Annotated in this window: 55 protein-coding genes (1 of these 55 running past the window's edge); 37 read left to right on the top strand and 18 right to left on the bottom strand. The window is 71.5% G+C overall.

What is annotated here, in order from left to right; translation table 11 throughout:
- Positions 1-330: 330 nt before the first annotated feature.
- Positions 331-1,287: a M64 family metallopeptidase gene (locus ABD126_RS19215; protein WP_343935251.1), complete on the bottom strand. Its 957-nt coding sequence runs from the start codon at positions 1,285-1,287 to the stop codon at positions 331-333.
- Between the two features lie 157 nt (positions 1,288-1,444).
- On the opposite strand from ABD126_RS19215, the gene ABD126_RS19220 reads away from it, so the two are divergent.
- The 4 genes from ABD126_RS19220 (at position 1,445) to ABD126_RS19235 (ending at position 6,155) form a co-directional block, all read left to right on the top strand.
- Positions 1,445-2,221 (top strand): cytochrome c biogenesis CcdA family protein, encoded by a 777-nt coding sequence (locus tag ABD126_RS19220; protein ID WP_343935252.1) that lies wholly within the window; start codon positions 1,445-1,447, stop codon positions 2,219-2,221.
- A 50-nt stretch (positions 2,222-2,271) separates the two neighbouring features.
- Positions 2,272-3,759, top strand: a complete 1,488-nt coding sequence (gene resB / locus ABD126_RS19225; RefSeq protein ID WP_343935498.1) for a cytochrome c biogenesis protein ResB — start codon at positions 2,272-2,274, stop codon at positions 3,757-3,759.
- Positions 3,759-4,697, top strand: a complete 939-nt coding sequence (ccsB, locus tag ABD126_RS19230; RefSeq protein ID WP_343935253.1) for a c-type cytochrome biogenesis protein CcsB — start codon at positions 3,759-3,761, stop codon at positions 4,695-4,697. Before resB ends, ccsB begins: the two co-directional genes overlap by 1 nt.
- A 99-nt stretch (positions 4,698-4,796) precedes the next feature.
- Positions 4,797-6,155 carry a nucleotide-binding protein gene (locus ABD126_RS19235; RefSeq protein ID WP_343935254.1) on the top strand — a complete coding sequence of 453 codons (1,359 nt, stop codon included), beginning with the start codon at positions 4,797-4,799 and terminating at the stop codon, positions 6,153-6,155.
- A gap of 48 nt (positions 6,156-6,203) precedes the next feature.
- Here ABD126_RS19235 and ABD126_RS19240 read toward each other — a convergent pair whose 3' ends face one another.
- Positions 6,204-6,383, bottom strand: coding sequence for a hypothetical protein (locus ABD126_RS19240; RefSeq protein ID WP_309116979.1), 180 nt, complete (start codon positions 6,381-6,383; stop codon positions 6,204-6,206).
- 51 nt (positions 6,384-6,434) lie between these two features.
- On the bottom strand, positions 6,435-6,653 hold the full coding sequence (locus tag ABD126_RS19245; RefSeq protein WP_121224681.1) for a BldC family transcriptional regulator: 219 nt from the start codon (positions 6,651-6,653) through the stop codon (positions 6,435-6,437).
- A gap of 150 nt (positions 6,654-6,803) precedes the next feature.
- On the opposite strand from ABD126_RS19245, the gene ABD126_RS19250 reads away from it, so the two are divergent.
- Entirely contained in the window at positions 6,804-7,265 is a 462-nt protein-coding gene (locus ABD126_RS19250; protein WP_343935256.1) for an Lrp/AsnC family transcriptional regulator, read from the top strand.
- Positions 7,266-7,276: 11 nt separating this feature from the next.
- Positions 7,277-7,543 (top strand): DUF4229 domain-containing protein, encoded by a 267-nt coding sequence (locus ABD126_RS19255; RefSeq protein ID WP_343935257.1) that lies wholly within the window; start codon positions 7,277-7,279, stop codon positions 7,541-7,543.
- Positions 7,544-7,557: 14 nt separating this feature from the next.
- On the opposite strand, the gene ABD126_RS19260 is transcribed toward ABD126_RS19255, so the two are convergent.
- The 4 genes from ABD126_RS19260 to ABD126_RS19275 are packed head-to-tail and all read right to left on the bottom strand — an operon-like array spanning position 7,558 to position 10,468.
- Complete coding sequence (locus ABD126_RS19260) at positions 7,558-7,851, bottom strand: hypothetical protein (RefSeq protein ID WP_343935258.1); 294 nt, start codon at positions 7,849-7,851, stop codon at positions 7,558-7,560.
- A complete protein-coding gene (locus tag ABD126_RS19265; protein WP_343935259.1) occupies positions 7,848-8,168 on the bottom strand; it encodes a PadR family transcriptional regulator in 321 nt (106 codons plus the stop codon). The genes ABD126_RS19260 and ABD126_RS19265 overlap by 4 nt, the downstream gene beginning before the upstream one ends.
- A 22-nt stretch (positions 8,169-8,190) precedes the next feature.
- A complete protein-coding gene (locus ABD126_RS19270) occupies positions 8,191-9,426 on the bottom strand; it encodes an MFS transporter (protein WP_343935260.1) in 1,236 nt (411 codons plus the stop codon).
- Between the two features lie 49 nt (positions 9,427-9,475).
- A complete protein-coding gene (locus ABD126_RS19275; RefSeq protein WP_343935261.1) occupies positions 9,476-10,468 on the bottom strand; it encodes an ADP-ribosylglycohydrolase family protein in 993 nt (330 codons plus the stop codon).
- Between the two features lie 68 nt (positions 10,469-10,536).
- On the opposite strand from ABD126_RS19275, the gene cds1 reads away from it, so the two are divergent.
- Together cds1 and ABD126_RS19285 are read left to right on the top strand one after the other, a co-directional pair.
- Positions 10,537-11,586, top strand: a complete 1,050-nt coding sequence (gene cds1, locus ABD126_RS19280; RefSeq protein WP_343935262.1) for an L-cysteine desulfhydrase Cds1 — start codon at positions 10,537-10,539, stop codon at positions 11,584-11,586.
- Positions 11,587-11,683: 97 nt separating this feature from the next.
- On the top strand, positions 11,684-12,079 hold the full coding sequence (locus tag ABD126_RS19285; RefSeq protein WP_343935499.1) for a hypothetical protein: 396 nt from the start codon (positions 11,684-11,686) through the stop codon (positions 12,077-12,079).
- Positions 12,080-12,112: 33 nt separating this feature from the next.
- Here ABD126_RS19285 and ABD126_RS19290 read toward each other — a convergent pair whose 3' ends face one another.
- From ABD126_RS19290 to ABD126_RS19305, 4 genes are all read right to left on the bottom strand, one after another.
- Positions 12,113-12,985: a 1,4-dihydroxy-2-naphthoate polyprenyltransferase gene (locus ABD126_RS19290; protein ID WP_343935263.1), complete on the bottom strand. Its 873-nt coding sequence runs from the start codon at positions 12,983-12,985 to the stop codon at positions 12,113-12,115.
- A 43-nt stretch (positions 12,986-13,028) separates the two neighbouring features.
- Positions 13,029-14,267, bottom strand: a complete 1,239-nt coding sequence (locus ABD126_RS19295) for a hypothetical protein (RefSeq protein WP_343935264.1) — start codon at positions 14,265-14,267, stop codon at positions 13,029-13,031.
- 161 nt (positions 14,268-14,428) lie between these two features.
- Positions 14,429-15,454 (bottom strand): o-succinylbenzoate--CoA ligase, encoded by a 1,026-nt coding sequence (menE, locus tag ABD126_RS19300; RefSeq protein ID WP_343935265.1) that lies wholly within the window; start codon positions 15,452-15,454, stop codon positions 14,429-14,431.
- A 415-nt stretch (positions 15,455-15,869) separates the two neighbouring features.
- Positions 15,870-16,781 carry a 1,4-dihydroxy-2-naphthoyl-CoA synthase gene (locus ABD126_RS19305; protein WP_343935266.1) on the bottom strand — a complete coding sequence of 304 codons (912 nt, stop codon included), beginning with the start codon at positions 16,779-16,781 and terminating at the stop codon, positions 15,870-15,872.
- A 162-nt stretch (positions 16,782-16,943) separates the two neighbouring features.
- Between ABD126_RS19305 and menD the strand changes: the two genes are divergently transcribed.
- Complete coding sequence (gene menD, locus ABD126_RS19310) at positions 16,944-18,572, top strand: 2-succinyl-5-enolpyruvyl-6-hydroxy-3-cyclohexene-1-carboxylic-acid synthase (RefSeq protein WP_343935267.1); 1,629 nt, start codon at positions 16,944-16,946, stop codon at positions 18,570-18,572.
- A 56-nt stretch (positions 18,573-18,628) separates the two neighbouring features.
- The gene (locus tag ABD126_RS19315; RefSeq protein ID WP_343935269.1) at positions 18,629-20,122 is read left to right on the top strand and encodes a M1 family metallopeptidase; all 1,494 of its coding nucleotides are present in this window, start codon (positions 18,629-18,631) and stop codon (positions 20,120-20,122) included.
- Positions 20,123-20,220: 98 nt separating this feature from the next.
- Here ABD126_RS19315 and ABD126_RS19320 read toward each other — a convergent pair whose 3' ends face one another.
- Genes ABD126_RS19320 through ABD126_RS19330 form a run of 3 tightly spaced genes read right to left on the bottom strand, consistent with a single transcriptional unit; the run spans position 20,221 to position 23,134 of the window.
- On the bottom strand, positions 20,221-21,312 hold the full coding sequence (locus tag ABD126_RS19320; protein WP_343935270.1) for a CU044_5270 family protein: 1,092 nt from the start codon (positions 21,310-21,312) through the stop codon (positions 20,221-20,223).
- Positions 21,312-21,860 carry an RNA polymerase sigma factor gene (locus ABD126_RS19325; protein WP_343935271.1) on the bottom strand — a complete coding sequence of 183 codons (549 nt, stop codon included), beginning with the start codon at positions 21,858-21,860 and terminating at the stop codon, positions 21,312-21,314. Before ABD126_RS19325 ends, ABD126_RS19320 begins: the two co-directional genes overlap by 1 nt.
- A gap of 44 nt (positions 21,861-21,904) precedes the next feature.
- Positions 21,905-23,134: an isochorismate synthase gene (locus ABD126_RS19330; protein ID WP_343935272.1), complete on the bottom strand. Its 1,230-nt coding sequence runs from the start codon at positions 23,132-23,134 to the stop codon at positions 21,905-21,907.
- Positions 23,135-23,197: 63 nt separating this feature from the next.
- On the opposite strand from ABD126_RS19330, the gene ABD126_RS19335 reads away from it, so the two are divergent.
- The 6 genes from ABD126_RS19335 to paaE all read left to right on the top strand — a co-directional run bounded on the left by ABD126_RS19335 (position 23,198) and on the right by paaE (position 27,351).
- Entirely contained in the window at positions 23,198-23,632 is a 435-nt protein-coding gene (locus ABD126_RS19335; RefSeq protein WP_343935273.1) for a DUF3592 domain-containing protein, read from the top strand.
- A 42-nt stretch (positions 23,633-23,674) separates the two neighbouring features.
- Positions 23,675-24,607 carry a 1,2-phenylacetyl-CoA epoxidase subunit PaaA gene (paaA, locus tag ABD126_RS19340; protein ID WP_343935274.1) on the top strand — a complete coding sequence of 311 codons (933 nt, stop codon included), beginning with the start codon at positions 23,675-23,677 and terminating at the stop codon, positions 24,605-24,607.
- Positions 24,604-24,888 (top strand): 1,2-phenylacetyl-CoA epoxidase subunit PaaB, encoded by a 285-nt coding sequence (gene paaB, locus ABD126_RS19345; protein WP_343935275.1) that lies wholly within the window; start codon positions 24,604-24,606, stop codon positions 24,886-24,888. The genes paaA and paaB overlap by 4 nt, the downstream gene beginning before the upstream one ends.
- 61 nt (positions 24,889-24,949) lie before the next feature.
- The gene (gene paaC / locus ABD126_RS19350) at positions 24,950-25,831 is read left to right on the top strand and encodes a 1,2-phenylacetyl-CoA epoxidase subunit PaaC (protein ID WP_343935276.1); all 882 of its coding nucleotides are present in this window, start codon (positions 24,950-24,952) and stop codon (positions 25,829-25,831) included.
- Entirely contained in the window at positions 25,825-26,316 is a 492-nt protein-coding gene (paaD, locus tag ABD126_RS19355) for a 1,2-phenylacetyl-CoA epoxidase subunit PaaD (RefSeq protein WP_343935277.1), read from the top strand. Before paaC ends, paaD begins: the two co-directional genes overlap by 7 nt.
- Positions 26,317-27,351, top strand: a complete 1,035-nt coding sequence (gene paaE / locus ABD126_RS19360; protein ID WP_343935278.1) for a 1,2-phenylacetyl-CoA epoxidase subunit PaaE — start codon at positions 26,317-26,319, stop codon at positions 27,349-27,351.
- A gap of 120 nt (positions 27,352-27,471) precedes the next feature.
- On the opposite strand, the gene ABD126_RS19365 is transcribed toward paaE, so the two are convergent.
- Positions 27,472-28,296 (bottom strand): inositol monophosphatase family protein, encoded by an 825-nt coding sequence (locus ABD126_RS19365; protein ID WP_343935279.1) that lies wholly within the window; start codon positions 28,294-28,296, stop codon positions 27,472-27,474.
- A 155-nt stretch (positions 28,297-28,451) separates the two neighbouring features.
- On the opposite strand from ABD126_RS19365, the gene ABD126_RS19370 reads away from it, so the two are divergent.
- The 20 genes from ABD126_RS19370 to ABD126_RS19465 all read left to right on the top strand — a co-directional run bounded on the left by ABD126_RS19370 (position 28,452) and on the right by ABD126_RS19465 (position 51,313).
- Positions 28,452-29,555: a glycosyltransferase family 4 protein gene (locus ABD126_RS19370; RefSeq protein WP_343935280.1), complete on the top strand. Its 1,104-nt coding sequence runs from the start codon at positions 28,452-28,454 to the stop codon at positions 29,553-29,555.
- Positions 29,552-30,661, top strand: coding sequence for a glycosyltransferase (locus tag ABD126_RS19375; protein WP_343935281.1), 1,110 nt, complete (start codon positions 29,552-29,554; stop codon positions 30,659-30,661). The genes ABD126_RS19370 and ABD126_RS19375 overlap by 4 nt, the downstream gene beginning before the upstream one ends.
- An 855-nt stretch (positions 30,662-31,516) precedes the next feature.
- Positions 31,517-32,278, top strand: a complete 762-nt coding sequence (locus tag ABD126_RS19380; RefSeq protein WP_343935282.1) for a demethylmenaquinone methyltransferase — start codon at positions 31,517-31,519, stop codon at positions 32,276-32,278.
- Positions 32,275-32,841 (top strand): NADPH-dependent F420 reductase, encoded by a 567-nt coding sequence (locus tag ABD126_RS19385; protein WP_343935283.1) that lies wholly within the window; start codon positions 32,275-32,277, stop codon positions 32,839-32,841. The genes ABD126_RS19380 and ABD126_RS19385 overlap by 4 nt, the downstream gene beginning before the upstream one ends.
- Before the next feature lie 120 nt (positions 32,842-32,961).
- Positions 32,962-34,239 carry a geranylgeranyl reductase family protein gene (locus ABD126_RS19390; protein WP_343935284.1) on the top strand — a complete coding sequence of 426 codons (1,278 nt, stop codon included), beginning with the start codon at positions 32,962-32,964 and terminating at the stop codon, positions 34,237-34,239.
- Positions 34,240-34,587: 348 nt separating this feature from the next.
- Positions 34,588-34,953, top strand: coding sequence for an NADH-quinone oxidoreductase subunit A (locus ABD126_RS19395; RefSeq protein ID WP_121224746.1), 366 nt, complete (start codon positions 34,588-34,590; stop codon positions 34,951-34,953).
- A 12-nt stretch (positions 34,954-34,965) separates the two neighbouring features.
- Positions 34,966-35,514: a NuoB/complex I 20 kDa subunit family protein gene (locus ABD126_RS19400; protein ID WP_121224748.1), complete on the top strand. Its 549-nt coding sequence runs from the start codon at positions 34,966-34,968 to the stop codon at positions 35,512-35,514.
- Positions 35,515-35,519: 5 nt separating this feature from the next.
- Entirely contained in the window at positions 35,520-36,263 is a 744-nt protein-coding gene (locus ABD126_RS19405) for an NADH-quinone oxidoreductase subunit C (protein ID WP_343935285.1), read from the top strand.
- Positions 36,260-37,651, top strand: a complete 1,392-nt coding sequence (locus ABD126_RS19410) for an NADH-quinone oxidoreductase subunit D (protein ID WP_343935286.1) — start codon at positions 36,260-36,262, stop codon at positions 37,649-37,651. The genes ABD126_RS19405 and ABD126_RS19410 overlap by 4 nt, the downstream gene beginning before the upstream one ends.
- On the top strand, positions 37,648-38,448 hold the full coding sequence (gene nuoE, locus ABD126_RS19415; protein WP_343935287.1) for an NADH-quinone oxidoreductase subunit NuoE: 801 nt from the start codon (positions 37,648-37,650) through the stop codon (positions 38,446-38,448). The genes ABD126_RS19410 and nuoE overlap by 4 nt, the downstream gene beginning before the upstream one ends.
- A gap of 12 nt (positions 38,449-38,460) precedes the next feature.
- On the top strand, positions 38,461-39,741 hold the full coding sequence (nuoF, locus tag ABD126_RS19420) for an NADH-quinone oxidoreductase subunit NuoF (RefSeq protein WP_343935288.1): 1,281 nt from the start codon (positions 38,461-38,463) through the stop codon (positions 39,739-39,741).
- Entirely contained in the window at positions 39,738-42,227 is a 2,490-nt protein-coding gene (locus ABD126_RS19425) for an NADH-quinone oxidoreductase subunit G (protein ID WP_343935289.1), read from the top strand. The genes nuoF and ABD126_RS19425 overlap by 4 nt, the downstream gene beginning before the upstream one ends.
- Positions 42,224-43,543 carry an NADH-quinone oxidoreductase subunit NuoH gene (gene nuoH / locus ABD126_RS19430; RefSeq protein ID WP_343935290.1) on the top strand — a complete coding sequence of 440 codons (1,320 nt, stop codon included), beginning with the start codon at positions 42,224-42,226 and terminating at the stop codon, positions 43,541-43,543. The genes ABD126_RS19425 and nuoH overlap by 4 nt, the downstream gene beginning before the upstream one ends.
- A complete protein-coding gene (gene nuoI / locus ABD126_RS19435) occupies positions 43,530-44,072 on the top strand; it encodes an NADH-quinone oxidoreductase subunit NuoI (protein WP_343935291.1) in 543 nt (180 codons plus the stop codon). The genes nuoH and nuoI overlap by 14 nt, the downstream gene beginning before the upstream one ends.
- Positions 44,069-44,899 carry an NADH-quinone oxidoreductase subunit J gene (locus tag ABD126_RS19440; protein WP_343935292.1) on the top strand — a complete coding sequence of 277 codons (831 nt, stop codon included), beginning with the start codon at positions 44,069-44,071 and terminating at the stop codon, positions 44,897-44,899. The genes nuoI and ABD126_RS19440 overlap by 4 nt, the downstream gene beginning before the upstream one ends.
- Entirely contained in the window at positions 44,896-45,195 is a 300-nt protein-coding gene (gene nuoK, locus ABD126_RS19445) for an NADH-quinone oxidoreductase subunit NuoK (RefSeq protein ID WP_309117626.1), read from the top strand. The genes ABD126_RS19440 and nuoK overlap by 4 nt, the downstream gene beginning before the upstream one ends.
- A 10-nt stretch (positions 45,196-45,205) precedes the next feature.
- The gene (nuoL, locus tag ABD126_RS19450) at positions 45,206-47,137 is read left to right on the top strand and encodes an NADH-quinone oxidoreductase subunit L (protein ID WP_343935293.1); all 1,932 of its coding nucleotides are present in this window, start codon (positions 45,206-45,208) and stop codon (positions 47,135-47,137) included.
- Positions 47,134-48,696: an NADH-quinone oxidoreductase subunit M gene (locus ABD126_RS19455; RefSeq protein ID WP_343935294.1), complete on the top strand. Its 1,563-nt coding sequence runs from the start codon at positions 47,134-47,136 to the stop codon at positions 48,694-48,696. Before nuoL ends, ABD126_RS19455 begins: the two co-directional genes overlap by 4 nt.
- Before the next feature lies 1 nt (position 48,697).
- On the top strand, positions 48,698-50,260 hold the full coding sequence (gene nuoN / locus ABD126_RS19460; RefSeq protein ID WP_343935295.1) for an NADH-quinone oxidoreductase subunit NuoN: 1,563 nt from the start codon (positions 48,698-48,700) through the stop codon (positions 50,258-50,260).
- 51 nt (positions 50,261-50,311) lie between these two features.
- Positions 50,312-51,313 carry a polyprenyl synthetase family protein gene (locus tag ABD126_RS19465; protein WP_425542848.1) on the top strand — a complete coding sequence of 334 codons (1,002 nt, stop codon included), beginning with the start codon at positions 50,312-50,314 and terminating at the stop codon, positions 51,311-51,313.
- Between the two features lie 300 nt (positions 51,314-51,613).
- Here ABD126_RS19465 and rarD read toward each other — a convergent pair whose 3' ends face one another.
- On the bottom strand, positions 51,614-52,552 hold the full coding sequence (gene rarD / locus ABD126_RS19470; protein ID WP_343935296.1) for an EamA family transporter RarD: 939 nt from the start codon (positions 52,550-52,552) through the stop codon (positions 51,614-51,616).
- 191 nt (positions 52,553-52,743) lie between these two features.
- On the opposite strand from rarD, the gene ABD126_RS19475 reads away from it, so the two are divergent.
- A complete protein-coding gene (locus ABD126_RS19475; protein WP_343935297.1) occupies positions 52,744-54,633 on the top strand; it encodes a sunset domain-containing protein in 1,890 nt (629 codons plus the stop codon).
- 75 nt (positions 54,634-54,708) lie between these two features.
- On the opposite strand, the gene ABD126_RS19480 is transcribed toward ABD126_RS19475, so the two are convergent.
- Entirely contained in the window at positions 54,709-55,761 is a 1,053-nt protein-coding gene (locus tag ABD126_RS19480; protein WP_343935298.1) for a 2-oxoacid:ferredoxin oxidoreductase subunit beta, read from the bottom strand.
- Between the two features lie 73 nt (positions 55,762-55,834).
- Positions 55,835-56,903: the 3' portion of a 2-oxoacid:acceptor oxidoreductase subunit alpha gene (locus tag ABD126_RS19485; RefSeq protein WP_343935299.1), read on the bottom strand. The gene runs 824 nt beyond the window's last position; the window shows 1,069 of its 1,893 coding nt (coding positions 825-1,893); the start codon falls outside the window, past its right edge; it ends in the stop codon at positions 55,835-55,837.

Raw genomic sequence — 56,903 nt, forward strand, 5'->3', positions numbered from 1 at the left:
CGCGAAGCGTGGGCTTGAGAGCGACAGCGTGAGTTCAAAGCGTAAAAGAGCCTCGCCGGCGGGCGAGCCACCGAAGATGGACACAACTACCAAAGCGAGGGCTTCTTGCTTGTGTCATCTCCGCATGGCCCGGCAAAGCCGACCACATTTTCCCGGGGTTGGTCGAAAAACTTTTGCTCGTTCCTCGCAAAACTTTTTGGCCCAACCCCGGGAAAATGTGGTAGCCCTTCGGGCGGGCCATACGGAGATGATACAAGCAAGAAGCCCGGCTTGGGTTGTGTCCCCTCCGGTGGGCTGCCCGTTCGGCGCTTCGCGCCGGTTGGTGTCGGGTCAGTTCAGGTCGGGGATCTTCGCTTTGAAGGCGTTGATCATGGCTTCGCGGCCGATCAGGTTGAACTCGCGGCCCAGGGTGCGCATGATCGAGTTCTCTGTGGGGCGGTAGAGGCCGTAGCGGTAGTAGCGGCTGCCTTCGTACGCGCCTACCGTGCCGCCGTCCGGGGACGGTTGGCCGGTGTACCTCGACCACTTCGCGCCGGCCGGGTCGGCGGTCGCGTTGGGTTCGGTCGGTTCGCCGCCGGTGTACCTGTCGTACGGGTAGTCGTACTCGTCGGCCAGGCCGCCGATGGAGTGGCCCAGTTCGTGCACCGCGATCTGGCCGGCCTGGTCGTTCGCGCCGGCCGCGGTGGCGATGCCGCCGCCTGCGCCGCCGTACTTGGCGGTGTTGCCCAGGGCGATGACCTGGTCGGCTTGGGGGGCGAGGGCGCCGAACTGGCCCGCCTTCGTCTGGTTGACGCAGAGGAGGCGTTCGGTGTTCACGTCCCGGCCCTGGCACCAGAAGCCCATGTCCAGCGCCGTGTCGCGGTTCGTGCCCAGGGTGGGGTCGTTGTCCACGCCCGACTCCGGGGAGACGACGTTGACCTGCCAGACGTTGAAGTACTGCTTGTAGGACTTGAACGGCTCGACCGCCGACAGTTCCGCCCACTTGCCCACCACGTGGTCGTGGTAGGTCGCCAGGTCGCCCTGCGTGTACCCGTCACCGACGAAGACCAGGTCGAAGCGCTGGTCGGGCGCGCCGGTCTCCTGGATCGCCACCACGTCCGCGGCCACCCGCGCCGGCTCGGCTCTGGTCTCCAGTGCCCTCGGGACGGCCACCTGGGTGATGCTCCCGTCCGGCGAGAACACCTCCCGCCACTCGACGGGGGACTGCGCGGCGCCACCGGGGGCGGGGGCGGTGACGACGACCAGTGCGACGGCCAGCACGGGCAGGGTGAGCCGGTGAACTCGCATGGTGGTGACGCTATGAAGCAGGTCACTCACTCACAAGGGTGGAAAGACGGGTTTAGCCGATAGGGGAACCGGGAAAGGCCCCTATCGGAGTGACGGGGGTCATCACTAAGGGCAGCCGGTGGGCGAGGGGTCCCGGTGGCTCCCTACCCTGGTTGGCGTGAACCCGACCGACCTCGCCATCTCGGGCCCGTTGGTGCTGGCCACGGGCGTGGCGGTGCTCGCCGGGGCGATCTCCTTCGCGTCCCCCTGCGTGGTGCCGCTGGTGCCCGGTTACCTGGCCTACCTGGCCGGGCTCGTCGGCGCCGAGGCGCCGGCGGTGACCGAGGGGGAGGGGCGCAAGGCCGGGCGGTGGCGGGTCGCGGGAGCGGCCGGGTTGTTCGTGCTCGGGTTCACCGTCGTGTTCGCGCTCACCTCGTTCGTGGTGCTCGGGTTGAGCGACGCCCTCTACTTCAACGCCGACACGCTCCAGCGCGTCGGCGGTGTCGTCACCATCGCGATGGGTCTGGTCTTCATCGGACTGGTGCCCGCGCTCCAGAAGGACATCCGGCTGCACCGCACCCCGCGCGGCGGGTTGATCGGCGCGCCGCTGCTGGGCGGGGTGTTCGCGCTCGGGTGGACGCCGTGCGTCGGGCCCACGCTGTCCGGGGTGCTCGCCCTGGCGCGCGGCACCGAGGTCGGGTCGGCCACCGGGCGCGGGGTGGTGCTGGTGCTGGCCTACTGCATCGGGCTCGGGTTGCCGTTCATCCTGATCGCGCTGGGCGCGCGGTGGGCGGTGCGGGTGACCGGGTGGCTGCGCGGGCACGTCCGGCAGGTGCAGGTGTTCGGCGGGGTGCTGCTGATCGCGGTCGGCGTGGCGCTGGTCACCGGGCTGTGGGGCGAGTTCGTGTTCTGGCTGCGGGACGCCGTGGTCAGCGACGTGGAACTGCCGTTGTAGTGAAAGCGTTCCTGGCCTTCCTGCGCAACACGTGGCGCGGTCTCACCGCGATGCGCACGGCGCTCACGCTGCTGTTCCTGTTGGCGCTGGGCGCGATGCCGGGCGCGTTGCTGCCGCAGCGCTCGCTCAACGCGCAGAAGGTCGCCGAGTACATCGCCGAGAACGGCTGGTGGGGCCGGTTCCTCGACCGCCTGCAGTTCTACGACGTCTACGCCAGCTACTGGTTCTCCGCGGTCTACGTGCTGCTGTTCGTGTCGCTGGTCGGCTGCCTGCTGCCGCGCACGTGGGAGTACTTCAAGCAGATGCGGGCCAAGCCCGTGCTGACCCCGCGCAACCTGTCCCGCCTGCCGCACCACGCGACCGCCGAGCTGTCCGCGAGCCCGGAAGCCGTGATGGCGTCGGCGAAGGCGCGGTTGAGGGGGTGGCGGCTGGTCGAGCGCGAGGAGGCCGACGGCGCGCGCAGCGTCAGCGCCGAGCGCGGCTACCTGCGCGAGACCGGCAACCTCGTCTTCCACTTCTCCCTGCTGGGCCTGCTGGTCGCGTTCGCGCTGGGCAAGATGGTCGGCTACGAGGGGCAGGTGATCGTCCAGTCCAAGGGCGGTCAGTTCTGCAACTCCGGCGTGTTCAACTTCGACAGCTTCCGGCCCGGCCTGCGCGTCGACGGCACCCAGCTGTCCCCGTTCTGCGTGCGGGTCAACGACTTCCACGCCACCTACCTGCACAACGGGCAGGCGCAGAGCTTCCGCGCGGACATCGACTACCAGTCCGGCGAGGACCTGCGGACCGGCACGTGGCGGCCGTACCCGCTGGAGGTCAACAGCCCGCTGCGCACCGCCGGCGACCGCGTCTACCTCCTCGGCCACGGCTACACCCCGATCTTCACCGTCCGGTTCCCCAACGGCGAGGTCCGCACCGGCACCACCCAGTGGCGGCCGGTCAACGAGGTCACCCTCGCCTCCGAGGGCGCGACGAAGTTCGACCCGCCCGGCGTCACCGACACCGAGCAGCGCCGCAAGAACCAGCTCGCCATCACCGGTCTGCTCGCGCCGACCGCCGGGTTCCGCGGCGAGCTGCTGGACTCGGTGTTCCCCGAGGCGCGCGACCCGGCGGTGGCGATCGACGTCTACCGGGGCGACCTGGGCACCGACTCCGGCCGCGGCCAGTCGATCTTCTCGATCGACGAGAAGCAGGTGCAGGACGGCAAGCTGACCAGGGTCGCGCGCCAGAACCTGCGCCAGGGCGAGGAACTCACCCTCGACGACGGCACGGTCGTCCGGTTCGAGGGCGTCAAGGACTGGGTGTCGCTCCAGGTGTCGCACGACCCCACGCAGGTGTGGGTGCTGGCGTTCTCGGTGCTGGTGATCCTGGGTCTGGGCGTGTCGCTGAGCGTGAAGCGCCGCCGCGTCTGGGTCCGGGCGGTCCCGGCGGCGGACGGGCGTACGGTTGTCGAGGTCGGCGGGCTCGCGCGCACCGACCAGGCCGGGTACGGCGAGGAGTTCGGCTCGCTCGCGCGTGACCTGCTGAAGGAGGAGAAGTGATGCCGGTCAACGAGACGCTGTCGACCTACAGCGACTGGACCTACGGTGCGGCCGTCTCCGTGTACTTCGTCGCGGCCGTGTTCTACCTGTGCGAGGCGGCCTTCGGGCGCACCAAGGTGCGTGAGCTGGTCGGCGCGGCGAAGGTGGCCGGCACCGCCGAGGACGGCACGTGGACGCCCGGCCTGGTGGTCAAGCAGGAGCGGTCCCGCGCCGAGAAGCTCGGCCGCATGGGCGTCGCCCTGACCGTGCTGGGCGCGCTGCTCCAGCTGATCTCCCTGGTGCTGCGCGGTTTCGCGACCGAGCGCGCGCCGTGGGGCAACATGTACGAGTACGGCTCGCTGCTGACGTTCGCCGCCGTGGCGACGTGGCTGGTGCTGATGCGCGCGTTCCCGGTGCGCAAGCTCGGCGGGTTCGTGCTGGTGCCGGTGGTCATCCTGATGTTCCTGGGCGGCACGGTGTTGTACGCCGAGGCCGCGCCCGTGCAGCCGGCGTTGCAGTCCTACTGGCTCGTGGTGCACGTGTCGGTGATCTCGGTGTCCAGCGGCATCCTGCTCGTGCCCGGCGTGACCAGCGTGCTGTACCTGCTGAAGTCCTCCGGCCGGGCGCGGTTCGCGAAGCTGCCCGACGCCGACGTGCTGGACCGGGTCGCCTACCGCAGCACGGTGTTCTCGTTCCCGCTGTTCACCATCGGCATCATCTGCGGCGCGATCTGGGCCGAGGCGGCGTGGGGCCGGTTCTGGGGCTGGGACCCCAAGGAGACCGTCGCGTTCGTGTGCTGGGTGGTCTACGCGGCCTACCTGCACGCCCGCGCGACCGCCGGCTGGCGCGGGCGTCCCGCGGCGTGGATCAACGCGCTGGGCTTCGCGCTCAACGTGTTCAACCTGTTCTTCATCAACCTGGTCACGACTGGATTGCACTCTTACGCGGGTGTCGGCTGACCGGCGTACCCAGTGTCGTGGAACCGCTGGGGGCCGACTACCGTCGAACCGTGAGGTCGGGGGAGGCTCGATCCGCTTTGCGCAGGGAGGACCCCAGCGGTGACCGGTCGCTACGAGAGTCCTGAGTCGTCGTGGCAGCCGCCGTCGGGCGCGGAAGGGCAGCAGCCCAACCCGAACCAGTCCGGCGGTTACCAGGTCGAGGGTTCGGGCGCCCACTACGTCGATCCCGCCACCGTCTACCTCGACCCCGCCCAGGGCACGCCGTCCGGGTCCTACCAGGTCGGCAACCAGTCGGGTCCGTACCAGGTCGGCAACCAGTCCGGGCCATACCAGGTGGGCAATCAGAGCGGGCCGTACCAGGTCGGTAACCAGTCCGGGCCGTACCAGGTCGGTAACCAGAGCGGGCCGTACCAGGTCGCCGGTCAGTCGGGGCCGCACCAGTTCCAGGGGCCGTTCCCGAACAACTTCCCGCAGAGCATCCAGCCCCAGCAGCCGCCCCAGCCGCCCCAGCCGCCGCAGCGCGCCCAGCAGGCCACGGCGCACGAGGTGTCGTCGCAGCAGCTGATCAAGCGCGCCAAGCGGCCCCCGCAGTCCGGCTGGCGCAAGACCGTGCACTCGATGACCGGCGGGCTGGTCAACCTGGGCGAGAGCCCGGCGGACGTGCGGCGGCGCGAGCTGATCGCGCGGATCAACCAGCCGCTGCGCGGGTGCTACAAGATCGCGATGCTGAGCCTCAAGGGCGGCGTCGGCAAGACCACCACGACCACCACGCTCGGCTCGACGTTCTCGTCGCTGCGCGGTGACCGGGTGATCGCCGTGGACGCCAACCCCGACCGCGGCACGCTCGCCCTGAAGGTGCCCCGCGAGACCACCGCGACCGTGCGGCACCTCCTGCGCGACGCGGCCCGCGTCACCAAGTACAGCGACGTCCGCGCGTACACCTCGCAGTCGCCCAGCCGGTTGGAGATCCTCGCCTCCGAGCAGGACCCGGCCGTGTCGGAGGCGTTCAGCGACCAGGACTACCTGCGCACGGTCGCGCTGCTCGAACTCTTCTACAACATCGTCCTCACCGACTGCGGCACCGGCTTGATGCACTCGGCGATGAAGGGCGTGCTGGACCAGGCCGACTCGCTGGTGCTGGTGTCGTCGGGCTCGGTGGACGGCGCGCAGACCTCCGCGGCGACCCTGGACTGGCTGGAGGCCCACGGCTACCGGGACCTGGTGGCCAAGTCCGTCGCCGTGATCAACTCGGTGCGGCCGGGGTCGGGCAAGGTGGACCTGGACAAGCTCGCCGCGCACTTCGCGCAGCGCTGCCGGGCCGTGGTGCGCATCCCGTTCGACGCGCACCTGGAGGAGGGCGCGGAGATCGAGCTGGACAAGCTCGGCCCGGAGACCCGCCTGGCCCTGCTGGAGCTGGCCGCGACCGTGGCCGACGACTTCCCCAACAAGGTCACCTGAGCACCAGAAGAGGGCCTCCCGCCCGGGAGGCCCTTCTTCGACGTGCGGTCACTCTTCTTCCGGACGCTTCTTCTTCGCCTGCTCGCCCAGCTTGCGCAAGAACTCCGGGTCGTCGTCCGGCGCGATCACACGGCGGCTGGGGGCGGAGTCGACCCGATCCGGCCCGAACGCGCGCCACAGCAGCACGGCGATGGTGAGCGCACCGATGAGCGCGAGCACGTAGAGCATGGTCGCCACCTCCTTCGCCACGAGGTTACCCGTGTCATGAGGTGAACGGACTCAGTGCCGCACCGGTTCGGTCGCCTCGGTGGTCAACTGCGAGAGCAGGGCCTGGACCTCGGACTCCCGGAACCGGCGGTGGCCGCCCGGGGTGCGGATGGAGCCGATGCGGCCGGCGGTCGCCCACCGGGTGACGGTCTTGGGGTCGACGCGGAACAGACTGGCCACTTCACCCGGCGTGAGCAGCCGTTCCCCCTGGTGTCCCTGCGTGACGGTCACGGTCTTCCTCCCCGATGCCGATCAGACGTACCGGACGCATCGTGGCATCCCGGCCTTCGGGTACTCGAACGCTTGGGTGATGGTAAAGAGGTAGTAAGGGACGAAGTGGGCGGTTCGGACATCGCCGCCGCTACCCCTACGCTAGGCCCGGTGGACGCACTTGATCGCCAGATCATCGCCGCCCTCCGCGAGAACGGCCGGGCCACCTACGCCGACCTGGGGCGCAAGGTCGGCCTGTCCGCCTCCGCCGTGCACGAGCGGGTCGGCAAGCTGGAGGCCACCGGGGTCATCGTCGGCTACCACGCCGTGGTGGACCCCAGCGCGGTCGGCCTGGGGGTGACGGCGCTGATCGGCATCCACCCCACCGACACCGCGGACGACGACGAACTGGCCGACGCGCTGGGCGAGCTGGTCGAGGTCGAGTCGTGCTACCGGGTGGCGGGCGACGAGTCGTTCATCGTGAAGGTCCGGGTGGCCACCGTGGACGACCTGGAGCGCTCGCTGGGCCGGCTTCGCCGCATCCCCGGCGTGGCGCGCACGCGGACCACGGTGGTGCTGTCCACGCGCTTCGAGGGCCGTCCCAACACCGCGACCGTCGACGGCGGCGCGTAGCCTGGGTAACCGTGCAACACCTGGGTCGTGATGTGACGCTGTACGTCTGCGCGCGGCTGGGCATGGTCGCCGCGGTCACGGCGGTCCTGGTCCTGCTCAACGTGCCGCTGCTGGTCGCCCTGGCGGTGGGCGTGGTCGTGGCGCTGCCGCTGTCGCTGTTCCTGTTCAAGGGCCTGCGCACGCGGGTGGCGCAGGGCTTGGAGGAGAAGCAGGCGGCGCGGCGGGCCGAGCGCGAGAAGCTGCGCGCCCAGCTGCGCGGCGAGTCCTCCGAGGGCTAGGCCGGCTGCACCGCCTAGACGACCAGCAGGAACATCCCGCCGAGGTTGGCCAGCACCAGGACGGCGAGCACCGCGGAGAACCGCGTGCTCTCCCGCAGCCGCAGACCGATGGCCAGGACCCCGATCGGCAGGACGGCTTTGCGCACGTTCGCGATCCGGAGCGCGCCGACCGCCACCCCCAGCGGCGACAACCCCGCTTCCGCCGCCCCGAGCACGTCCGCGCGCCACTGCTCGCGGTAGCGGTCCCGCAGGTGGCGGGGCAGCAACGCGACGGCACAGGTCACGACGAGCAGGGCGAGACGGGTCATCGCGCGGCCTCCGGTCCGGTGTTCGGCAAAGTCTTTTTTGCTCTGGCAGTCCGCCGGGCGACCACCTTGGCGGCCTCCCGCGCCCCGTCGGCGGTGAGCCGGTAGGTGCGCCGGCGCGGCCCACGCCGCTCGGGGTCGTCGTCCCACTCGGACGAAACCCAGCCCGCCCGTTCGAGCCGGTCGAGCAGGGGGTAGACGCTGCCGGACGGCCGGCCGGTCACCTTGATGATCTCCAGCCCCCACCGCGGGCGATCGCTGTCGAGGAGGACGGCAAGCACGTCCACCGTCGCCCCACCCACGCGCGCCAACGGCTCCACGGCCTTATCCTACCTATGTAGATCAAGGGTTGTCGAGGGTGGTGACCACCGGCTCGGCTCCGGCCGGCAGCCGACGCACCGAGCGCACGGCGAGCGCCGCCGGTGCGCTCAACACGGCGACCAGCGCGCCGGCGAGGAGCACGTGGCCGGCGCCGACGCGCTCGGCCGCCGGACCGGCCAGCGCCATGCCCAGGGGCGCGGCGGCCAAGCCGACCACGGTGGAGAAGCCGGTCGCCCGAGCGACCAGGTCGGCGGGGATGTGGACCTGCCGGGCGGTGTCGGTGAGCACGGCGTGGAGAGCGGACTGCACCCCGGCGGGAACAGCAGCGGCGACGAGCACTGCCACCGGTGCACCGGCCGCGAGCAGGACCAGCAGCGGGGCCAGGGCGACGGGGATGGCGACAGCCACCCGGAGCGGGTGCCGTGGCCGCCAACGCAGGGCGACGGTGCTGCCCAGCAGCGCGCCGACGGCGTACCCGTTGCCGATGAGGGCCCACGCCAGCGGGCCACCCAGGCGCTGATCGGCGATGATCGGGCCGAGGACCAGGAACGGGGAGATGCACACCCCGTTGATCACGGCGACCTGCACCGTGGTGGCCTGCAACCAAGGACGGGCGCGGAAGTCGCGCCACCCGTGCCGCACGGCGTCCAGCAGCGCAGGTCGAGGTGACACCGGCTGGATCGGGACCTTCAACGTGGCCAGCGCGACAGCGCTGACGGCGAACGTGGCGGCGTCGACGGCGAAGGACGCGCCCGCGCCGATGGTGGCCACCAGCGTCGCCGAGACGACCGGGGCGACCAGCGTCGCGGCGTTCTGGGCGGCGTTGACCAGGGCGTTCGCCTGCCGGCGCTGCGTCGCGGGCACCACGTCGGCGACCAGGCCCGCGGCGGCTGGGGTGAAGAAAGCCGTGGCCGCGCCCGCCACCGCCTGCAACGCGGCCAGGTGCCACAGGGCCGCGGTCCCGGTGATCAGCAGAGCGGCGGTCAGGCCTTGCGACGCGCACCGGACCACGTCGGCGGCGAGCATGACGGCGCGCCGCGACACCAGGTCGCCCACCACCCCGCCGGCGATCGTGAACACGACGACCGGCAACCGGCCGGCCAGCAGCACCAGCCCCACCTCGGTCGGCGACGCCCCGAGCCGCAACGCGCCGAACAGCAGCGCGATGGCGATCAGGCCGTCGCCGAGGTGCGAGGACGTCCGGGCGACGAAGTACCGGCGGAACGCCGGGTCGCGCAGCAGCGGGATCACGGGCATGAAAGTGCCGGCACCCACCGACAATCCGCTGTGCCGCGCGACCCGTGGGTCAGGTCTCGAACAGCTCGCCCGCCTCGTCGGCCAGCCGTGTGATCACGTCCGCCAGTTCCAGGTCCGCCAACCAGTGCTCCGGCACCTCGTCGACCCCGTCCCGCGTGCCCAGCAGGTTGCCGCAGATCGCGCCGGTCGAGTCGCTGTCGCCCGAGTGGTTCACCGCCAGCAGCAGCCCGTCCGCCGCGGACCGGGCCGTGAGGGCGGCCAGCAGGCCGATCGCCAGGGCCTCCTCGCCGACCCAGCCGCCGCCCAGCGTCGTCTCGACCACCTCCGGCGTCGGGCGCACGCCCCGCGCGGCCATCTCCACGGCCAGGTCCAGCAGGGCCAACTGCTCCTCGTGACCGTCCCAGCGAATCAGTTCGTCGCGCGCCGCGTCCACCGCCTCGGGCAGCGACGCGCCCAGCCGCAACCGCTGCACCACCACCGCCAGCACCCCCGCCGACAGGTAGCCGCTCGGGTGGCCGTGGGTCAGCGCGCCCGTCGCCGTGGCCAGCGCGAACACCTCGCGCGCGTCGTCGGACCACCACGCCACCGGGGCCGCGCGCATCACCGCGCCGCAGCCCTTGGAGTCGTTGATCGGCGACTCGACCGTGCCCAGCCGGCCCGACCGCAGCGCCGTCAGGCACGTGGTGCCCGGCGCGCGCAGCTCGTGCAGCTCCGGCACGTCCAGCAGCCACCCGTCGTGCGCCACCTCCGGACCGCCCTGGGTGCGCAGCCACCGCCCGTAGGCGACGCGCACCTCGTGCACCGGGTCGCTGCCCCGGCGCTTCGCGAGCACCAGGCCCTCCAGGGTGAACAGCGTCATCTGGGTGTCGTCCGTGATCGCGCCCAGCCGCCCGTAGGCCGGCGCGTAGTCGGTCAGACCCGACGGACCGAACCGGCCGCGCACGCGGTCGATCCGGTCGAACTCGATCGCGGCGCCCAGGGCGTCGCCCACGGCGCCCGCGAGCAGGCAGCCCCGCAGCGTCCGGCTCCCACGTGTGGTCACGCCGCAGAAGTTATCGTGCCGGCGTGACCACTTCCGTAGACCGATGTAGCTCCCGGACCAGGGAATGGGTGTGCGAGGCAGTCTCGATCATCGAGGCGGACGCCAACCGCAGCGCCGACACGCACCTGCTGCACTTCCCCCTTCCACTCGAATGGGGCATCGACCTCTACCTCAAAGACGAGTCCACCCACCCCACCGGCTCGCTCAAGCACCGCCTCGCCCGGTCGCTGTTCCTCTACGCCATCTGCAACGGCTGGGTCGTCGGCGGCACCCCGGTGATCGAGGCGTCCTCCGGCTCCACGGCCGTGTCCGAGGCGTACTTCGCGCGCCTGCTCGGGCTGCCGTTCATCGCCGTCATGCCCCGCTCCACCAGCGGGGAGAAGGTGGCGCTGATCGAGCGGCAGGGCGGCCAGTGCCACTTCGTCGACGAACCCGGCGCCATCTACGACGAGTCCCGCCGGCTCGCCGCCGAACTCGGCGGGCACTTCATGGACCAGTTCACCCACGCCGAGCGGGCCACGGACTGGCGCGGCAACAACAACATCGCCGAGTCGGTCTTCCAGCAGATGGCGCTGGAAGCCGCGCCCGAACCCGAGTGGGTCGTGGTCGGCGCGGGCACCGGCGGCACCAGCGCCACCGTCGGCCGGTACATCCACTACAAGAAGCTGCACACCCGGCTGGCCGTCGTGGACCCCGAGCACTCGGTGTTCTTCGACGCCTGGTGCGCGGGCGACCCCACCCTGGTCGGCTCGCGCGGGTCGCGCATCGAGGGCATCGGCCGGCCACGCGTCGAACCGTCGTTCGTCGGCCAGGTCATCGACCGGATGATCAAGGTGCCGGACGCGGCGTCGATCGCCACCATCCGGCACGTCGAGGAGGTCCTCGGCCGGCGCGTCGGCGGGTCCACCGGCACGAACCTGTGGGGCGCGTTCCAGCTCATCGCCGAGATGCGGGCGTCGCGCCTGCGCGGCAGCGTGGTCACCCTGCTGTGCGACGGCGGCGAGCGGTACGCCAACACCTACTACGACGACGGGTGGGTCGCCGCGCAGGGCCTGGACCTGGAGCCGCACCTGGCGACGCTGACCCGGTTCCGCTCGACCGGGACGTGGTCGGCCTAGAAGTCGACCGGGAAAATGTGCGGGTTCGAGGGAACGCGGGCGGGGCGGCGTGCGTCGCAGCGTGGATCGGTCGGTCGGGAAGGGGTTCTCCGTGAGCATGTGGCGGACCGCTGAGGTGATGACGGCCGAGGAGGTGCTGGGCCGGTCCGTCGCCGCCGCCGAACAGGCGATGCGGGAGGCGGCCAAGCTGCGCTACCCGGCCCGCGAACCCTCGGCGGAGGACGTGCGGCGCGTGATGGCGTTCGCCAAGTCGAACGAGGCGTCACCGGAACTGCAGGCACTGCAACGCCGCGTCGCCGGCGGCCACCTGAGCTGGCGCCAGGTGCTGATGGGCGAGGCGGCCCACGACCGCGGCGTGCGCGCGGCCCTGGAAGCCGACCGCGACCGGCTGGCCGCGCTGTGCCGGGGCGAGGAGGTCCGCGTGGACCCCCCCAAGCCCCGGCCGCGCGACGACGACGAACTCCCGGGCACCTTCACCGAGGACGCCTGGTAGGCCGGGAAGTCCCGGCAGGCGCTCGGCGGCGGCTCAGTCCAGCGCCAGGGTCACGGCGGTGATCAGGCCCCAGACCAGCATCGCCAGGCCGGTGGTCTGGAGGACCGGGATCAGGTCGCGGCCCTTGGCGCCCTTGGCCACCCGGCGCGCGCCGAGGAAGACCAGGGGCAGGGCGAGCAGGCCCAGCAGGGCGAGGGGGACCCGCAGGCCGATCGCCAGCGTGAGCAGGAACGGCACGGTCACCAGCGCCAGGTAGAGGCGGCGGGAGTCCCGGTCGCCCAACGTGCTCGCCAGGGTCCGCTTGCCCGCCTGCAGGTCGGTCGGGATGTCGCGCAGGCTGTTCGCGATCATCACGCCGGTGGAGAAGCAGCCCATCGCGATCGCGCCGCCGATGCCGATGCCGGTGACCTCGCCGGTCTGCACGTACAGCGTGCCCAGCACGGCCGCCGGGCCGAAGAACACGAACACCGCCAGCTCGCCGAGCCCCGAGTACCCGTACGGCTTGCGCCCGCCGGTGTAGAACCACGCCGCCGCGATGCACACCGCGCCGAACGCGACCATCCACCACCGGCCGCTGAGCACGACCAGCACCAGACCCGCGACGGCCGCGACGCCCAGCGCCGCGAACGCCGCCGTCCGCACGGTCCGGGGGTTCGCCACGCCGGAGCCGACCAGGCGGAACGGGCCGACCCGGTTCGCGTCGGTGCCGCGGATGCCGTCGGAGTAGTCGTTCGCGTAGTTCACGCCGATCTGGAGGGCGACGGCGACGACCAGGGCGAGCACCGAGTACGTCGGGTCGAACCCGTCGACGTGGTGCGCCGCGCCCGCGCCCACCAGGACGGGCGCGATGGAGTTCGGCAGGGTGCGGGGACGGGTCCCCGAGATCCACTGGGCGAGGGTGGCCATGCCGCCCATCCTCCGTGATGGATCTCGGGGACCCGTTGCCGGGTCAGCAGGTGGTGGCGCCGGACACGCCCGAGACGTAGGCCTTGGCGACGTACTTGCCCGCCGCGACCCGGTACCAGATGTTCGAGGTGCCCTGCGAGCCGGTGACGGACTGGCCGGTCACCTGGCACTCGACGCGCACCATCGCGTAGTTGGCCGCCAGGCCGACCTGGGTCGCGGTGGACGTGGCGCCGCTGCGGACGTTGAGCGGGTCGCCCGCGGTGCGCACGTAGCCCGCCGGGCCGGAGCCGGTCCACTGGTAGGTGACGGTGACCCAGGCGTTGTCGGTGAGCTTGAGGCCGTCCCAGAAGGTGCCGTCGGCCAGGTCGATGCCCGCCGGGTTGGCGACGGTGCGGCCGAACTGGTCCTTCCCGCCGTTGTAGCCGTCCTGGTAGGCGGCCTGGGCCTCGGGCTTGCCCTGCGGCAGGTCCTTCCACATCTCGCGGGTGGCCGGCGGGTTCCAGTAGTCGTCCTTGGTGTTCCACGGGCCGACGTCCCACACCGGGGCCCACTCGCAGCGGCCGTTGGACGCGCAGACGCGGACGCTGTAGGTGCCCGCGTTGTTGGCGGACAGGCCGCGCCGCGACGGCAGGGCGACGAAGTGGTCGCGCTCCTTGATCACGTGGCCGTTGGCGGTGGTGCCGCCGACCAGGCCCTCGCGGGTGGCGAAGATCCGGTAGGACAGGCCCGCCGCCTCCGTGCTGAAGGACTCCGTGGTGGCGGCGGTGAGCGTCAGCTCGCGCACCTCGGGGGTCTGGCGCTCGGCGGTGAGGGCGAGCCGGACCTGGACGGTGTCGGTGGTGGCGGGCAGGACGGCGGGGGCGTCCGGCCGCGCCTCGACCCACTCGGTCCACTGGTCGTCGCCGAGCGCGCCGCGGACGTCCACGGCGACTTCCGCGCCGGCGGGCACGGTGCTCTTCACGGCGGCGGCGACGGTGTTGGCCGGGGTGGCGAGCCGGTGCGGGGCGAGCTGGAGGAACCCGGTGCGCACGGCGGCGCGGGCGCTGGCCGGGGTGGGCGCGGCGCGGTCGAGCCGGACGGCGCCGCCGTCCGAGATGACGCCGCTGTCATCGGCGTCCACAATGGACAGGTCGGCTCGCCAGGAGGCGTCGGTCGCGCTCGTGGTGGGCGCGCCGGCGGCAGTGGGTGCTCCGGCGGCGTTGGGTGCGGCGGCAGCGGTGGGTGCTCCGGCGGCGGCAGCGGTGGGTGCTGCCGTCAGGCCGGCGGTCAGCACGGCGGTCACGGCGAGTGGTAACAGGTGGCGCCTCGTCATCGCAGCACTCCTCGCCCGGACAGGTGGAGCGGAGGGACCGCTTCAGGGGCCACCCGTCACGGTTCTTCACCGGAGCCAAGCGCGTGCCGGCGTTACTTGTCAACCAACAAGAAGTTGGCCGTGGGAAAAACTCACCCGAACGAGCGAGCGACCGCGGCGCGATCGACCTTGCCGGGACCCCGGGTGGGCAGTTGTCCGAGGAAGACGACCCGCTTCGGCATGGCGAACCGCCCGACCGCGTCGTGCACCGCCTGGCGCAGGACGTCGGGGTCGGGCCGGTCGTCGGGGTCGACGGGGACGACGGCGGCCACCACCGCTTGCCCCCACTCGTCGTCGGGCACGCCCACGACGCACACCTCGTGCACCCCGGGCTGCGCGGCGAGCACCCGCTCGACCTCCTGCGGCGACACGTTCTCGCCGCCGCTGATGATCACGTCGTCGGCGCGGCCGGTGATCTCCAGCGTGCCGCCGGTGGTGATCCGCCCGAGGTCCCCGGTCCGGAACCACTCGCCGAACGGCTCGCCGCCCTGGTAGCCGAGGGCGAGGGTCGGTCCGGCGATCTCGACCCGGCCGCGGGTGTCGAGGCGGATCTTGACGCCGTCGAGCGGGTGGCCGTCGTAGACGCAGCCGCCGGCGGTCTCGCTCATGCCGTAGGTGGTGACGACGTTGACGCCGGCCTCGCGGGCCCGGTGGAGCAGCGAGGGCGGCGTGGCGGCGCCGCCGATGAGGACGGCGTCGAACGCGCGGATCGCGGCCAGCCCGGGGCCTTCGGTGGCGACCAGGCGGGCGAGCTGGGTCGGGACGAGGGCGGTGTAGTGCGGGCCGGGGGTGGCGAGGACGGTGCGCGCGGCGGTGGCGAACCCGGACGCGCGGAAGCCCGCGGCGAGGTCCATGACGCCGGGTTCGGTGCCGGCGACGACCGAGCGGACGAGCACCTGGACGCCCGCGATGTGGGTGGTGGGCAGGGCGAGCAGCCAGGTGCCCGCCCCGCCGAGCCGTGCGTGGGTCGCCTCGGCGGACGCGATGAGCGCGGCGGCCGACAGCAACACCACCTTGGGCGATCCGGTCGAGCCGGAGGTGGACACCGCCAACACGGCCTCCCGCTCCCACCCGACCAGCGCCCCCAACTCCCGCCCACCGGGCAACCCGGCCGCCACGACAACCCGCCCACCCGCGACGGGCCGGGACGGGTCGGCAGACCGCTCGGAGCCCACCAAGCCGCCCGAGCCCGCAGGGCCTGCGGGGTCTGGCGGGTCTACTGGGCCTGCCGCTCGCGCCGCGCTCACCGAGCTGCCCGAGTCGACAGGGCTGGCCGCTTGCGTCGCGCTGGCCGAACTGCCCGAGCCCGCTGAGTCGGCAGGGGTGGCCGAGCCCGCCTGGGCCGCCGCGTCGGCTGTGCCTGCCGAGCCTGCCGAGCCTGCCGAGCCCGCCGAGTTGCCCGAGCCGTCTGAGGCCGCCGAGGTGGTCGAGACCGCCGAGCCGTCCGAGGTCGGAGGGAGGTCGGCTTGGGTCAGGGCTGCGTGGAGGGTGGTCAGGGTTGGCGGGTGTGTGGTCGTCATGGGGTGGCCGGGGTCAGTAGTAGTACGGGTAGTCGGACCAGTCCGGGTCGCGTTTTTCCAGGAATGCGTCTCGGCCCTCCACCGCCTCGTCCGTCATGTACGCGAGCCGGGTGGTTTCGCCGGCGAACAACTGCTGGCCCACCAAGCCGTCGTCGATGAGGTTGAAGGCGTATTTCAGCATCCGCTGCGCGGTCGGGGATTTGCCGTTGATCTCCTTCGCCCATTGCAGCGCGGTGTTCTCCAGTTCCGCGTGCGGCACGACCGCGTTCACCGCGCCCATCGCGTGCATTTCCGCCGCCGAGTACGTCCGGCCCAGGAAGAAGATCTCGCGCGCGAACTTCTGCCCCACCTGGCGCGCCAGGTACGCCGAGCCGTAACCGCCGTCGAAGCTGCCGACGTCGGCGTCGGTCTGCTTGAACCGCGCGTGCTCCTCGCTGGCCAGCGTGAGGTCGCACACCACGTGCAGGCTGTGCCCGCCCCCGGCCGCCCACCCCGGCACGACCGCGATCACGACCTTCGGCATGAACCGGATCAGCCGTTGGCACTCCAGGATGTGCAGCCGCCCGGCCCGCGCGGGGTCGACGGTGTCGGCCGTCTCACCCGACGCGTACTGGTACCCGCTGCGCCCGCGGATGCGCTGGTCACCGCCCGAGCAGAAGGCCCACCCCCCGTCGCGCGGCGACGGGCCGTTGCCCGTGAGCAGGACGCAGCCCACGTCGGGGCTCATCCGGGCGTGGTCCAGCGCGCGGTACAGCTCGTCCACCGTGTGGGGCCGGAACGCGTTGCGCACCTCGGGGCGGTGGAACGCGATGCGGACCGTGCCCTGGTCCACCGCGCGGTGGTAGGTGATGTCGGTGAAGTCGAAGCCTTCGACCGGCTTCCAGCGGGTCGGGTCGAACAGCTCGGAAACGTCCTGGTCTGCCACGCAGGGGACAATATGCCCGCGCGGAAGCTGAGAGCGGCCCAGGCCGCCGAAGGTCGGGAACGGCGTGTCGGTGCTGTGCAGTGGTCATGATCCCAGTATTCGAACACCTGTTCGACTCAGCAAGGTGAATCACCCGATCGAGCGCTGAGCGACAATGTGCAGGTGAATCCGTCCACCGCGCAGGCCCGGGTGCTCGTCGACGAGCTGATCCGCAACGACGTCCGGCACGTCGTGCTGAGCCCCGGCTCGCGCAACGCGCCGCTCTCCATCGCCCTCGCGGAGGCCGCCGCGCACGGCCGGATCACCCTGCACGTCCGCATCGACGAGCGCAGCGCCGGCTTCCTCGCCCTGGGCCTGGCCAAGGGCAGCGGCCAGGTCACCGCCGTGACCTGCACGTCCGGCACCGCCGTCGCCAACCTCCACCCGGCGGTCCTGGAAGCGCGGCACACGCGGACGCCGGTCATCGCCCTCACCGCCGACCGCCCGGTCGAGCTGTACCGCACCGGGGCGAGCCAGACCGTCGACCAGCACGGCATCCTGGGCGTGGCCACCCTCCAATTCCCCGTCGCCGAACGCCGCACCGGCCAGAACGGCCTGTGGCGCTCCCTGGTCTGCCGCGCGGTCGCCGCCGCCCGCGACACCGGCCCGGTGCACGTCAACGTCCCCTTCCGGGAGCCCCTGGTCCCAACCGGCGACGACTGGGTCGAGCCGCTGGACGGCCGCCCGTTCGACATGCCCTGGACCCGCACCGACCCGCGCACCACGACCTCCGTGCACGCCGCCGACCACCTCGGCCCGCGCACCCTGGTGGTCGTCGGCGACACCGACAAGGACCTCGACGACCTGGCCGGACGCGCCGGCTGGCCGGTCGTCGCCGAACCCACCGCGACCGCCGCCGACGCGCTGCGCCACGGCTCCCTGCTGCTCAACGCGGGCGACCTGCCCGCCGAGCTGACCCCGGACGCCGTGGTCGTCGTCGGCCGCCCCACCCTGTCCCGGGGCGTGACGCGCCTGCTCGCCACCACCCCCACCGTCCACGTCCTGTCCGACGCCCCGGACTGGCCGGACCCGCAGTTCGCCGCCACCCACACCTCCACCGACCTGGTGCTGGGCGAGCACGAGGTGGACCCGGCGTGGCTGGCCGCCTGGCGGCACGCCGACAAGGCCGCCGCCGCGGCCGTGGACGACCTGCTCACCCGCGAACCGTGGCCGACCGGCCTGCACGTGGCCCGCGACGTGCTCGACGCCCTCCCGCCGCGCAGCAGGCTTTTCCTGGGCTCCTCGAACCCGGTCCGCGACGTGGACCTGGTCGCCACGCCCCGCGCGGACGTGCGGGTGCACGCCAACCGCGGCGTCGCGGGCATCGACGGCAGCGTCTCCACCGCCGCCGGCCTCGCGCTCACCGCCGGCCCCGCGTTCGCCCTGATCGGCGACCTGACGTTCCTGCACGACACCAACGGCCTGCTGCTCGGCCCCGGTGAACCGCGCCCCGACCTGACCGTGGTCGTCCTCAACGACGACGGCGGCGGCATCTTCACCCTCCTCGAACAGGGGGCGCCCAAGCACGCGGCCACGTTCGAGCGGGTGTTCGGCACGCCGCACGGCACCGATCTCGCGCTCCTGTGCGCCGCGCACGGCGTCCCGCACACCCGCGTCGAGACGGCCGACCAGTTGAGACGAGCGCTGACCCCGCCGAACGGAATGCGCGTGCTGGAAATCCGGGCGAAACGCACCGAATTGCGCGATCTGCACAGCCGTCTCAAGGCGGCGGTGTCAACCGCTTTCCATTAGCCAGGAACCTACGGACGGGGGTACAGCGCGCCTTGCGGGAAAGCTAGCTTCCCGGCATGTCCCTCAGAGCGAAGCTCACGCTAGGCACCGCCACCGCGGCTTCACTGCTGCTGCTCGCCGGCACCGCGACCGCCGCGGAACCCGGCGCACCGGGCATCGGCGACCCGTACTACCCGAATGCGGGCAACGGCGGGTACGACGTCTCCCACTACGACATCCGGCTCAATTACCAGCCGACCTCCGACAACCTCTCCGGCACGACGACCATCGTCGCCCGGACCACCCAGGACCTGAGCCGCTTCAACCTGGACTTCCTGCTCAAGGTCAGCTCGATCCGGGTGAACAACCGCGTCGCCTCCTTCACCCAGAGCGGCGGCGAGCTGGTCGTCGACCCGAAGCAGAGCCTCCGCAAGGGCTCCGACGTGACCATCGTCGTCACGTACTCCGACGTGCCCTCCAGCCACGCCGTGGACGGCTACACGGCGTGGAAGCGCACCGCCGACGGCGCGCTGGCGATCGACGAGCCGGACATCGCGCAGTGGTGGTACCCGAGCAACAACCACCCGACCGACAAGGCGACCTTCGACGTGTCGGTGGCCGTGCCGGACGGCGTGGAGGTCATCTCCAACGGCCTGTTCAACGGCACCGCCAAGCAGATCAACGGCTGGACCCGGTGGCGTTGGCGGAGCCTGAAGCCGCAGGCCACCTACCTGACCTACGTGGCGATCGGCCAGTTCGAGGTGCGGCAGTCGACCGCGCCCAACGGCCAGCCGGTGGTCAACGCGTACTCGCTGAACCTGGGCGAGAACGAGCTGCCCGCCAAGGCCAGCGTCGAGCGCACGCCCGAGGTGACGGAGTTCCTGGAGCAGAGCTTCGGCCCGTACCCGTTCGAGGCGCAGGGCGGCGTGGTCGCGCCGGGCATCGGGTTCGCGCTGGAGAACCAGACCCGTTCGACCTACGACCCGGCGTTCTTCCGGCGCGGCGCGAACACCTACGTCGTGGCGCACGAGGTGGCGCACCAGTGGTTCGGCGACTCGGTGTCGGTGCAGCGCTGGCGGGACATCTGGCTGAACGAGGGCTTCGCCAGCTACGCGGAGTTCCTGTGGTCGGAGCACGTGGGCGAGGGCACCGCGCAGGAGAACGCCGAGTACATCTACGACCTGTACCCGGCCGACAGCGCCTTCTGGCAGGTGCTGCCCGGTGACCCGGGCGCGGCGGACCTGTTCCACGGCGCGGTCTACGACCGTGGCGCGCTGGCCGTGCACGCGCTGCGCGTGGCCGTGGGCGACGAGGCGTTCTTCACGATCCTGAAGCGCTGGACGCAGCAGAAGAAGTACGGCAACGGCACGGTCGAGGAGTTCATCGCGCTGTCCGAGTCGGTGTCGGGGCAGCAGTTGGACGAGCTGTTCCAGACCTGGCTGTTCACGCCGGGCAAGCCGGCGGCGGCGCCGGGCGCGGCCACGTTCGCCACGCAGGCCGTGGTGGCGGAGCCGAAGGCGTTCCAGAAGATCCGTGAGACCCACGTGCTGCTCGACTCGCACGTGCACTGATCGCGCTGTGGACGCGGAGCGGCCCCCACCTCGCGCGAGGTGGGGGCCGCTTCCCGTGCGGGGGTTCGGCTTCGGCCGGTGTCGTCGGCCGCTGGGGCTCAGCCCTGGCCGATGCCGTCCACGACCTTGGTGGTGATGGCGCTGTAGCCGGTGACCGTGCCGGGCTCGATCCACGAGTAGTGCGGGTTGGGCCCGGCGACCGTGCGCTCGCCGATGAACTCGCCGGTGGCGGGGTCCACGATCAGGTCCCGCCGCTCCTTCTCGTCCTCGATGCCGATGGCGACGCCGGTGCGGCCGTCCAGCGTCACCGCCGAGTCGTGGACCTTCACGCCGTCCAGCAGGGCGAGCGCCCGGTACCAGCCGGCCCGCAGGTCGGCGGGCATGAGGCCGGTGCGCAGCATCTCCACGCCCCAGTGGAACATCACGGCCGGCGTCGCGCCGCGGTGGGCGGTCGCGCCGCGCAGGTAGTCCACGATCGCCTGCGGGTCGCGCGGCAGGGCGTCGTAGAAGGCGGGGTTGTCCCAGTCCTTCGGGTCGCCGCAGGCCTTGGCGTCCTGGGCGTTGGGGAAGAAGTTGCCGCACTTGCCGCGCCGCTCGCCGGTGTCGGTGTCGGTGGCCTGGGGCTCCTGCGCCTCTGACTGCGGGACCGAGCCGCCGAGCCACTTCAGGCCGGGCAGCCAGGACCGCCGCTCCAGCCAGTCCTGGGACTGGTCCCGCGGGATCCACTTCTCGTAGGCGACTTCCTTGAGCCAGGTGTAGCCGGGCGTGCCCCGCTGGTACCAGGCGTGTTCGCGGATGAACCGGTACTGGCCCGGCGCGAGCACCGGGTCGACGGCCTTGATGGCGTCGGCGGCGTTGTTCAGGACCTCCTGCGCGGACAGCAGCTGCACGGCGGGAGCCGAGGACGTGGCCACGGTCAGGGCGCTGTCGGTGGTCGTGGGGGGTGCCTGGCGGTTCAGCGCGATGCCCGCGACCAGGACGGCGGCGGCAGCGGCGGCGACCGGCACGGCCCAGCGGACCCGGCGGGAGGCGCCGGTCCGCGCGCCTGTGAGGACGGTGAACCTGCCCGCGCGGCGCGGCTCCTCCTCGGCGGCGGCGGCCAGGACGCGGGCGCGGACGTCGTCCAGCGCGCCGGTCGAGTGGCGGGCCCGGTGGTTGATCTGGTCGAGGACGTCGTCGAGGTCGCTCATCAGCGGTCCTTCTCGGTCAGCAGGGCTTGGAGGCGGGCGCGGACGCGGTGCAGGCGGGAGCGGACCGTGCTGGCCGGCTCCCCGAGGGCGGCGGCGACCTCGGCCGGCGTGAGGCCGGCCCAGGAGGTCAGCAGCAGCGCGTCCCGGTCCTCGTCGCGCAGGTCGTCGAGCGCGGCGGCGACGGCCTTGGAGGCGCGTTCGGCGTCCACGCGGTCGGCGACGAACGCGCCGTGGTCGGGTTCGGGCCGGCCGACCGCGCGCAGGCCGGCGCGGTGGCCGCGCACCTCGCGGCGGACGTGCTCGCGCACCAGGTTGGTCGCGATCCCGTACAGCCAGCCCTTGACCGGGGCCTTGGCCGGGTCGTAGGTGTGCCGGCGGCGCAACGCCACCAGGAACGTCTCGGCCACCAGGTCGTCGGCCGCGGACTCGCCGACGCGGCCCGCGAGGTAGCCGCGCAGCTGCCGCGAGTGGGCGTCGAACAGCTCCGCGAACACGGCGGTCACGTCGGGCCCGCGCAGGTCCGGCGGTTTCTCCAGTGCTGTGGTCACACACCGGTTGACCGCAGGCCCCTCCGGCGTCCCGGTGACCTCCGTCACATGCCTTCGAGTGCTTCGCGGAAGGGCAGCATCTTGGCGTGCGCCTCGCGGACCTCGGAGTCCGGGTCGGACTCGGCGACCAGCCCGCAGCCGGCGAACAGGCGCGCGGTGCGGCCCTCGACCTGGGCGCAGCGCAGCGCGATGCCCAGCTCGCCGTCGCCGTTGCCGTCGATCCAGCCCACGGGACCGGAGTAGCGGCCCCGGTCCATGCCCTCCAGCTCCTCGATGACGGCGATCGCGTCGGCCCGGGGCGTGCCGCCGACGGCCGCCGTGGGGTGCAGGGCCTCACCGAGCCGCAGCAGCGACGGGGAGTCGTTGAGGGTGCCGATGACGTCGCTGGACAGGTGCGACACGTTCGGCAGGCGCAGCACCGAGGGACCCTCGACGGACATGGTGGCGCAGAACGGCCGCAGCGTGTCGGCCAGCGAGGCCACCGCGTACTCGTGCTCCTCGCGGTTCTTGCCCGACGACAACAGCGCGGCTGCCAGCTCGTCGTCGGACATGCCGTCGTGCGGCCACGTGGTGCCGGCCAGCACCCGCGAGTCGACCACCTGGCCGGACCGGCGCAGCAGCAGCTCGGGCGTGGCCCCGACCAGGCCGTCCACCGCGTACACCCAGCACTCGGGGTAGCGGCGGGCCAGGCCGCGCAGCACGAACCGGTGGTCGATCGGCGCGTCGGCCACGGCCAGCAGGTCGTGCGCGAGGACGACCTTGTCCAGCTCGCCGGCCCGCATCCGGGCCACGGCCGCGCGCACCGCCTCCCGGTACGCGGTGACCGACAGCTCGCCGTCGGCGTAGCGGACGGTCGAGGGCCGGGTGACCGGCTGCACGGGGTGCGGCTCGCTCTCGCCGACCGTGGTGAGCCACGTCTCACCGCCGCGCCGCCCGACCACGACCTCCGGCACGACCAGCACGGAGTGCCCCGGCCGGTCGGCGAACGCCATGCTCACGAACGCGACCGGCCCCGAACCGGGCACGCCCACCTCGTCCTCGACGTCCAGGGCCGCGGTGAAGTCGCGCCACCAGGCGTCGGCGGCGGCGAACCGGTCCGGCCCGGACACCTCAACGCGCGCCGCCTCACCCCACCCGACCAGGCCTGATCCGTCCCGCACCCAGGCCAGGGCGCCGGTCGGCGCGGGCAGCCTGCCCAGCAGGCCACCGGCCGGGACGCGCCTGGTGTGCACGCGCAACCGCTGACGGGTCCGGGAGGCGGGAGCTGTGGTCACGGCGTCGAGGGTATGGACTCATCGCTGAGATTCCGCGTCCGCCCAGCCCTAGACTCCTCAGTTGTGGTGGACAACGCAGTGCTGACCGGTCGTCGGCGGAAGGCGAAGCGGCTGGTGGGCCGGGCACTGCTGGTGCTGGGCGGCGTCGTGACGCTGATCGGCGTGACCCTGCTCGCCGCGTGCGTGCGCGACGACCTGGCCATCGAGAACCGCATGGGCAAGGCGACCGCCGAGGTGGTGTCGGTCTCGTTCCAGCGCACGGTGGTGCGGTTCGCGACCCCGGACGGGAAGGTCTACAGCCCCTCGCAGGGCGTCCTGTACCCGGACGGCCTGGAGCCGGGCCAGCTCGTGCGCATCGAGTACGACACCGCGGACCCGGAGATCGCGCGCGTGGCGGAGCGCACCTGGACCCTGGCGATCCTGCCCATCACGACGTTCCTGCTCGGCGTGTGGGCCGTGCTGCTGCCGCTGCGCTGGTGGGTGCGCCGCCGCTTGTGACACTTGTTCCCGAAAACCGACTCCAGGTGTAACATCGGCCGCATGGACCTGGAGGCGGAGTTCGAGCGCGCCGTCAGCGGTGAGCAGCGCGTCGAGCCGCGGGACTGGATGCCCGACGGCTACCGCAAGACCCTGATCCGGCAGATCGCGCAGCACGCGCACTCCGAGATCATCGGCATGCAGCCGGAGGGCAACTGGATCAGCCGCGCGCCCTCGCTGCGCCGCAAGGCGATCCTGCTGGCCAAGGTCCAGGACGAAGCGGGCCACGGGCTCTACCTCTACGCGGCCACCGAGACGCTCGGCGCCGACCGCGGCGAGCTGACCGAGAACCTGGTCAACGGCCGCCAGAAGTACTCGTCGATCTTCAACTACCCCACGCTGTCCTACGCCGACGTCGGCACCATCGGCTGGCTCGTGGACGGCGCGGCCATCTGCAACCAGGTGCCGCTGTGCCGCACCTCCTACGGCCCGTACGCGCGCGCCATGATCCGCATCTGCAAGGAGGAGTCCTTCCACCAGCGGCAGGGCTACGAGCTGCTGATGACCATGATGAGCGGCACGGACGCCCAGCGCGCCATGGTGCAGGAGTCGGTGGACCGGTTCTGGTGGCCGTCGCTGATGATGTTCGGCCCGCCGGACTCCGAGAGCGCCAACACCGAGCAGTCGATGAAGTGGCGCATCAAGCGCAACACCAACGACGAGCTGCGGCAGAAGTTCGTGGACATGACCGTGCCGCAGGCGGAGAAGCTCGGCGTGACCCTGCCCGACCCGGCGCTGAAGTGGAACCCCGAGCGGGGGCACTACGACTTCGGCCAGCCCGACTGGGACGAGTTCTGGCAGGTCGTCGGCGGCAACGGGCCCGCCAACGCGCAGCGGGTCGCGCACCGGCGCAAGGCGCACGAAGACGGGGAATGGGTGCGTGCCGCCGCCGCGGCCCACGCTGCCCGTCACGCACGTCAGGAGGGTGTGGCATGAGTTCGTCGTGGCCGCTGTGGGAGGTGTTCGTGCGGGGCAAGCGCGGGCTCAACCACGTGCACGTGGGGTCCCTGCACGCGCCGGACGCGGAGATGGCGCTGCGCAACGCCCGTGACGTCTACACGCGCCGCAACGAAGGCGTGTCGATCTGGGTGGTGCCCGCCGCCGCCATCACGGCGTCCTCGCCGGACGAGAAGGACCCGTTCTTCGCGCCCAGCGGCGACAAGGTGTACCGGCACCCGACGTTCTACGCGATCCCCGAGGACGTGCCGCACCTATGACCCGGGTGCGGGTGTCCCGCGAAACACAGCGACAACGCCGTCCTGAGCGCTGGTGGCCAAGATGAGTTTCGACAACGCTTATGAGTCCCTGATCGACCACGAGGACACGCACTGGGCGTTCGGCACCGGGTTCTCCGAGGCCCTGCCCGGCGTCGACCGGGCGGTGCCGGCGGACGTGGACCGCGCGGACCTGTTCGCGTACTGCCTGATGCTCGGCGACGACGCCCTGGTGCTGTCGCAGCGGCTGGCGGAGTGGTGCTCGCGCGCGCCCGAGCTGGAAGAGGACGTGGCGCTGGCCAACATCGCCCTCGACCTGCTCGGCCAGGCCCGGCTGCTGCTGACCCGCGCGGGCGAGGTCGAGGGGCTCGGGCGGGACGAGGACGCGCTGGCGTACCTGCGCGACGAGCGGGACTTCCGCAACGTCCACCTCGCCGAGATCGAGTGCGGACCGTTCGCGGGCGGCGACTTCGCCACCACGATGGCGCGGCTGCTGGTGTTCTCGACGTGGAAGATCGCGCAGTACTCGGCCCTGCTGGGCTTCGCCGACCCCGTGGTGGCCGCCGTGGCCGCGAAGGGGTTGAAGGAACTGGCCTACCACCGCGACCACGCGGCCCAGTGGGTCGTGCGGCTGGGCGACGGGACCGACGAGTCGCACCGGCGCATGCAGGCCGGTCTGGAGCGGGTCTGGCCGTTCGTGGAGGAACTGTTCGCGGCGCACCCCGTGGAGCAGCGGCTTGGGCTCGACCCGGCCGCGTACCGGGCCGAGTTCGACTCGGTGATCGACACGGTGCTCGCGGCGGCCGGCCTGAAGCGGCCCACGTCCGTGCCCGCCGCGCGGGTCAACGGGCGCGCCGGGCGCGACGGCGTCCACACCGAGGCCATGGGCTACCTGCTCGCCGAGATGCAGCACCTGCACCGGTCCCTGCCGGGGGCGACGTGGTGACCGCGCTGGCCGTGGCGTCGGCGGTCCGGGACCCGGAGCTGCCCGTGCTCACGCTGGCAGACCTGGGCGTGCTGCGCGAGGTCGTGGAGGAGGACGGGCGGGTCCTGGTGACCATCACGCCCACCTACTCCGGGTGCCCGGCGGTCGAGGAGATGGGGGCCGACCTCAAGCGGTCCCTGCGCGCGGCCGGCTACGCCGAGGTCGAGGTCCGGACGTCGCTGTCCCCGGCCTGGACCACGGACTGGATCAGCGAGGAGGGCCGGCGCAAGCTCGCCGAGGCGGGCATCGCACCCCCGGCCCGCGTCGGCCCGCGCGCCGTCGGCCCGGTCCCGCTGACCCTCACCCCGCCGTCCGCGCGGGTGGCGTGCCCGCGCTGCGGGTCGCCCCGCACCGAGGAGCTTTCCCGGTTCGGGTCCACGGCGTGCAAGGCGCTGCGGCGCTGCCTGGACTGCGCCGAGCCCTTCGAGCACATCAAGGAGATCTAGATGGCCCGGCCGGTGTTCCACAAGCTGACCGTGGCGTCCGTGGATCGCCTGTGCGAGGACGCGGTCGCGATCACGTTCGACGTGCCTGCGGAGCTGCGTTCCACCTTCGACTTCCGCGCCGGCCAGTACCTGACCCTGCGCCAGGGCGACGAACGCCGGTCGTACTCGATCTGCGCGCCGGTCGGCGCCCCGTTGCGGATCGGCGTGCGGCGCGTGGACACGGGACTGTTCTCGACGTGGCTGGTGGACCGGCTGACACCGGGCGACGTGGTGGAAGTCCTGCCCCCGGCGGGCAACTTCACCCCGGCCGGCGGGACCCACCACGGCTTGGTGGTGGCCGGCTCGGGCATCACCCCCGCGCTTTCGATCGCCTCGACGGCTTTGGCCGCGGGTGAGCGCGTGACCCTGCTCTATGGCAACCGCCGGACCGACACGGTGATGTTCGCGGAGGACCTGGCCGACCTGAAGGACCGCTACCCGTCCAGGTTCCAACTGATCCACGTGCTGTCCCGCGAACCGCGCGACGTGGAGCTGTTCACGGGCCGGTTGGACGCGGAGAAGCTGCGGGCGTTGTTCGCGTCGGTGGTGCCGATGTCGTCCATCGACCAGTGGTGGCTCTGCGGCCCGTACGGGATGGTCCGCGACGCGGAGGAAGTGCTGTCGTCCCTGGGCGTTCCGGGCGCGTCGGTCCACCACGAACTGTTCTACGTGGACGAACCCCCGCCGCCGCCCCGACGTGCCGAGCAGGTGCTGTCGTCGGTCGGCGAGGGCACGGTGATCCTGGACGGGCGGACGACGACGGTCCCGCTGCCCCCGGACACGCCCATTTTGGATGCGGCCCAACGGGTGCGGTCCGACTTGCCGTTCGCGTGCAAGGGCGGGGTGTGCGGCACGTGCCGGGCGCTGGTCGTGTCGGGCGAGGTCGAGATGCGGCGCAACTACGCGTTGGATCCGGCGGAGGTCGAGGCGGGCTTCGTGCTGACGTGCCAGTCCGTGCCGGTGACCCCGGCGGTGACGGTCGACTTCGACGCGTGAGGCCCTGAACAGCGCGAGACCCGGCAACCGACCGTCCGGACGGTGAACCGGGTCCACTTCCGGCTCCTACTGGAACCGGCGAGTTCATGCTACCGCCGCGCCGGGCAGAAGTTGATCACACTATCGGGTCATCGACGACTGCCACCAGCCGAGCACCTCCTCGGCCACCTCCGGCATCGCCACCAGCAGCCCGTCCACCGGCAACGGGTCGTCCTCGCCACGCCGGTCCAGCACGGCCGCGCCCGACTCGACCGCCAGCGCCACCGCCCCCGCCACGTCCCACTCGTGGTAGCTGTGCAGCACAGCCGCCGCCGCGTGCCCCAGCGCCACCTGCGCCACCGCCAGCGCCTTCGACCCCAGCACCCGCACCCCGGTCCCCGACACCGCCGCCCGCGAGATGAACTCGCCCATCCCCGGCCACGGCCCGGTCCGCGTCATCTCCGTGCACACGATCGAACTGACCGCCTGCTCACCCAGCCGCACCGGCGTCCCGTTCGCCCGCATCCCCCGACCCCGCGCGGCGGCGTAGATCTGCGCCCGGTACGGGTCCGCGACCACGCCCACGACCGGCCCCCACCGGTCCACCAGCGCCAGGCTGTACGCGCACCACGGCACACCCGCCACGTAGTTCGCCGTCCCGTCCACCGGGTCCACCACCCAGCGGAACTCGGCGTCCGACGCCACGTCCTCGTCGGTGTCCTCGCAGAACACCGGGATGTCCGGGAACTCCGTCGTCAGCACGCGCCGCGTGTGCCGCTCCAGCGTGCGGTCCGTGTCGGTCACCCAGTCGAACGGCGACGCGTCCTCGTCGGGCCGCGCGCCCCGGCCGGCCGTCGCCATGATGACGTCCGACGCGTCGTTCGCCAGGCGCCCCGCTATCTCCAGCGCGATCGACACCAGTCCGGGATCGACGGGCTGCGCGGGTCGGGACGACAAGACGGTCATGCCGACCTAGTGTCACCGCCCCTGGTGTCCGCGACACGACCTCCAGGTGAAGCGATGACGATCCTTCGGTCAACGTCAACCGCGACGCGAGGATTTCGACCTTCGTTCCCCGATCCGTCACGCCACCGTGTCCTTCGCGGCTCAAGGTGATCGGCGTGCGTGTAGCGATCGTCACCGAGAGCTTCCTCCCGCAGGTGAACGGGGTGACCAACTCCGTCCTGCGGGTGCTGGAGCACCTGCGTGCGCACGGCCACCAGACCCTCGTGGTCGCACCCGGCGCGGGCGCGGACCACCACCACGGCACCCCGGTCGTCCGGGTGCCCGCCGTCGACCTGCCCCGGTTCAGCTCCCTGCCCGTCGGCGTCCCGACCCGCAAGGTCCTCACCGCGCTCGCCGACTTCCGCCCCGACGTCGTCCACCTCGCCAGCCCGTTCGTCCTGGGCGCGCGGGGCCTGTCCGCCGCCCGCCGGCTCGGCCTGCCGACGGTCGCGGTCTACCAGACCGACGTCGCCGGGTTCGCCGGCCACTACGGCCTCGGCCTGACCGCCCGCGCCGCGTGGCGCTGGACCCGCCGCCTGCACGCCCAGGCGGACCGCACCCTCGCGCCGTCGACGTGGGCCGTGGACGCGTTGCGCGAGCACGGGGTTCCGCGCGTCCACCGGTGGGGCAGGGGAGTGGACGTGGACCTGTTCGCACCGCACCGCCGTGACGACGCCCTGCGCCGTTCGCTCGCGCCCAACGGTGAAGTCCTGGTCGGCTATGTCGGCCGGTTGTCCCCCGAGAAGCAGGTCGACCGCCTGCGCGCCTTGCGTGACGTCCCCGGCATCCGCTTGGTCGTCGTGGGCGAAGGCCCCGAGGAAGCGGCCCTTCAGCGCGACCTGCCCGACGCGGCTTTCCTCGGCTTCCGCTCCGGTGTCGCACTGGCGCAGGCCTACGCGTCGCTGGACGTGTTCGTGCACACCGGGCCGCACGAGACGTTCTGCCAGGCCGTGCAGGAGGCGTTGGCCAGCGGTGTGCCCGTGATCGCCCCGGACGCGGGCGGCCCGCGCGACCTGGTCCAACCCGACACCGGCTACCTGTTCACCACCGACGACGACCTGCGCGACGCCGTGACCGCCCTGCTGGACCCGTTGCGGCGCAAGCGTTACGGCCACGCCGCGCGACGCTGGGTGCGGGGCCGGACGTGGTCCGCGGTGTGCGCCGAACTGGTGGGCCACTACCACGCCGTCCTCGGGACGCCGGAGCGGCAAGCGGCATGAGGATCGTGCAGCTGGCCAACTTCTACGGTCCCCGGTCGGGCGGCCTGCGCACCGCGTTGCACCACCTGGGGGCGGGGTACGCGGGGGCGGGCCACGAGGTGACCCTGGTCGTGCCGGGGGCGGCGCACGCCGACGAGCACCTGTCGAACAACGTCCGCCGCATCACGCTCCCCGCGCCGAGGCTGCCCGGCACCGGCGGGTACCGGGCGGTGGACCCGTGGCGCGTGCGGACGTTGCTGGACCACCTGCGCCCGGACCGCCTGGAGGTGTCGGACCGCCTGACCCTGCGCGGCATGGGCAAGTGGGCGCGGGCGAACGGTGTCCCGAACGTCGTGATCTCCCACGAACGCCTGGACCGCCTGCTCGAACAGTTCCTCCTACCCCCGGCGCTGGCCAGGTCCGGCGCGGACTGGGCGAATGCGCGCATGGCGGCGTCCTACGACACGGTCGTCTGCACGACGGACTTCGCAAGGCAGGAATTCGACCGGATCGGCGCCACCAACGTCACCCGCGTCCCTCTGGGCGTGGACCTGCACACCTTCACCCCGACCCGCCACGACCGGTCCCTCAAGCGGACCCTGGCCCAAGGTGCCGATGCTCTGTTGATCCACTGCGGCCGGCTGTCGCCGGAGAAGCACGTGGAACGCAGCGTCGACACGGCGGCAGCCCTGCACGAGTCGGGCCACAACATCCGCTTGGTGATCGCCGGCGACGGCCCCCGCAGGGAGGCCCTGGAACGCCGCGCGTCCGGCCTACCGGTCACTTTTCTGGGGTTCGTGAACCAGCGAACCGAGGTAGCCACCCTCCTGGCGACGGCCGACGTCTCCCTGGCCCCGGGCCCCCACGAGACTTTCGGCCTGGCGGCCCTGGAGGCCCTGGCCTCGGGCACGCCGGTGGTCGTGTCGGCGTCGTCGGCCTTGCGCGAGATCGTGCAACCAGGCTGCGGAGCCGCAGTCCCAGACCACGCCACAGCCTTCGCAGGCGCGGTGAACTCCCTCCTGGACAACCCAGAACAGCAACGCCGAGAAGCCGCCCGAGCAAGAGCCGAACAATACCCGTGGCAAACAGCCATAACCGGCATGCTCACCGCCCTACAAGCCACCTGACCAGCGCCGGCCACCCCGTCCAAGGCACCCACGCCCCGCACTCACGCCCCACGCCCCGCACCGACGCCGCCCGCCCCGCACTGACGCGGCCTCCCCGCGCACCGACGCCGCCCGCCCAGCACTGACGCCGCCCCCGCACTGACGCCGCCCGCCGGGCACCCACCCCGCGCCCGTCGCCACGGCCCCCTCCACCGCCTTCCGGAGCCCGGAGCCCGCCTCCCACTCGGCACCCCACGCCCGCTGCCTCCACCGGCACCACATCCCCGCTCCGCGTCCACACCCCTCCGGCCGGCACACCCTGAGCCCATACCTGGTCCGTTCCTGGCCTGCATCCCGCGCTCCTGTATGAGCTCACGGGCCGCGTGCTCGCCCTCTACCTGCGCCGAGCGTGGCGGCATGTGGGGCGGGGCGGTGTCTCGGATGGGCGGCGCGTGAAGGGGGAGTTGGGCACGGGCGGCTCGCGTCGGGCGGGTTGGGCGCAGGCGGGTTGGGCGCAGGCGGGTTGGGCGGTGCTGGGGTGGGCGGTGCTGGGGTGGGCGGCTGTTGCTGGCGGCGGGCGGGGTGTGGGCTGTTGGGTGGGTGGGCTGTTGGGGGTGCGTGGGATGTTCGGTCGCGTGCTTGGGTGTCGTGCGGGTGCGTTTGCCTTGCGCCGTGCCGCCTCCTCTTCTTTACGGCAACGTTCGGCGAAGCCTGAAGGTGCCCGAATTGCGATCAATTCGCGACATCGGGTGAACATTGCGTCCGCAGTAAACCTGGACGACCTCCGCCCGCATGAGTAATGGTCGTTCGCGCAGGTCAGGCCGCCTGGGGGTGTGCGGGATTTCGGTCTCAGGGGGTGTCGCCTAGGCTGCGGTCATGTCGCGTGCAGGTTTGGACAAGAACCCCCGCGAGGTTGCCGAGATGTTCGACGGCGTGGCCAAGGGCTACGACCGCACGAACTCCGTCATGACCCTGGGGTTCGACCGGCGCTGGCGGGAGTGGAGTCGGCGGGTTCTCGACGCTCGGGCCGGGGAGAAGGTGCTCGACCTCGCGGCCGGGACGGCCGTGTCCACCGTCGAGTACGCGGCGTCCGGCGCGTGGTGCGTCGCGGCCGACTTCTCGATCGGCATGTTGCTCGGCGGGCGGCACCGGGACGTGCCCAAGGTCGCCGCCGACGCGCTCCGGCTGCCCTTCGCGGACAACGCCTTCGACGCCGTCACGGTCTCCTTCGGGCTCCGCAACTTCAACGACACCGAAGCCGCGCTCCGCGAGATGGCCCGCGTGGTCAAACCGGGCGGCCGGCTGGTGGTCTGCGAGGTCTCCACGCCGACGTTCCGGCCCTTCCGGTTCGTCTACATGCGTTACCTGCTCAAGATCCTCCCGTTCATCGGCCGGTTCGTCTCCTCGAACCCCGAGGCGTACCAGTACCTCGCCGAGTCCATGCGGACCTGGCCGGAACAGCGGGCGCTCGCGGAGATCGTCGCCAAGGCCGGGTGGGAGGACGTGGCCTGGATGAACCTCACCTTCGGCATGGTCGCGTTGCACCGGGCCACCAAGCCGGCGGAGAGCGGCGAGCCCGCGGAAGCCACCAAGCCGGCGGAAGCTGCCAAGCCCGCGCAGACACTGGAGGGCGAGTGAAGGTCGGGGTCGTCGGCGCGGGGAACATCGGTGCGTCGGTCGCGAAGAAGCTGGCCCGCGCCGGGCACGACTTGGTGATCGCCAACAGCCGCGGGCCCGAGACGCTGCCCGACCTCGACGGCGTCGCCAAGGGCACCCTGGACGAGGCGGTCGAAGGGCGGGACGTCACGTTCCTCGCCGTGCCCTGGGTCGCCCTGGACGCCGTGACCGCGGGGCGCGACTGGGCCGGCAAGATCGTGGTCGACACGAGCAACCCGATCCTCCCCGGCTTCGTCTTTGCCGACATCGGCGACCGGCCCTCCAGCGCGATCGTCGCCGAGAAGGTCCCGGGCGCGCGGCTGGTCAAGGGGTTCAACACGCTCAGCCCCGAGCGGCTCGAACGGGACGCCCGCACGGTCATCTTCCTGTCCGGCGACCACCCTGAGGCCACGAAGGTGGTCGCCGAACTGGTCGAGTCCGCCGGGTGGGCCGCGATCGACCTCGGGTCGCTGGAGGTCGGCGGGCGGCTCCAGCAGTACCCGGGCGGGCCGTTCCCCGGGCTCAGCCTCGTGCAACAGGACTGAGCACCGGCCGGCAGGACCGAGCACCAGGACTGAGCACGGGCAACAGGACTGAGAAGGCCTCAGGAAGGCATAAGTAGACTCGACCCCGGGACTTTGTGAACTGACGCACAAGGAGCGGGGATGACGACTCCCAGCCGCCGCAGGGCAGGCGAGGACGCCGAGGTGATCGTGGTCGGCGCGGGACCCGCGGGGTCCACGGCCGCGACCTACCTGGCCCGCGCGGGCCTGGACGTGCTGCTGTTGGAGAAGAGCACGTTCCCCCGCGAGAAGGTGTGCGGCGACGGGCTCACCCCGCGGGGCGTGAAGCAGCTGATCGACCTCGGCGTCGACACCCGCGAGGAGGCCGGCTGGTTGCACAACCGCGGCCTGCGGGTCGTCGGCGGCGGGGTCACGCTCGAACTGGACTGGCCGGACCTGGCGACCTTCCCGCCCTACGGCGTGGTCCGCCCCCGCCAGGACTTCGACGAGATGCTCGCCAAGACCGCGCAACAGGCCGGCGCCCGCCTCCACGAGCAGACCACGGTCACCGGCGCCGTCGTGGAGAACGGCCGCGTCGTCGGCGTCGAGGCCAAGACCGGCCCGGACAAGCGGCCGGTCACCTACCGCGCCCCGATCGTCCTGGGCTGCGACGGCGTCTCCGCGCGCCTGGCGCTCAGCGTCGGCATCCAGAAGGACGACGCCAAGCCGATGGGCGTGGCCGTCCGCCGCTACTACGCCAGCCCCCGCACGAAGGACGACTACCTGGAGTCGCACCTGGAGCTGTGGGACCGCCAGAACGACGTCCTGCTCCCCGGCTACGGCTGGATCTTCGGCATGGGCGACGGCACGGTGAACGTCGGCCTGGGCATCCTCAGCACCTCCAAGGCCTACGGGACCACGGACTACCGCGCGCTGCTGCGCTCCTGGCTCGACGGGACGCCGGAGGAGTGGGGCTTCCGCGAGGAGAACGCGACCAGCCGCATCGGCGGCGCGGCGCTGCCGATGGGCCTGAACCGCAAGCCGCACTACCGCGACGGGCTGCTCCTGGTGGGTGACGCCGGTGGCATGGTGAACCCGTTCAACGGCGAGGGCATCGGTTACGCCATGGAGTCGGCCCGGATCGCGGCCGAGTCGGTCGTCCAGGGCCTCGCCCGCACCGGCTACAGCCGGGAACGCGCACTTCACGGCTACCCCGTCCGCATCGAGCAGGCGCTGGGCAGCTACTACCGCCTGGGCAACGTCTTCTCGAAGCTCATCGGCAACCCGACGGTCATGCGCACGGCGACCAAGTACGGCCTACCTCGGAAAACGCTGATGAAACTGGTCCTGAAGCTGCTCGCGGGCCTTTACGACCCCAAGGACGGCGACTCCTTCGACCGTCTCATCACGGCCGCCACGAAACTCACCCCAACGGCCTAATCAGCCCCCGCTGGCCGACGCAGCGCCGACCTCCGGGTCGGCGCTGTTTCGTTTTGGGTGTGCTCCCGTTCACTCCACGCCGCCAAAGCTGTTGATCTGCACCGTGTAAGACCAGGTCAGAGCGTGTAAAGGGGGTGCGGTTCACGCCTCTGTGTGACGTTCTACACTGACCCTCAGGTCTTGTGAATCAGTTCACAACCGGCTGAGATGCCTTGTGAACTGTTTCACAAGCGACCTGCGGAAAGTTAGGCGCGCCTAACCTCCGGAGGCCGCAAGAACACCCTTAGGGTGCGCAACTGTCAGCGGTGCCACCACCACCGCGACGACGCGAGGAAAGGACGACGGAGAGTGCTGGACCCTTACCTCCCCCTCGTATTGATGTTCGCCCTCGCCGCGGCCTTCGCCCTGTTCTCCGTGACGGCCGCCCCCTACATCGGGCCCCGCCGCTACAACAAGGCGAAGCTCGACGCCTACGAGTGCGGCATCGAACCGTCACCCCAGCCCGTGGTCGGCGGTGGCCGCATGCCGGTCGCCTACTACCTCACGGCGATGCTGTTCATCCTGTTCGACATCGAAATGGTGTTCCTCTACCCCTTCGCGGTCTCCGCGGACCGGCTCGGCCTGTTCGGCCTGGTGGAGATCGCACTGTTCGTCGCGACGGTCGGCTTCGCGTACGCCTACGTGTGGCGGCGCGGCGGCCTCGACTGGAACTGAGGGGGAAGACCCGTGGGCCTCGAAGAGAAGCTCCCGAACGGCATCCTGCTCGCCAGCGTGGAGAAGCTGGTCAACTGGACCCGCAAGTCCTCGCTCTGGCCCGCCACGTTCGGCCTCGCCTGCTGCGCCATCGAGATGATGACCACCGGCGGCCCGCGCTACGACCTCGCGCGGTTCGGCATGGAGGTCTTCCGCGCCTCGCCGCGCCAGGCCGACCTGATGATCGTCGCGGGCCGGGTGACCAACAAGATGGCCCCGGTGCTGCGCCAGATCTACGACCAGATGCCCGAACCGCGGTGGGTGCTGGCGATGGGCGTGTGCGCGTCCAGCGGCGGCATGTTCAACAACTACGCGGTCGTGCAGGGCGTGGACCACGTCGTGCCGGTCGACATGTACCTGCCGGGCTGCCCGCCGCGGCCGGAGATGCTGATCGACGCGATCCTCAAGATCCACGCGAAGATCATGGACGAGCCGCTGGGGCAGAACCGGGCCGCGCTGCTGGCCGAGCAGGGCAAGCGCACGGAGCTGATCCCGTCGTCCCAGCGCTTTGCGAAGAAGTGAGTGAGATGACGCAGCCAGGGGACGAGCACTCCAGCGCGCAGCGCGCCGTCGAGGGCTTGGAGGCGACCAACGGCGCCGCGCCGAAGGCGCCCATCGTCGCGGGCAAGGCCCGCAAGGGCATGTTCGGCGTCGCCGGTTCCGGTGACACGTCGGGCTTCGGCGGCCTGCGGCTGCCCGCCCACGTCGCCGCGCCCAGCGAGCGGCCGTTCGGCGGCTGGTTCGACGAGGTCGCCGACGAGCTGATCGGCGCGATCCACGAAAAGGGCCTGCCCGCCGACACCATCCAGCAGATCACCGTGGACCGCGGCGAGATCACGTTCTACCTGCGCCGGGAGAACCTGGTCGAGGTGGCGCGGATCCTGCGCGACGACCCGGCGCTGCGCTTCGAGCTGTGCAGCTCGGTGTCCGGGGTGGACTACGGGCCGGACGCCCCGCAGCGGCTGCACTCGGTGTACCACCTGACGTCGATGACCTACCGCCGGCGCATCCGGCTGGAGGTCGCGGTCGACGTGGACGACGCCCACATCCCCAGCGTCGTGTCGGTCTACCCCACGGCGGACTGGCAGGAGCGGGAAGCCTGGGACATGTTCGGCATCGTCTACGACGGCCACCCGGGGCTGACCCGGATCCTCATGCCGGACGACTGGGACGGCCACCCGCAGCGGAAGGACTACCCGCTGGGCGGCATCCCCGTCGAGTACAAGGGCGCGGAGATCCCCCCGCCAGACCAGAGGCGGTCCTACTCATGACCGAACGGCTTTCCGACGTGACCACGGGCACCGACACCAGCGCGGTGGGCCGCGAGTCCGACACCGCCGCGCAGGGGCGCGACCCGTACGACGCCACTTCCCGCCAGACGACCGAGGGCACCGTCTACACGGTGACCGGCGGCGACTGGGACGAGGTGCTGGCCGAGGCGGCGGGCGACGAGCGCATCGTCATGAACCTGGGCCCGCAGCACCCGTCGACGCACGGCGTGCTGCGCCTGGTGCTGGAGCTGGAGGGCGAGACCGTCACCCAGGCCCGCAGCGTCATCGGCTACCTGCACACCGGCATCGAGAAGAACTGCGAGTACCGGAACTGGACCCAGGGCGTCACCTTCGTGACGCGCATGGACTACCTGGCGCCGCTGCACAACGAGGCCGCGTACTGCATGGCCGTGGAGAAGCTCCTGGGCATCACCGTGCCCGACCGCGCGCAGACGATCCGCGTCATGCTGATGGAGCTCAACCGGATCTCCTCGCACCTGGTGGCCCTGGCCACCGGCGGCATGGAGCTGGGAGCGCTCACCGGCATGACCGCGGGCTTCCGCGAGCGCGAGGAAGTCCTGCACCTGCTGGAGTTCCTGACCGGTCTGCGGATGAACCACGCCTACATCCGCCCCGGCGGCCTGGCGCAGGACATCCCGGCCGACGCGCCGCAGCGCATCCGCGACTTCATCAAGGTCATGGACTCGCGGCTGCCGGACTACGACAAGCTGCTCACCGGCCAGCCGATCTGGCGCAACCGCCTGCAGGGCATCGGCTACCTGCCGGTGGACGCGTGCCTCGCGCTGGGCATCACCGGCCCGATCCTGCGTTCCGCGGGCCTGCCGTGGGACCTGCGCAAGGTCGAGCCGTACTCGGGCTACGAGAACTACGAGTTCGAGGTGCCGACCTCGAACGACGCGGACTCGTTCGCCCGCTACCGGCTGCGGCTGGCGGAGATCCACGAGTCGCTCAAGATCGTCCGGCAGGCGGTGGACCGGCTGGAGCCGGGCCCGGTCATGGTGGAGGACGCCAAGGTCGCGTGGCCGGCGCAGCTCACGATCGGCGCGGACGGCATGGGCAACTCGCTGGAGCACGTCCGCAAGATCATGGGCCAGTCCATGGAGTCCCTGATCCACCACTTCAAGCTGGTGACCGAGGGCTTCCAGGTGCCGGCGGGCCAGGTGTACGTGCCGATCGAGTCGCCGCGCGGCGAGCTGGGCTACCACCTGGTCTCCGACGGCGGCACCCGGCCGATGCGCGTGCACGTGCGCGAACCCAGCTTCGTGAACCTCCAGTCGATGCCCGCGATGTGCGAGGGCGGCATGGTCGCCGACGTCATCGCGTCGGTGGCCTCTATCGACCCGGTGATGGGTGGTTGTGACCGATGAGCACTCCCGAGGAAGTCCTTGAGGCTTCGCCGCTGGACCCGGCGGAGACCGCGCACCTGGTGCACGAGACGCCGTACGACACCAGCGTGTTCGACCAGGCGACGGTGGACCGGGCGCGGGCGATCATCGCCCGCTACCCGTTCCCGCGGTCGGCGCTGCTGCCGATGCTGCACCTGGTGCAGTCGGTCGAGGGGTACGTCAGCCAGGCCGGGATCGCGTTCTGCGCCGACCAGCTCGACCTGACCCACGCCGAGGTCAGCGCGGTCGCGACCTTCTACACCATGTACAAGCGGCGGCCGTGCGGCGAGCACCTGGTCAGCGTGTGCACGAACACCCTGTGCGCCGCGCTGGGCGGTGACGCGATCTACGCGAAGCTGCGCGAGCACCTGGGCGCCGACGGCAGGCCGCTGGGCCACGAGGAGACCTCGGGCGAGCCGGGCACGCCGGGCTCGATCACGCTGGAGCACGCCGAGTGCCTCGCCGCGTGCGACCTCGGCCCGGTGCTCCAGGTGAACTACGAGTTCTACGACAACCAGACGCCCGAGAAGGCGCTGGAGCTGGTCAAGGCGTTGCAGGCGGGCGAGAAGCCGCACCCGACGCGGGGCGCGCCGCTCACCGACTTCCGCCAGGCCGAACTCCAGCTCGCGGGCTTCTTCGAGGGCCGGGAGGCGGACCTGGACGGTCCGTCGGCCGCGCCGGAGACCGTGCGGGGCGCCGCGCTCGCGGCGGACCGCGGCTGGACCGCGCCCGCGATGCCGGACGACGCGGAGTTCCCGCCGCTGCCGGAAAAGAAGTAGGGGGAGGCGAACGTGGTCGACCAACTGACTCCGGTCCTCACCAAGCGCTGGCTGTCGCCGCGCTCGTGGACGCTGAAGACCTACGAGCAGCTGGAGGGGTACACGGCGCTGCGCAAGGCGCTCAAGGCCCACCCGGACCAGCTCATCCAGCAGTGCAAGGACTCCGGCCTGCGCGGCCGGGGCGGCGCGGGCTTCCCGACCGGCATGAAGTGGGGCTTCATCCCGCAAGGCGACGGCAAGCCGCACTACCTCGTCATCAACGCCGACGAGGGCGAGCCGGGCACCTGCAAGGACATCCCGCTGATGATGGCGGACCCGCACTCGCTGATCGAGGGCATCATCATCACCTCGTACGCGATCCGCGCGAACTTCGCCGCGATCTACGTGCGCGGCGAGGTGCTGCACTGCATCCGCCGGCTCAACGCGGCCGTGCGGGAGGCGTACGCGGCGGGCTACCTGGGCAAGGACATCCTCGGCTCGGGCTTCGACCTCGACGTGGTGGTGCACGCCGGCGCGGGCGCCTACATCTGCGGCGAGGAGACCGCGCTCCTGGACTCCCTGGAGGGCAAGCGGGGCCAGCCGCGGCTCAAGCCGCCGTTCCCCGCGACCGCCGGCCTCTACGCGTCGCCGACCGTGGTGAACAACGTCGAGACCATCGCGTCGGTCCCGTACATCGTCAACGGCGGCGCGGACTGGTTCCGCACCATGGGCCGCGAGCGGTCCCCGGGCCCGAAGATCTACTCGCTGTCCGGCCACGTCGAGCGCCCCGGCCAGTACGAGGCGCCGATGGGCACGACCCTGCGGCAGCTGCTGGACATGGCGGGCGGCATGAAGGACGGCATCCCGCTGAAGTTCTGGACGCCGGGCGGCTCGTCCACCCCGCTGTTCACCGCCGAGCACCTCGACGTGCCGCTGGACTTCGAGGGCGCGGCCGAGGCGGGCTCGATGCTGGGCACCACCGCGTTGCAGATCTTCAACGAGACGGTGTCCGTGCCGTGGGCGGTCATGAAGTGGACCGAGTTCTACAAGCACGAGTCGTGCGGCAAGTGCACGCCGTGCCGCGAGGGCACCTACTGGCTGGTCCAGATCCTCCAGCGCATGGTGCGCGGCGAGGGCACGGCCGGGGACATCGACACGCTGCTGGACGTCTGCGACAACATCCTGGGCCGCTCGTTCTGCGCCCTGGGTGACGGCGCGGTCAGCCCCATCACCAGCGGCATCAAGTACTTCAAGGACGAGTTCCTGGCCCTGTGCGACCAGAACTCCCAGGTTCTCGCAGGAGCAAGCGCATGACGATCGCCCCTGACAAGAGCACGGAACTGGTCGTGCCCGAGGGTCACGTCAAGCTCGTCATCGACGGCATCGAGGTCGTCGCGCCCAAGGGCGAGCTGCTGATCCGCACCGCGGAGCGGCTGGGCATCGTCGTGCCCCGGTTCTGCGACCACCCGCTGCTGGACCCGGCGGGCGCGTGCCGCCAGTGCCTGGTCGAGGTGGAGATGGGCGGCCGGCCGATGCCGAAGCCGCAGGCGTCCTGCACGATGACCGTCGCCGACGGCATGGTGGTCAAGACGCAGCTCACCTCGCCGGTCGCGGACAAGGCGCAGCAGGGCGTGATGGAGCTGCTGCTCATCAACCACCCGCTGGACTGCCCGATCTGCGACAAGGGCGGCGAGTGCCCGTTGCAGAACCAGGCGCTCAAGCACGGCCGCGCCGACTCCCGGTTCCACGAGCACAAGCGCACGTTCCCCAAGCCGATCCCGATCAGCACGCAGGTGCTGCTGGACCGCGAGCGGTGCGTGCTGTGCCAGCGGTGCACGCGGTTCTCGGCGCAGATCGCGGGCGACCCGTTCATCGAGCTGCTGGAGCGCGGCGCGCAGCAGCAGATCGGCGTGGCGCAGGAGAAGCCGTTCCAGTCCTACTTCTCCGGCAACACCATCCAGATCTGCCCGGTCGGCGCGCTGACCTCGGCCGCCTACCGGTTCCGGGCGCGGCCGTTCGACCTGGTGTCCACGCCGAGCGTGTGCGAGCACTGCTCGTCGGGCTGCGCCGAGCGCACCGACTGGCGGCGCGGCAAGGTGCAGCGCAAGCTCGCCGGCGACGACCCCGAGGTCAACGAGGAGTGGATCTGCGACAAGGGCCGCTTCGCGTTCCGCTACGCCACCGCCGCCGACCGGATCACCCGCCCGCTGGTGCGCGACGAGGCCACCGGTGAGCTGCGCGAGTCGTCGTGGACCGAGGCGTTGCAGGTCGCGGCGGCCGGGCTGGCGAAGGCGCGGGACGGCAAGGGCGTCGGCGTGCTCGCCGGCGGCCGGCTGACCCTGGAGGACGCGTACGCGTACGCCAAGTTCGCCCGGATCGCGTTGCGCACCAACGACGTGGACTTCCGCGCCCGCGCCCACTCGGCGGAGGAGATGGAGTTCCTGACCTCGACCGTCCTGGGCGTCACCCCGGAGACCGGCGGCGTGACCTTCAAGGGCATCGAGGCCGCGCCGGCCGCGCTGCTGGTGGCGTTCGAGCCCGAGGAGGAGGCGCCGATCGTCTTCCTGCGGCTGCGCAAGGCGGCCCGCGCGAAGAAGACGAAGGTGTTCCACCTGGGCCAGTTCACCTCGCCCGCCGTGGAGAAGACGTTCGGCACGCTGCTGGCGTGCGTGCCCGGCGGCGAGCCCGCCGCGCTGAACGCCCTGCCCGAGCACGCCGCCGACGTGGTGGAGGAGCTGGCCAAGCCCGGTTCGGTGATCCTCGTCGGCGAACGCGCCGCCGAGGTCCCCGGCCTGTTCTCCGCGGTGTCCGCGCTCGCCAAGAGCACGGGCGCCGGGGTCGCCTGGGTCCCGCGCCGCGCCGGCGAGCGGGGCGCGCTGGAGGCCGGTCTGCTGCCGACGCTGCTGCCCGGCGGCCGGCTGGTGTCCGACGACGCCGCCCGCGCCGAGGTCGAGCGGGCGTGGGGCCTGGCCGAGGGCGCGCTGCCCGCCAAGCCCGGCCGTGACACCACCGGCATCCTGACCGCCGCCGCGAGCGGTGGCCTGGGCGCGCTGGTGGTCGGCGGCGTGGACCCGTTCGACCTGCCGGACCCGGCGCTGGCGCGGCGCGCGCTGGAGTTCGCCGGTTTCGTGGTGAGCCTGGAGCTGCGGCACAGCGCGGTCACCGCGCACGCCGACGTGGTGCTCCCGGTCGCCCCGGCGGTGGAGAAGGCGGGCAGCTACGTCAACTGGGAGGGCCGGCACCGCCCGTTCGGCCTGACCCTGGAGGGCACCGGCGCGCTGCCCGACGGCCGCGTGCTGGACACGCTGGCCGTCGAGATGGACGCCGACCTGTTCACCCAGACCCCGGCGGCGGCCGCCGCGGACTTCGAGCGGCTGGGCCGCGGCGTGGTCTCGGCGCAGGCCCCGACCGTCGCCGCCCCGCTGCTGCCGCAGCCCAAGGACGGCCAGGTCGTGCTCGCCACGTGGCGGCGGCTGCTGGACAACGGCTCGATGCAGGACGACGAGCCGCACCTGGCGGGCACCGCCCGGCCGGTGGTGGCCAAGCTGTCCGAGGCCACGGCCTCCCGCCTGGGCGTCGCGCTCGGCGGCGAGGTCACCGTGTCCACCGACCGGGGCGCGGTGACGCTGCCGGTCGAGGCCGCCGACCTGCCCGACGGCGTCGTGTGGCTGCCGGGCAACTCCGGCGCGGCCACCGTGCGGCGCACCCTCGTCGCCGGTCACGGGTCGGTTGTCACGGTTTCCACTGTGTCGGATGCGGGCTCCGCTGAGACGCGTACGTCGCCCGGAGGCAAGAAATGAGCACCGCCGAACTCCTCGCCGACGACCCGCTCTGGCTGATCATCGTCAAGGTCGTCGGGATCTTCGCGTTCCTCGTCGTCATGACCCTGTTCATGATCAACTGGGAGCGCAAGGTCGTCGCCCGCATGCAGCAGCGGCCCGGCCCCAACCGGGTCGGCCCGGGCGGCTGGCTCCAGTCGCTGGCCGACGGCCTCAAGCTGGCGTTCAAGGAGGACATCCGCCCGGTCCTGGCGGACAAGTGGGTGTTCTTCCTCGCCCCGGTGATCTCCTGCATCCCCGCGTTCGTCGCCTTCTCGGTGATCCCGCTGGGCGGCGAGGTGTCGATCTTCGGCGAGCGCACCGCCCTCCAGCTGGTCGACCTGCCGGTCGGCGTGCTGGTCGTGCTGGCCTGCTCCTCGCTGGGCGTCTACGGCATCGTGCTGTCCGGCTGGGCCTCCGGCTCGCCGTACCCGCTGCTGGGCGCGCTGCGGTCGGCCGCGCAGGTGATCTCCTACGAGATCGCGATGGGCCTGTCGATCGTCGCGGTCGTCATGCACTCGCACTCGCTGTCCACCTCGGACATCGTCGCCTCGCAGGCCGGCGGCTGGTACTTCTACCTGCTGCCGGTGAGCTTCCTGATCTACGTGACGTCGATGGTCGGCGAGACCAACCGCGCCCCGTTCGACCTCCCCGAGGCCGAGTCGGAGCTGGTCGGCGGCTTCCACACCGAGTACAGCTCGCTGAAGTTCGCGCTGTTCTTCCTCGCCGAGTACGTCAACATGGTGACCGTCTCCGCGCTGGCCACGACCCTGTTCCTGGGCGGCTGGCGGTTCCCGTTCGTCGGCGACGACCACCTGCTCAACTCCGGCTGGTTCGGCCTGCTGTGGTTCGTGCTCAAGACGCTCGCGTTCCTGTTCCTGTTCATCTGGCTGCGCGGCACCCTGCCCCGCCTGCGCTACGACCAGTTCATGCGGCTGGGCTGGAAGTTCCTGGTCCCGATCGCGCTGGTGTGGTTCGTCGCGGTGGCGTTCGCCCGGTACGTGCGCCAGGAGATCGAGTCCGACTCGCTGAGCACGTCCACCGTGCTCGCCGTGTTCGGCGCGGTCCTGGGCGTCGTGCTGCTGGTGGCGTTCCTGCTGCCGGACAAGCGCGAGGTGCGCGACCCGAACGCCGTGCCGGTCACCGGCGGCGGCTTCCCCGTGCCGCCGCTGGACCTCCAGGTCCCCAAGTCGCCGCCGCGGCGGCGCCAGGTGCCGGTGGCGGACCTGCCCGGCGAAACCAAGGAACCCGCAGCGGTTACCGCATCCAGGGAGGAGGCCGGCGATGGGGATGCTTGATCCCGTCAAGGGCTTCGGCGTGACCTTCGGGACGATGTTCAAGAAGGTCGTCACCGAGGAGTACCCCGAGGTCAAGAAGGTCACCGCGCCGCGGTTCCACGGCCGCCACCAGCTCAACCGGCACCCGGACGGGCTGGAGAAGTGCGTCGGCTGCGAGCTGTGCGCGTGGGCCTGCCCGGCGGACGCGATCTTCGTCGAGGGCGGCGACAACACCGAGGACGAGCGCTACTCGCCCGGTGAGCGCTACGGCGCCGACTACCAGATCAACTACCTGCGCTGCATCGGCTGCGGCCTGTGCATCGAGGCGTGCCCGACCCGCTCGCTCACCATGACCAACGAGTACGAGCTGGCCGACGACGACCGGCAGAAGCTGATCTTCACCAAGGAGGACCTGCTCGCCCCGCTGCTGCCCGGCATGGAGCAGCCGCCGCACCCGATGCGGCTGGGCGCGAACGAGCAGGACTACTACGTCAACGGGCCGCGCCTCCAGGCGGAAGCGGACATCAAGGCGAAGCAGGAGGGCCGGTGAACCTCCTGCTCCAGCCGGACACCGTCGAGCGCGTGGTGGACACCGTCACCACCGGCGAGGCGGTCGCGTTCTGGATCCTCGGACCCCTGGCCCTGGCCGGCGCGCTGGGCATGCTGTTCGCCCGCAACGCCGTGCACTCCGCGCTGTGGCTGGTGCTCACCATGCTCAGCCTCGGCGTGCTCTACATGGTCCAGCAGGCGCCCTTCCTGGGCTTCGTGCAGATCATCGTCTACACCGGCGCGATCATGATGCTGTTCCTGTTCGTGCTGATGCTGGTCGGCCGGGACAGCTCGGACTCCGTCGTGGAGGTGCTGCGCGGGCAGCGGCTCGCGGCCACCGTGCTCGGCATCGGGTTCGCGGCCCTCGTGGTCGGCTCCCTGGCCCGCGCGCTGACCGACGTGGACGCGATCGGCCTGGCGCAGCAGAACACGCAGAACGGCGGCAACGTCGCCAACATCGGCGAGGCGCTGTTCACCGACTACCTGTTCCCGTTCGAACTGACCTCCGCGCTGCTCATCACGGCGGCGGTCGGCGCGATGGTGCTGGCCTTCACCTCCAAGTCCAAGGAGGCGAAGAAGACGCAGAAGGAACTGGTCGAGGAGCGCTTCCGCGGCGACCGGGTGGGCTCGCTGCCCGGCCCCGGCGTGTTCGCCACGGCCAACTCGGTCGCCACGCCCGCGTTGCTGCCCGACGGCTCGGTCGCGAAGGAGTCGCTGTCCGAGCTGATCGAGACGACCGCGAAGGAGCGGCTGGAGGACGACGTCGCGGAGGTCTCCGGCACGGCGCACCAGCCCGACGCGCACGCGCTCAAGGGAGACCAGTCGTGACCCCCACCTACTACCTGCTGCTGTCCGCCCTGCTGTTCAGCCTCGGCGCGGTGGGCGTGCTGGTGCGGCGCAACGCCATCGTCGTGTTCATGTGCATCGAGCTGATGCTCAACGCCGTGAACCTCAGCCTGGTCACGTTCGCCCGCATCAACGGCGGGCTCGACGGCCAGGTGATGGCGTTCTTCGTGATGGTCGTGGCCGCGGCGGAGGTCGTGGTCGGCCTGACGATCATCATGGCGATCTTCAAGACGCGTCGCTCGGCCTCGGTCGACGACTCCAACCTGCTGAAGTACTGAGAGGTCGACGGTGACGGAACCTGTTGCCGCCAGCGGGATCGGCAGTCTCGCCTGGTTGTTGCTCGCGCTGCCCGCGTTCGGCGCGACCGTGCTGCTGCTGGGCGGCCGGCGCACCGACAAGTGGGGCCACCTGCTGGGCTGCGCGACCGTGCTCGCGGCGTTCGCCTACGGCGTGGCGCTGTTCTTCGAGACCATCGGGCAGACCGGCGAGCGCACCAGCGAGCTGCACCTGTTCGACTGGGTGCCGGTCAACGCGCTCAACGTCGAGTTCGGGCTGCGGCTCGACCCGCTGTCGCTGACGTTCGTCCTGCTGATCACCGGTGTCGGGTCGCTGATCCACATCTACTCGATCGGCTACATGGCGCACGAGGCCGGGCGGCGGAAGTTCTTCGCCTACCTGAACCTCTTCGTCGCGGCCATGTTGCTGCTGGTGCTGGGCGACGGCTTCGTGACCCTGTACTTCGGCTGGGAGGGCGTGGGTCTCGCCTCCTACCTGCTGATCGGCTGGTACCAGTACAAGCCGGAGGCGGCCAGCGCCGCGAAGAAGGCGTTCCTGATGAACCGGGTCGGCGACCTGGGTCTCGCGATCGCGATCTTCATCCTGTTCAAGGAGCTGGGCACCACCCAGTACACCGAGGTGTTCGCCCGCGTCGGCGAGCTGTCCGCGGCCGAGGTCACCGCGGTGACGCTGCTGCTGCTCCTGGGCGCGTGCGGCAAGTCCGGCCAGTTCCCGCTCCAGGCGTGGCTCCCGGACGCCATGGCCGGCCCCACCCCGGTGTCGGCGCTGATCCACGCGGCCACGATGGTCACCGCGGGCGTCTACCTGATCGCCCGCTCCAACCCGATCTACAACGCCTCCGCCGACGGCCGCCTGGTCGTCATGATCATCGGCGCGCTGACGTTGATCATCGGGTGCGTCATCGGCTGCGCCTACGACGACTTCAAGAAAGTCCTGGCGTACTCCACGGTCAGCCAGATCGGTTACATGATCCTCGCCGTCGGCCTCGGTCCCGTGGGCTACGCGCTGGGCATCATGCACCTGCTCACGCACGGCTTCTTCAAGGCCGGGCTGTTCCTCGGCGCCGGCTCGGTCATGCACGGCATGAACGACGAGGGCAACATCCGCCGCATGGGCGGCCTGTGGCGCAAGATGCCCATCACGTTCATCACCTGGACGCTGGGCTACCTCGCGCTGATCGGCTTCCCGTTCCTGTCCGGCTACTTCTCCAAGGACGCCATCATCGCGGCGGCGTTCAGCGAGCAGGGCTGGCGCGGCTGGGTGTTCGGCGGCGCGGCGGCGCTGGGCGCGGGCATCACCGCGTTCTACATGACCCGCCTGCTGTTCCTGGTGTTCCTGGGCAAGCCGCGCTGGGAGGACCTGAAGAGCGAGGACGGCCGCGCCTACCACCCGCACGAGTCCGGCCTGACCATGACGGTCCCGATGATCCTGCTGGCGGTCGGCTCGGTCGGCGCGGGCGCGTTCTTCGCGAGCGGCAACAACCTCGCGAACTGGCTCTCGCCGTCGCTGGGCGAGTTGCGGGAGCAGCACGGCGTGCTCGACCACACCGTGGTCAACTTCCTGGTGCTGGGCCTGTCCGCGCTGGGCGTGCTGGTCGCGTGGCTGTTCTTCGGCCGCCGGCCCCAGCCGGTGCAGCGGCCCGAGCGGGTGTCGTTCGTGGTCCGCGCCGCGCGCAACGACCTGTACGGCAACGCGCTCAACGAGGCGCTGTTCGCGCGGCCGGGCACCTGGCTCACCCGCGCGCTGGTGTTCGTCGACAACAAGGGCGTGGACGGGCTGGTCAACGGCTCGGCCGCGCTGCTGGGCGGTAGCTCGGGCCGGCTGCGCCGCTTGCAGACCGGGTTCGTGCGCTCGTACGCGCTCTCCATGCTCCTGGGTGCGATCTTCGTCCTGGGCGCGCTGCTGATGGTGAGGTTCTCGTGAGCTGGACGCTGATCGCGCTGCTCCTGCTGCCCCTCGCGGGCAGCCTCGTGGTGGCCTTCCTGCGGGGCAACGACCGGACCGCGAAGCTCGTGGCGCTCGCCTTCGCGCTGGCCGAACTGGTGATCGCGGTGCTGGCGTGGGTCGCCTACGACCCGGCCGGCGACCGCCTCCAGCTGACCAGCTCGGTGGAGTGGATCCCGGCGTTCGGCATCCACCTGTCCTTCGGCGTGGACGGCATCGCCCTGGTGATGATCGCCCTGATCGCCTTCCTGGTGCCGGTCGTCATCGGCGGCTCCTGGGCGGACAAGCTGCCCGAGGGCCGCAGCGCGGGCGGGTTCTTCGCCCTGCTGCTGGCCATGGAGACCGGCATGGTCGGTGTCTTCGCGGCCACCGACGTGTTCGTGTTCTACGTGTTCTTCGAGGCCGTGCTGGTCCCGATGTACTTCCTGATCGGCCGCTTCGGCGGGCCGAACCGGCAGTACGCGGCGATGAAGTTCTTCCTGTACTCGCTGCTGGGCGGCCTGGTCATGCTGGCCTCGGTGATCGGCGTGTACGTCGCCGCGCGGGACAAGCTCGGCTCCGGCACGTTCGACTGGGCCACCCTGGTCACGGTCACCCGGGACCTGCCGCTGTCCACGCAGATCTGGCTGTTCCTCGGCTTCTTCATCGCCTTCGCGATCAAGGCGCCGCTGGTGCCGCTGCACACCTGGCTGCCCGACGCCGGCGCCGAGGCCCCGGTCGGGGCGGGCGTGCTGCTGGTCGGCATCCTGGACAAGATCGGCACGTTCGGGTTCCTGCGCTACTGCCTGCCGCTGTTCCCGCTGGCCAGCCAGGAACTCGCGCCGCTGGTGCTGGTGCTCGCCGTCGCGGGCGTGCTGTACGGGTCGCTGCTCGCGGTCGGCCAGACCGACATGAAGCGGTTCGTCGCCTACACGTCCATCGCGCACTTCGGCTTCATCGCGCTGGGCATCTTCGCGTTCAGCTCGCAGGCCGGCGCGGGCGCGGTGCTCTACATGGTCAACCACGGCATCTCGACCGGCATGCTGTTCCTGGTCGTCGGCATGGTGATGGCCCGCGGCGGGTCGCGCCTGATCCAGGACTACGGCGGCATGGCCAAGCTCACCCCGGTGCTGGGCGGCCTGTTCTTCGTCGCGGGCCTCTCGTCGCTGGCGCTGCCGGGCACCAACTCGTTCGTCAGCGAATTCCTGGTGCTCATCGGGTCCTTCCCGAACCAGCCGGTGTTCACCATCCTCGCCGCCATCGGCATGGTGCTCGCCGCGCTCTACATCCTGTGGCTGTACCAGCGGGTGTTCCAGGGCCCCGTGCGCGGCACGGCGCTGGTCGACGCGGTCGGCGGGCCCGGCGCGGCGCTCGACCCGGAGCGCGCTTCGGTTCCGGACCTGAACAAGCGGGAACTGGCGGTGCTCGCGCCGCTGGTCGCGCTGATCCTGGTGCTCGGGTTCTACCCGCAGCCGGTGTTGGACGTGATCACCCCGTCCGTCGGGGCGACGCTCAGCGAGGTCGGCGTGACCGACCCGGTCGCGCAGGAAGGCAAGTGACGTGACGGACCTCCTCGCCCAAGCCCAGCGGTTGCCGGCCCCGGAGATCGACTACCTCGCGGTCGCGCCGATCCTCATCGTGCTCGGGGCGGCGTGCCTCAGCGTGCTGGTGGAGGCGTTCCTGCCCAAGGCCCAGCGGTGGAGCACCCAGGTCGTGCTGACCCTGCTCACCCTGGCCTTCGCGGGCGCCTCGCTCATCGCCCACGCCAACGACGCCCTCCCGCAGGGCGTCGTGACCCTCGCCGGCACGGTCGCCGTCGACAAGCCGGTGATCTTCCTGTGGGCCACCCTGCTGGTCCTCGGCCTCGGCTCGGTGCTGCTCATCGCCGACCGCTCGGTCGAGCCCGGCGGCGCGTTCGTCGCCGAGGCGTCCGTGCTGCCCGGCACCAAGCAGGACCGCGCGCAGGCCAACCGGTTCGGCATGCAGACCGAGGTGTTCCCGCTCACGCTGTTCGCGCTCGGCGGGATGATGGTGTTCGTCGCGGCGAACGACCTGCTGACGATGTTCATCGCGCTGGAAGTGCTGTCCCTGCCGCTGTACCTGATGTGCGGCCTGGCCCGCCGTCGCCGCCTGCTCTCGCAGGAGGCCGCGGTGAAGTACTTCCTGCTCGGCGCGTTCGCGTCGGCGTTCTTCCTCTACGGCGTGGCCCTGCTCTACGGCTACGCGGGCTCGGTGAAGCTGGCCGACATCGCCGCCGCCACCTCCGGCACCGACCGGTCCGACACGCTGCTCTACGCGGGCTTCGGCCTGCTGGTGGTGGGCCTGCTGTTCAAGGCCTCGGTCGGCCCGTTCCACGCGTGGACCCCGGACGTCTACCAGGGCTCCCCGACACCGATCACCGCGTTCATGGCGGCCTGCACGAAGGTCGCCGCGTTCGGCGGCATCCTGCGGGTGCTGTTCGTGGCGTTCGAGCGGTCGAGCTGGGAGTGGAACGGCGTCCTGTGGGCCGTGGCCATCGCCTCGATGGTGATCGGCGCGGTGCTGGGCCTCACCCAGACCGACGTGAAGCGCATGATCGCCTACTCGTCGGTGGCGCACGCGGGCTTCCTGCTGGTCGGGTCGATCTCGCTGTCGCAGGAGGGCCTGTCGGGGACGATGTTCTACCTGATGGCCTACGGCTTCACGACCATCGCCGCGTTCGGCGTGGTGTCGCTGGTGCGCAACGCCGACGGCGAGGCCACCCACCTGTCCCAGTGGGCGGGCCTGGCCAAGCGGTCCCCGGTGACCGCGGCGGTGTTCACGTTCCTGCTGCTCGCCCTGGCCGGCATCCCGCTGACCAGCGGTTTCATCGGCAAGTTCGTGGTGTTCGCGGCGGCGCTGGAGAGCGGCATGGCGCCGCTGGTGGTGGTCGCGCTGGTGGCGTCCGCGGTGGCCGCGTTCTTCTACCTGCGGGTCATCGTGCTGATGTACTTCAGCGAGCCGGCGGCCGACGGCCCGACCGTCAGCGTGCCCGGCGCCATGACCACCATCGCCATCACCATGGGTGCGGCGATCACGCTGGTGCTGGGGGTGTGGCCCGCGTTCGCCCTCGATTGGGCGGGTGCCGGCGGGTTCATCTTCTAGATAGGGCGGGTGCCGGCGGGTTCGTCTTCCAGTGGTACGTAGGCTTCAAGCGTGACCAGTAGCGAGCGGGCGGGGACGGGGTTCCGGTTTGCGGACCCCGTGCTCGCGGAGGTGGTTCAGGCGGGGCTCACCGAGGTGGAGGAGCTGCTGCGCAAGGTCGTGCAGAGCGAGTTCCACCCGGTGATGGAGACGTCGCTCCACTTGGTGGACGCGGGCGGGAAGCGCATCCGCCCGCTGTTCACCATCCTGTCCGCCCAGTTCGGCTCGACGTGGGACCGCGAGGCCGTCATCAAGGCGGCGGCCGTGGTCGAGCTGACCCACCTGGCCACGCTGTACCACGACGACGTGATGGACGAGGCCACCATGCGCCGCGGCGCGGCCTCGGCCAACGCGAAGTGGGACAACTCGATCGCCATCCTGACCGGTGACTACCTGTTCGCCCACGCGTCCGCGCTGGTCGCGGACCTGGGCACGCGGGCGGCGCGGATCATCGCGGAGACGTTCTCCGAGCTGGTCACCGGCCAGATGCGCGAGACCATGGGCCCGCGCGACGGCGAAGACCCGATCGCGCACTACCTGACCACCATCGCCGAGAAGACCGGGTCGCTGATCGCCACCGCCGCCCGGTACGGCGCGATGTTCTCCGACGTCACCCCGGTGCAGGTGGAGGCGCTGCGGCACTACGGGGAGATCATCGGGGCGGCGTTCCAGATCTCCGACGACGTCATCGACATCGCGTCGCCTTCGTCGGAGTCGGGGAAGACGCCGGGGACGGACCTGCGCGAGGGCGTGAAGACGCTGCCCATGCTGTACGCGCTGGCCGACGAGCCGGAGTCGCGGTTGGCCGCGCTGCTGGCCCAGCCCCTGACCGATGATGGCGAGGTCGAGGAGGCGTTGGAGTTGTTGCGGGCGTCTTCGGGGTTGGCGCGGGCTCGGGCGACGCTGGACGACTACGCGGCTCGCGCTCGGGCGACGCTGGCGGGGTTGCCGGCGGGTGTGGCGCGTGACGCTCTGGAGTCGGTCAGCGAGTACGTGGTCACCCGTACCCACTGAGCCTGTCTCGCTCGCTTTAGGTGTGCGCTGCGCGCTCTCAAGATCAAAAGCGGCGCTCGCCGCGCGGCAGGCCCCCGGGGGGAAGGGCGTCGTGTTCTCCCCGTCCGGCCTGCCGGAGGCAACCACCCTTTGGTCTTCTCCGCAACCGGAAAGCGTGGTTGCGGAGAAGACCAAAGCGCGGTTGGGCTGCGCCCAGGCCGGACGGGGAGAACACGAGGCCCTTTTCGTGGGCGCTGCGCTTGGCGTGCGCCTGCGGCGCGGAAGAGCGGGTGTCCGCGGGTGTGGCTGAGGGGTGGGGGGTTACTCGATCGGGGCGACTAGGAGGCGGGAGCGGCGGCGGGAGTGCAGGGCGTCTGCCGTGAACACCGCTAGCGCTGCCCAGACCAGGCCGAACCCGAACCAGCGGGACGCGGGCATCGGCTCGTGCGCCACGAACACGCCCCACGCGAACTGCAAGATCGGGGCGAGGTACTGGAGCATGCCCATGGTGGTCAGCGGCACGCGCCGCGCGCCCGCGCCGAACATCATCAGCGGCACGGCGGTCACCAGGCCCGACGACGCGAGCAGCAGGGCGTGGCCCCAGCCGTTGCTGTGGAACGTGCCCGCCGACCCCAGCCACAGCAGGTAGCCGACGGCGATCGGCCCGAGCACGATGCTCTCGGCGGTCAGGCTGGAGGTCGCGTCCAGCGGCACGGTCTTCTTGATCAACCCGTACACGCCGAACGAGCAGGCCAGGACCAGCGAGATCCACGGCAGCCGCCCGTAGTCCACCGCCAGCACCACCACCGCCGTCACCGCGATGCCCAGGGCCGCGTACTGGAGGCCGCGCAGGCGTTCGCGCAGCACCAGCACCCCGAGCACGACGCTGACCAGCGGGTTGATGAAGTAGCCGAGCGCCGCCTCGACCACGTGCCCGCTGTTGACCGCGTAGATGTAGACGCCCCAGTTGGCGGCGATCAGCGCGGACGCGGCGGCCACCATGAGCCAGCCGCGGGCGGACAGGGTCCGCAGGCTCGACCACCGGCCGAGCACCGCCGTGAGCAGGGCCATGACCACCAGCGACCAGGCGATCCGGTGCGCCAGGATCTCGCCGGAGTCGGCCGGGGCGAGCAGCGGCCAGAAGGCGGGGAACATGCCCCAGATGACGTAGGCGCCGGCCCCGAGAGCGATACCCTTGTTGTCCTGGTGAACACCTGCCGAAGTGGCGGTGGAGTTGGTCAAGGGCGGCACACGGGCCACTCTACGCCAGCCGTTTTGCCTGGTCAGTTGCTCCGAATGGCCTACTGGCCCACTATGGGCGCAGGGCCGCGTGGTCGGACGCGCCGGACCTCGTGGTCAGGGTAGTTTTGCACCGCTTCCACTACCGGGTGAAGGCCTGGCAGCGGAGCGTGTCGGGGAGTGTCAGGACTGTGCAGTGGGAGGGTTCCGGCGTGAGTTCGCTCTTCGGACAGGTGTGGCTGTGGAGCCTGCTGTCGTTCGTGGCAGGCGTCGCGCTGACCTGGCTGGTGCTGGTCCGGCCCGCGAAGAGGGAGATGCAGGACCTGGAGGAGCGCCTGCTCGGCGCGTCCCCGCGTCCGGTCGCCCCGGTCGTGACCGCCCCGCCCGCCCCCGCCGAACCGGCGCGTGACGAGTTCGACGACTGGCACCGGTCGTCCTCCTCCCCGGTCGAGGACCTCCTGCGCGACGACGACCCGCCGCGCTACGACGTCGCCGGCATGAAGCTCGACGAGCGCGACCGGATGCTGGAGGAGTTGGACGACGAGCACCGCCCGTTGTCGGACTTCGAGGAGCAGCACGACTTCCCCGAGTACGAGGACGACCGGCCGCGCAGCCTGTTCGAGCGCCTCTCCCCGGGTGGCGAGCCGGTGACCACGTCGTCGGCCGCGGAGTCGGACGAGCCGCCGGCCCTGCCGGTCGAGCAGACCCACCTCCTGCCGCCCGCGCGGCCTGCCGCCGAGGTGGCGGTCCCGCGGCAGCCCGAGCCGACCGCGCCGCCGGAGGTGGAGGCGTTCCAGCCGCGCGAGGTGTGGCGGGAGGAGCCGGAACCGGTCGTCTACGGCGAGGACGAGGACCCGGCCGAGGGGCCCGAGCAGGAGGACGAGCCGGAGCGTCCCGCCGAGCGGACCACCCTGATCCCGGCCACGGCCCTGGCCCGCGCCATCGCCGAGGTGGACGCGCGCCCCGACGAGCCGAGCCCGGATGAGTCGCGTGCGGATGAGTCGCGTGCGGATGAGTCGCGTGCGGAGGAGTCCCGGTTCGAGGACCCCCGGTTCGAGGAGCCGCCCGCCGACCAACCCCGCTTCGAGGAGCCGATCCCGGCCGAACCCCGCTTCGAGGAGCCGCGGCAGGCCTGGCCGGACCGCGACCTGACCGGCGAGTACCCGGTGATCCGCGCCGAACTGCCGACCCCGCCACCGGCCCCGGCGCGCCCCGACCTGCCCGAGCCCGACCGCGCGGAACCGGAACCCGCCGCGCCCGGCCTGTTCACCCCGGACGCGACGACGATCCTGGACGCCCGCGACATCGCCGCCCACACCCCCGAGCCGAGCGCCGCGCACCACGACGAGGCCCACGCCCTGCCCGGCTCCCTCGGCGGCCCCGCGACGGCCCCGGAACCGGCCGAGTCCCCGGCGTCGGCCGACGAGCCCTTCGTGCCGCGCTTCCAGCCGGAACCGCCCGCCGACACCCGCCCCGAACCGCCCGCCGAGGCCCGCTCGGAGTCCCAGCCCGAGGTCCGGCCGGAGCCCAAGCCCGAGCCGAAGGAACCGGCCCGCCCGCGCTCGCTGTTCGAGCCGATCCTCACCCCCGACGACGAGTTCGTGGACGAGCCGCCGGCCCCGCCCAAGCCCAAGCCCGCGGCCCCCGGCAACGACCAGCCGTTCGTGCCCAAGCTCGCCCCCGAACTGCTTGAGTCCGAAGGCAACGGCGGCCTGCCGCAGCGCCCGGTGCGCCCGGCCGGCTCCCGCACCACCCCGCCGCCCCCGCCGCCCGCGCCGGCGCAGCCGATCAGCCCGCCGCCGCCCCGCCCGGTGCGCCCGCGCCCGGTCGGCTTCAGCCCGAGCACCGGTGGCAGGCCGGCGAGCACGACCACGCGCTACCAGCAGCCGGAGGGCTTCAACCCGCGCTCGCCGTTCGGTCCGGGCTCGGTGCTGCCGAAGTCCGACGGCATGGCCCCGGCCCCGGACTTCCAGGTCAAGGCCACCCTCACCGGCCGCCGCTACTTCACCGCGGAGTCGGCCAACTTCAGCGAGACCCGCGCCGACGTGTGGTTCCGCACCATCTCCGACGCGGAGAAGGCGGGCTTCCGCCCGGCCCCGTAGACGTCCTCGGGAGGGAACGCGAAGGGCCCCTGCTCCGGGAGGCGGAGCAGGGGCCCTTCCGTGTTCGACCGCGTCTTAGGCGACGGTCCAGGTGTCCTTGCCGCGCAGCAGCGCCGCCAGGTCGGCGGGCTTCGCGGCCTGCGCCTCGGCGACCTGTGCGCGGGCCGCGTCGTCGTAGGTGGCGCGGGCGACGTTGCGGAACACACCGGTCACCGTGTGCTGGAGGTCCTGCGTGGACAGGCGGGACAGCGCGAACGACAGGTTCAGGTCCGACGCGTCGTGCACGACGATCTCGGACTCCTCGACGTCGGCGGTCTTGGCCACGGTCAGGCCGAAGCCGTCGCGCACCACCGCGTACTCGCCGCCGCCGAAGACGATCGGCTGGCCGTCGACCACGTTGATGATCCGCCGGGAGGCCTCGTCGGCGTCCTTGAGCACGTCGAACGCGCCGTCGTTGAAGATCGGGCAGTTCTGGTAGATCTCCACCAGCGCTGACCCGCGGTGCTCGGCGGCCTGGCGCAGCACCTCGGTCAGCCCGGCCCGGTCGGAGTCCACCGCCCGGCCCACGAACGACGCCTCCGCGCCCAGCGCCAGCGACACCGGGTTGAACGGGTGGTCCAGCGACCCGTACGGCGTGGACTTGGTGACCTTGCCCTCTTCGGAGGTGGGGGAGTACTGGCCCTTGGTCAGGCCGTAGATCCGGTTGTTGAACAGCAGGATCTTCAAGTTCACGTTGCGGCGCAGCGTGTGGATCAGGTGGTTGCCGCCGATGGACAGCGCGTCGCCGTCACCGGTCACGACCCACACCGACAGGTCCGGCCGCGCCACGGCCAGGCCGGTCGCGATGGCGGGCGCGCGGCCGTGGATGGAGTGCATGCCGTAGGTGTTCATGTAGTACGGGAACCGCGACGAGCAGCCGATCCCGGAGATGAACACGATGTTCTCGCGCTTGAGGCCGAGCGTGGGCAGGAACGACTGCACGGCGTTGAGCACCACGTAGTCGCCGCAGCCGGGGCACCAGCGGACTTCCTGGTCGGACTTGTAGTCCTTGGCCTTCTGCGGCTCGTCCGACGTCGGAACCCCGTCGAGCCCCCCCAAGCCCGGAAGACCCAGATCGATCGCGGTCATCGCGTCCCCTCGCTGCGCTCGGCGCCGCGCTGACCGCACGGTGCTGCGTAGAACTGTGAACTCGTAAACTCGTTCACGAGGCCACTCCCTTGATCACGTCGGCCAGCACGTCCTGGAGCTCCTCCGCCTTGAACGGCAGGCCCTGCACCTTGGTGTAGCTGATGGCGTCGACCAGGTACTTGGCGCGCAGGAGCAGCGCGAGCTGGCCGAGGTTCATCTCCGGCACGACGACCTTGTCGTAGCGCGCCAGCACCTCTCCCAGGTTCTTCGGGAAGGGGTTGAGGTGGCGCAGGTGGGCGTGCGCGACCGGCAGCCCGAGCTTGCGCACCCGGCGGGCCGCCGCGCCGATCGGGCCGTAGGACGAGCCCCAGCCCACGACCAGCACCCGGGCCTGCCCGGACGGGTCGTCCACGACCACGTCGGGCACCTCGATGCCGTCCACCTTCTGCTGCCGCAGCCGCACCATCTTGTCGTGGTTGGCCGGGTCGTAGGAGATGTTGCCGGTGCCGTCGGACTTCTCCAGACCGCCGATGCGGTGCTGCAGCCCCGGCGTGCCGGGCACGGCCCACGGGCGGGCCAGCGTCTCCGGGTCGCGCAGGTAGGGCCAGAACTCGCCGTCCGGGCCGTTGGGCGCGGTGGCGAACTCGACCGACAGGTCCGGCAGGTCCGCGAGGTCCGGGATCAGCCACGGCTCGGAGCCGTTGGCGATCGCGCCGTCGGAGAGCAGCAGCACCGGCGTGCGGTACTTCAGCGCGATGCGGACCGCGTCCAGGGCGGCGTCGAAGCAGTCGGCGGGCGACTGCGGCGCGACGATCGGCACCGGCGACTCGCCGTTGCGGCCGAACATCGCCTGCAGCAGGTCGGCCTGCTCGGTCTTGGTCGGCAGACCGGTCGACGGGCCGCCGCGCTGCACGTCGATGATCACCAGCGGCAGCTCGGTCATCACGGCGAGGCCGATGGTCTCCGACTTCAGCGCCACACCCGGGCCGGACGTGGACGTGATGCCCAGCGCGCCGCCGTAGGAGGCGCCCAGGGCCGCGCCGATGCCGGCGATCTCGTCCTCGGCCTGGAGCGTGGTGATGCCGAAGTTCTTGTGCCGGGACAGCTCGTGGAGGATGTCCGAGGCCGGGGTGATCGGGTAG

Origin of the sequence: Saccharothrix mutabilis subsp. mutabilis (assembly GCF_039521145.1) — a bacterium.
GTDB lineage: Bacteria > Actinomycetota > Actinomycetes > Mycobacteriales > Pseudonocardiaceae > Actinosynnema > Actinosynnema mutabilis.

Bases quoted from the DNA above. Each gene is read 5' to 3' on its own strand.
- ABD126_RS19390 (WP_343935284.1), top strand. From the start codon at position 32,962: ATGACGACTCCCAGCCGCCGCAGGGCAGGCGAGGACGCCGAGGTGATC.
- ABD126_RS19425 (WP_343935289.1), top strand. From the start codon at position 39,738: ATGACGATCGCCCCTGACAAGAGCACGGAACTGGTCGTGCCCGAGGGT.
- ABD126_RS19260 (WP_343935258.1), bottom strand. From the start codon at position 7,851: ATGACCCGTCTCGCCCTGCTCGTCGTGACCTGTGCCGTCGCGTTGCTG.
- ABD126_RS19285 (WP_343935499.1), top strand. From the start codon at position 11,684: ATGTGGCGGACCGCTGAGGTGATGACGGCCGAGGAGGTGCTGGGCCGG.
- paaB (WP_343935275.1), top strand. From the start codon at position 24,604: ATGAGTTCGTCGTGGCCGCTGTGGGAGGTGTTCGTGCGGGGCAAGCGC.
- ABD126_RS19215 (WP_343935251.1), bottom strand. From the start codon at position 1,287: ATGCGAGTTCACCGGCTCACCCTGCCCGTGCTGGCCGTCGCACTGGTC.
- ABD126_RS19315 (WP_343935269.1), top strand. From the start codon at position 18,629: ATGTCCCTCAGAGCGAAGCTCACGCTAGGCACCGCCACCGCGGCTTCA.
- ABD126_RS19410 (WP_343935286.1), top strand. From the start codon at position 36,260: ATGACCGAACGGCTTTCCGACGTGACCACGGGCACCGACACCAGCGCG.
- paaC (WP_343935276.1), top strand. From the start codon at position 24,950: ATGAGTTTCGACAACGCTTATGAGTCCCTGATCGACCACGAGGACACG.
- ABD126_RS19320 (WP_343935270.1), bottom strand. From the start codon at position 21,312: ATGAGCGACCTCGACGACGTCCTCGACCAGATCAACCACCGGGCCCGC.
- ABD126_RS19480 (WP_343935298.1), bottom strand. From the start codon at position 55,761: ATGACCGCGATCGATCTGGGTCTTCCGGGCTTGGGGGGGCTCGACGGG.
- ABD126_RS19270 (WP_343935260.1), bottom strand. From the start codon at position 9,426: ATGCCCGTGATCCCGCTGCTGCGCGACCCGGCGTTCCGCCGGTACTTC.
- paaA (WP_343935274.1), top strand. From the start codon at position 23,675: ATGGACCTGGAGGCGGAGTTCGAGCGCGCCGTCAGCGGTGAGCAGCGC.
- ABD126_RS19365 (WP_343935279.1), bottom strand. From the start codon at position 28,296: ATGACCGTCTTGTCGTCCCGACCCGCGCAGCCCGTCGATCCCGGACTG.
- ABD126_RS19290 (WP_343935263.1), bottom strand. From the start codon at position 12,985: ATGGCCACCCTCGCCCAGTGGATCTCGGGGACCCGTCCCCGCACCCTG.
- ccsB (WP_343935253.1), top strand. From the start codon at position 3,759: ATGCCGGTCAACGAGACGCTGTCGACCTACAGCGACTGGACCTACGGT.
- ABD126_RS19375 (WP_343935281.1), top strand. From the start codon at position 29,552: ATGAGGATCGTGCAGCTGGCCAACTTCTACGGTCCCCGGTCGGGCGGC.
- ABD126_RS19380 (WP_343935282.1), top strand. From the start codon at position 31,517: ATGTCGCGTGCAGGTTTGGACAAGAACCCCCGCGAGGTTGCCGAGATG.
- nuoH (WP_343935290.1), top strand. From the start codon at position 42,224: ATGAGCACCGCCGAACTCCTCGCCGACGACCCGCTCTGGCTGATCATC.
- paaE (WP_343935278.1), top strand. From the start codon at position 26,317: ATGGCCCGGCCGGTGTTCCACAAGCTGACCGTGGCGTCCGTGGATCGC.
- ABD126_RS19405 (WP_343935285.1), top strand. From the start codon at position 35,520: ATGACGCAGCCAGGGGACGAGCACTCCAGCGCGCAGCGCGCCGTCGAG.
- nuoE (WP_343935287.1), top strand. From the start codon at position 37,648: ATGAGCACTCCCGAGGAAGTCCTTGAGGCTTCGCCGCTGGACCCGGCG.
- ABD126_RS19240 (WP_309116979.1), bottom strand. From the start codon at position 6,383: ATGCTCTACGTGCTCGCGCTCATCGGTGCGCTCACCATCGCCGTGCTG.
- resB (WP_343935498.1), top strand. From the start codon at position 2,272: ATGCGCACGGCGCTCACGCTGCTGTTCCTGTTGGCGCTGGGCGCGATG.
- nuoI (WP_343935291.1), top strand. From the start codon at position 43,530: ATGGGGATGCTTGATCCCGTCAAGGGCTTCGGCGTGACCTTCGGGACG.